Annotated in this window: 52 protein-coding genes and 3 tRNA genes (2 of these 55 cut by a window edge); 33 read left to right on the plus strand and 22 right to left on the minus strand. The window is 71.5% G+C overall.

Annotated features, from left to right (window positions below):
* The 8 genes in view from DEJ51_RS19380 to nuoN are tightly spaced (at most 11 nt apart) and all read left to right on the plus strand, a layout consistent with a single transcriptional unit that may run on beyond the window.
* Positions 1 to 642 carry the end of an NADH-quinone oxidoreductase subunit G gene (locus DEJ51_RS19380; RefSeq protein WP_150258723.1) on the plus strand. The gene continues 1863 nt to the left of window position 1, outside the view, so 642 of the gene's 2505 nt are visible here — the last part of the coding sequence; its start codon lies off the left edge, out of view; the stop codon is at positions 640 to 642.
* Entirely contained in the window at positions 639 to 1994 is a 1356-nt protein-coding gene (nuoH, locus tag DEJ51_RS19385) for an NADH-quinone oxidoreductase subunit NuoH (protein ID WP_150258724.1), read from the plus strand. Before DEJ51_RS19380 ends, nuoH begins: the two co-directional genes overlap by 4 nt.
* Before the next feature lie 3 nt (positions 1995 to 1997).
* The gene (nuoI, locus tag DEJ51_RS19390) at positions 1998 to 2594 is read left to right on the plus strand and encodes an NADH-quinone oxidoreductase subunit NuoI (RefSeq protein WP_150258725.1); all 597 of its coding nucleotides are present in this window, start codon (positions 1998 to 2000) and stop codon (positions 2592 to 2594) included.
* A gap of 11 nt (positions 2595 to 2605) precedes the next feature.
* Complete coding sequence (locus DEJ51_RS19395) at positions 2606 to 3421, plus strand: NADH-quinone oxidoreductase subunit J (protein WP_150262019.1); 816 nt, start codon at positions 2606 to 2608, stop codon at positions 3419 to 3421.
* A complete protein-coding gene (nuoK, locus tag DEJ51_RS19400) occupies positions 3418 to 3717 on the plus strand; it encodes an NADH-quinone oxidoreductase subunit NuoK (RefSeq protein ID WP_030653455.1) in 300 nt (99 codons plus the stop codon). The genes DEJ51_RS19395 and nuoK (DEJ51_RS19400) overlap by 4 nt, the downstream gene beginning before the upstream one ends.
* Before the next feature lie 9 nt (positions 3718 to 3726).
* A complete protein-coding gene (gene nuoL, locus DEJ51_RS19405; protein ID WP_150258726.1) occupies positions 3727 to 5622 on the plus strand; it encodes an NADH-quinone oxidoreductase subunit L in 1896 nt (631 codons plus the stop codon).
* 1 nt (position 5623) lies between these two features.
* On the plus strand, positions 5624 to 7216 hold the full coding sequence (locus DEJ51_RS19410; RefSeq protein WP_150258727.1) for an NADH-quinone oxidoreductase subunit M: 1593 nt from the start codon (positions 5624 to 5626) through the stop codon (positions 7214 to 7216).
* Positions 7213 to 8868: an NADH-quinone oxidoreductase subunit NuoN gene (gene nuoN / locus DEJ51_RS19415; RefSeq protein ID WP_150258728.1), complete on the plus strand. Its 1656-nt coding sequence runs from the start codon at positions 7213 to 7215 to the stop codon at positions 8866 to 8868. Before DEJ51_RS19410 ends, nuoN begins: the two co-directional genes overlap by 4 nt.
* 65 nt (positions 8869 to 8933) lie before the next feature.
* On the opposite strand, the gene DEJ51_RS19420 is transcribed toward nuoN, so the two are convergent.
* The 9 genes from DEJ51_RS19420 to fahA all read right to left on the minus strand — a co-directional run bounded on the left by DEJ51_RS19420 (position 8934) and on the right by fahA (position 18580).
* Positions 8934 to 9554: a Uma2 family endonuclease gene (locus DEJ51_RS19420; RefSeq protein ID WP_150262020.1), complete on the minus strand. Its 621-nt coding sequence runs from the start codon at positions 9552 to 9554 to the stop codon at positions 8934 to 8936.
* A 121-nt stretch (positions 9555 to 9675) separates the two neighbouring features.
* Positions 9676 to 10287 carry a hypothetical protein gene (locus DEJ51_RS19425; RefSeq protein ID WP_150258729.1) on the minus strand — a complete coding sequence of 204 codons (612 nt, stop codon included), beginning with the start codon at positions 10285 to 10287 and terminating at the stop codon, positions 9676 to 9678.
* A gap of 113 nt (positions 10288 to 10400) precedes the next feature.
* Entirely contained in the window at positions 10401 to 13118 is a 2718-nt protein-coding gene (locus tag DEJ51_RS19430; RefSeq protein WP_150262021.1) for a fumarate reductase/succinate dehydrogenase flavoprotein subunit, read from the minus strand.
* A 26-nt stretch (positions 13119 to 13144) separates the two neighbouring features.
* On the minus strand, positions 13145 to 13897 hold the full coding sequence (locus DEJ51_RS19435; protein ID WP_190620499.1) for an ABC transporter ATP-binding protein: 753 nt from the start codon (positions 13895 to 13897) through the stop codon (positions 13145 to 13147).
* Positions 13894 to 14820, minus strand: coding sequence for an ABC transporter permease (locus tag DEJ51_RS19440; RefSeq protein ID WP_150258730.1), 927 nt, complete (start codon positions 14818 to 14820; stop codon positions 13894 to 13896). The genes DEJ51_RS19435 and DEJ51_RS19440 overlap by 4 nt, the downstream gene beginning before the upstream one ends.
* On the minus strand, positions 14817 to 16163 hold the full coding sequence (locus tag DEJ51_RS19445; protein ID WP_150258731.1) for an ABC transporter substrate-binding protein: 1347 nt from the start codon (positions 16161 to 16163) through the stop codon (positions 14817 to 14819). The genes DEJ51_RS19440 and DEJ51_RS19445 overlap by 4 nt, the downstream gene beginning before the upstream one ends.
* Before the next feature lie 14 nt (positions 16164 to 16177).
* On the minus strand, positions 16178 to 16405 hold the full coding sequence (locus DEJ51_RS19450; RefSeq protein ID WP_109778462.1) for a ferredoxin family protein: 228 nt from the start codon (positions 16403 to 16405) through the stop codon (positions 16178 to 16180).
* Between the two features lie 41 nt (positions 16406 to 16446).
* Positions 16447 to 17217, minus strand: a complete 771-nt coding sequence (locus DEJ51_RS19455) for a GntR family transcriptional regulator (protein WP_150258732.1) — start codon at positions 17215 to 17217, stop codon at positions 16447 to 16449.
* A gap of 139 nt (positions 17218 to 17356) precedes the next feature.
* Positions 17357 to 18580: a fumarylacetoacetase gene (gene fahA, locus DEJ51_RS19460; RefSeq protein WP_150258733.1), complete on the minus strand. Its 1224-nt coding sequence runs from the start codon at positions 18578 to 18580 to the stop codon at positions 17357 to 17359.
* A 339-nt stretch (positions 18581 to 18919) separates the two neighbouring features.
* On the opposite strand from fahA, the gene DEJ51_RS19465 reads away from it, so the two are divergent.
* A complete protein-coding gene (locus DEJ51_RS19465) occupies positions 18920 to 19738 on the plus strand; it encodes an HAD family hydrolase (RefSeq protein ID WP_150258734.1) in 819 nt (272 codons plus the stop codon).
* A gap of 97 nt (positions 19739 to 19835) precedes the next feature.
* Here the strand turns inward: DEJ51_RS19465 and DEJ51_RS19470 are convergent, their stop codons facing one another.
* Positions 19836 to 21839: a CocE/NonD family hydrolase gene (locus DEJ51_RS19470; RefSeq protein WP_150258735.1), complete on the minus strand. Its 2004-nt coding sequence runs from the start codon at positions 21837 to 21839 to the stop codon at positions 19836 to 19838.
* A gap of 372 nt (positions 21840 to 22211) precedes the next feature.
* Between DEJ51_RS19470 and DEJ51_RS19475 the strand changes: the two genes are divergently transcribed.
* From DEJ51_RS19475 to DEJ51_RS19490, 4 genes are all read left to right on the plus strand, one after another.
* Complete coding sequence (locus DEJ51_RS19475) at positions 22212 to 23222, plus strand: polyprenyl synthetase family protein (protein WP_150258736.1); 1011 nt, start codon at positions 22212 to 22214, stop codon at positions 23220 to 23222.
* 222 nt (positions 23223 to 23444) lie between these two features.
* On the plus strand, positions 23445 to 24653 hold the full coding sequence (locus tag DEJ51_RS19480; RefSeq protein ID WP_150258737.1) for a LolA family protein: 1209 nt from the start codon (positions 23445 to 23447) through the stop codon (positions 24651 to 24653).
* A 128-nt stretch (positions 24654 to 24781) separates the two neighbouring features.
* On the plus strand, positions 24782 to 24985 hold the full coding sequence (locus tag DEJ51_RS19485; protein ID WP_223835884.1) for a ribbon-helix-helix domain-containing protein: 204 nt from the start codon (positions 24782 to 24784) through the stop codon (positions 24983 to 24985).
* A complete protein-coding gene (locus DEJ51_RS19490; protein ID WP_223835885.1) occupies positions 24982 to 25398 on the plus strand; it encodes a hypothetical protein in 417 nt (138 codons plus the stop codon). Before DEJ51_RS19485 ends, DEJ51_RS19490 begins: the two co-directional genes overlap by 4 nt.
* Positions 25399 to 25431: 33 nt before the next feature.
* Here DEJ51_RS19490 and DEJ51_RS19495 read toward each other — a convergent pair whose 3' ends face one another.
* The 7 genes from DEJ51_RS19495 to DEJ51_RS19525 all read right to left on the minus strand — a co-directional run bounded on the left by DEJ51_RS19495 (position 25432) and on the right by DEJ51_RS19525 (position 35396).
* Entirely contained in the window at positions 25432 to 26748 is a 1317-nt protein-coding gene (locus DEJ51_RS19495; RefSeq protein ID WP_150258739.1) for a M28 family metallopeptidase, read from the minus strand.
* A gap of 210 nt (positions 26749 to 26958) precedes the next feature.
* Positions 26959 to 27906, minus strand: a complete 948-nt coding sequence (rarD, locus tag DEJ51_RS19500) for an EamA family transporter RarD (protein WP_150258740.1) — start codon at positions 27904 to 27906, stop codon at positions 26959 to 26961.
* A gap of 185 nt (positions 27907 to 28091) precedes the next feature.
* Complete coding sequence (locus tag DEJ51_RS19505; protein ID WP_190620501.1) at positions 28092 to 29174, minus strand: 2-oxoacid:ferredoxin oxidoreductase subunit beta; 1083 nt, start codon at positions 29172 to 29174, stop codon at positions 28092 to 28094.
* Complete coding sequence (locus DEJ51_RS19510; RefSeq protein ID WP_150258741.1) at positions 29167 to 31110, minus strand: 2-oxoacid:acceptor oxidoreductase subunit alpha; 1944 nt, start codon at positions 31108 to 31110, stop codon at positions 29167 to 29169. Before DEJ51_RS19510 ends, DEJ51_RS19505 begins: the two co-directional genes overlap by 8 nt.
* A 150-nt stretch (positions 31111 to 31260) precedes the next feature.
* Positions 31261 to 31920 carry a response regulator transcription factor gene (locus tag DEJ51_RS19515; protein ID WP_150262025.1) on the minus strand — a complete coding sequence of 220 codons (660 nt, stop codon included), beginning with the start codon at positions 31918 to 31920 and terminating at the stop codon, positions 31261 to 31263.
* A gap of 395 nt (positions 31921 to 32315) precedes the next feature.
* Positions 32316 to 33611, minus strand: a complete 1296-nt coding sequence (locus DEJ51_RS19520; protein WP_150258742.1) for a sensor histidine kinase — start codon at positions 33609 to 33611, stop codon at positions 32316 to 32318.
* Between the two features lie 576 nt (positions 33612 to 34187).
* The gene (locus tag DEJ51_RS19525; protein ID WP_190620503.1) at positions 34188 to 35396 is read right to left on the minus strand and encodes a sensor histidine kinase; all 1209 of its coding nucleotides are present in this window, start codon (positions 35394 to 35396) and stop codon (positions 34188 to 34190) included.
* A gap of 147 nt (positions 35397 to 35543) precedes the next feature.
* On the opposite strand from DEJ51_RS19525, the gene DEJ51_RS19530 reads away from it, so the two are divergent.
* The 13 genes from DEJ51_RS19530 to DEJ51_RS19590 all read left to right on the plus strand — a co-directional run bounded on the left by DEJ51_RS19530 (position 35544) and on the right by DEJ51_RS19590 (position 47553).
* Positions 35544 to 35951, plus strand: a complete 408-nt coding sequence (locus tag DEJ51_RS19530) for an NADH-quinone oxidoreductase subunit A (RefSeq protein WP_030388327.1) — start codon at positions 35544 to 35546, stop codon at positions 35949 to 35951.
* Complete coding sequence (locus DEJ51_RS19535) at positions 35942 to 36535, plus strand: NADH-quinone oxidoreductase subunit B (RefSeq protein WP_150258743.1); 594 nt, start codon at positions 35942 to 35944, stop codon at positions 36533 to 36535. Before DEJ51_RS19530 ends, DEJ51_RS19535 begins: the two co-directional genes overlap by 10 nt.
* Positions 36532 to 37752, plus strand: a complete 1221-nt coding sequence (locus DEJ51_RS19540) for an NADH-quinone oxidoreductase subunit C (RefSeq protein ID WP_150258744.1) — start codon at positions 36532 to 36534, stop codon at positions 37750 to 37752. The genes DEJ51_RS19535 and DEJ51_RS19540 overlap by 4 nt, the downstream gene beginning before the upstream one ends.
* Complete coding sequence (locus DEJ51_RS19545; protein ID WP_150258745.1) at positions 37749 to 38714, plus strand: complex I subunit 1/NuoH family protein; 966 nt, start codon at positions 37749 to 37751, stop codon at positions 38712 to 38714. Before DEJ51_RS19540 ends, DEJ51_RS19545 begins: the two co-directional genes overlap by 4 nt.
* On the plus strand, positions 38714 to 39334 hold the full coding sequence (locus DEJ51_RS19550) for a NuoI/complex I 23 kDa subunit family protein (RefSeq protein ID WP_150258746.1): 621 nt from the start codon (positions 38714 to 38716) through the stop codon (positions 39332 to 39334). The genes DEJ51_RS19545 and DEJ51_RS19550 overlap by 1 nt, the downstream gene beginning before the upstream one ends.
* Positions 39331 to 39960, plus strand: coding sequence for an NADH-quinone oxidoreductase subunit J (locus tag DEJ51_RS19555; protein WP_223835886.1), 630 nt, complete (start codon positions 39331 to 39333; stop codon positions 39958 to 39960). Before DEJ51_RS19550 ends, DEJ51_RS19555 begins: the two co-directional genes overlap by 4 nt.
* On the plus strand, positions 39960 to 40307 hold the full coding sequence (gene nuoK / locus DEJ51_RS19560) for an NADH-quinone oxidoreductase subunit NuoK (protein ID WP_150258747.1): 348 nt from the start codon (positions 39960 to 39962) through the stop codon (positions 40305 to 40307). The genes DEJ51_RS19555 and nuoK (DEJ51_RS19560) overlap by 1 nt, the downstream gene beginning before the upstream one ends.
* Positions 40304 to 42325: an NADH-quinone oxidoreductase subunit L gene (locus tag DEJ51_RS19565; RefSeq protein ID WP_150258748.1), complete on the plus strand. Its 2022-nt coding sequence runs from the start codon at positions 40304 to 40306 to the stop codon at positions 42323 to 42325. The genes nuoK (DEJ51_RS19560) and DEJ51_RS19565 overlap by 4 nt, the downstream gene beginning before the upstream one ends.
* 38 nt (positions 42326 to 42363) lie before the next feature.
* Entirely contained in the window at positions 42364 to 43917 is a 1554-nt protein-coding gene (locus DEJ51_RS19570) for a NuoM family protein (protein ID WP_150262028.1), read from the plus strand.
* A gap of 5 nt (positions 43918 to 43922) precedes the next feature.
* Positions 43923 to 45446 carry an NADH-quinone oxidoreductase subunit N gene (locus DEJ51_RS19575; RefSeq protein WP_150262029.1) on the plus strand — a complete coding sequence of 508 codons (1524 nt, stop codon included), beginning with the start codon at positions 43923 to 43925 and terminating at the stop codon, positions 45444 to 45446.
* Between the two features lie 199 nt (positions 45447 to 45645).
* The gene (htpX, locus tag DEJ51_RS19580; protein WP_150262030.1) at positions 45646 to 46509 is read left to right on the plus strand and encodes a zinc metalloprotease HtpX; all 864 of its coding nucleotides are present in this window, start codon (positions 45646 to 45648) and stop codon (positions 46507 to 46509) included.
* Positions 46506 to 46898, plus strand: a complete 393-nt coding sequence (locus tag DEJ51_RS19585; protein ID WP_030842592.1) for a YccF domain-containing protein — start codon at positions 46506 to 46508, stop codon at positions 46896 to 46898. Before htpX ends, DEJ51_RS19585 begins: the two co-directional genes overlap by 4 nt.
* Before the next feature lie 121 nt (positions 46899 to 47019).
* Positions 47020 to 47553, plus strand: coding sequence for an SMI1/KNR4 family protein (locus DEJ51_RS19590; protein ID WP_150258749.1), 534 nt, complete (start codon positions 47020 to 47022; stop codon positions 47551 to 47553).
* On the opposite strand, the gene DEJ51_RS19595 is transcribed toward DEJ51_RS19590, so the two are convergent.
* The 3 genes from DEJ51_RS19595 to DEJ51_RS19605 all read right to left on the minus strand — a co-directional run bounded on the left by DEJ51_RS19595 (position 47537) and on the right by DEJ51_RS19605 (position 50901).
* Positions 47537 to 48772 carry an APC family permease gene (locus DEJ51_RS19595; protein ID WP_150258750.1) on the minus strand — a complete coding sequence of 412 codons (1236 nt, stop codon included), beginning with the start codon at positions 48770 to 48772 and terminating at the stop codon, positions 47537 to 47539. The two genes, DEJ51_RS19590 and DEJ51_RS19595, sit on opposite strands and share 17 nt — an antisense overlap.
* A gap of 18 nt (positions 48773 to 48790) precedes the next feature.
* Positions 48791 to 50218: a SulP family inorganic anion transporter gene (locus DEJ51_RS19600; protein WP_150258751.1), complete on the minus strand. Its 1428-nt coding sequence runs from the start codon at positions 50216 to 50218 to the stop codon at positions 48791 to 48793.
* A 194-nt stretch (positions 50219 to 50412) separates the two neighbouring features.
* Positions 50413 to 50901, minus strand: coding sequence for a YajQ family cyclic di-GMP-binding protein (locus tag DEJ51_RS19605; RefSeq protein WP_150258752.1), 489 nt, complete (start codon positions 50899 to 50901; stop codon positions 50413 to 50415).
* 200 nt (positions 50902 to 51101) lie between these two features.
* On the opposite strand from DEJ51_RS19605, the gene DEJ51_RS19610 reads away from it, so the two are divergent.
* The 3 genes from DEJ51_RS19610 (at position 51102) to DEJ51_RS19620 (ending at position 52981) form a co-directional block, all read left to right on the plus strand.
* Positions 51102 to 51183 (plus strand) — tRNA-Tyr (locus DEJ51_RS19610).
* Between the two features lie 272 nt (positions 51184 to 51455).
* Positions 51456 to 52397: a hypothetical protein gene (locus DEJ51_RS19615; protein WP_223835887.1), complete on the plus strand. Its 942-nt coding sequence runs from the start codon at positions 51456 to 51458 to the stop codon at positions 52395 to 52397.
* A 191-nt stretch (positions 52398 to 52588) separates the two neighbouring features.
* Entirely contained in the window at positions 52589 to 52981 is a 393-nt protein-coding gene (locus tag DEJ51_RS19620; protein ID WP_150262032.1) for a DUF3574 domain-containing protein, read from the plus strand.
* 74 nt (positions 52982 to 53055) lie between these two features.
* Here the strand turns inward: DEJ51_RS19620 and DEJ51_RS19625 are convergent, their stop codons facing one another.
* Together DEJ51_RS19625 and DEJ51_RS19630 are read right to left on the minus strand one after the other, a co-directional pair.
* Entirely contained in the window at positions 53056 to 53712 is a 657-nt protein-coding gene (locus tag DEJ51_RS19625) for an SDR family oxidoreductase (protein ID WP_150258753.1), read from the minus strand.
* Between the two features lie 53 nt (positions 53713 to 53765).
* Positions 53766 to 55034 carry an amidohydrolase family protein gene (locus DEJ51_RS19630; protein WP_150258754.1) on the minus strand — a complete coding sequence of 423 codons (1269 nt, stop codon included), beginning with the start codon at positions 55032 to 55034 and terminating at the stop codon, positions 53766 to 53768.
* Between the two features lie 343 nt (positions 55035 to 55377).
* On the opposite strand from DEJ51_RS19630, the gene DEJ51_RS19635 reads away from it, so the two are divergent.
* The 4 genes from DEJ51_RS19635 to DEJ51_RS19650 all read left to right on the plus strand — a co-directional run.
* A tRNA-Thr gene (locus tag DEJ51_RS19635) sits at positions 55378 to 55450 on the plus strand.
* Between the two features lie 48 nt (positions 55451 to 55498).
* A tRNA-Met gene (locus tag DEJ51_RS19640) sits at positions 55499 to 55571 on the plus strand.
* 88 nt (positions 55572 to 55659) lie between these two features.
* Positions 55660 to 55824 carry a 50S ribosomal protein L33 gene (gene rpmG, locus DEJ51_RS19645; protein ID WP_003956487.1) on the plus strand — a complete coding sequence of 55 codons (165 nt, stop codon included), beginning with the start codon at positions 55660 to 55662 and terminating at the stop codon, positions 55822 to 55824.
* 137 nt (positions 55825 to 55961) lie between these two features.
* Positions 55962 to 56083, plus strand: the start of a protein-coding gene (locus tag DEJ51_RS19650) for a MaoC family dehydratase N-terminal domain-containing protein (RefSeq protein ID WP_150258755.1). 331 nt of this gene lie beyond the right edge of the window; the window shows 122 of its 453 coding nt (coding positions 1-122); it begins with the start codon at positions 55962 to 55964; the stop codon falls past the right edge of the window.

A 56083-nucleotide genomic window follows, 5' to 3' on the forward strand; every position in this document is an offset into this window, starting at 1 on the left:
GCGGACGTGGTCCTCCCGGTCGCCGCGGTGGCCGAGAAGGCGGGCGCGTTCATCAACTGGGAGGGCCGCGTCAGGCCGTTCGAGGCCGCGCTCAAGCCCGACCAGATGACCCGCCGGCTCGCCCCGGCCGACGCCCGCGTGCTGCACATGCTGGCCGACGCGGCCGACCGGCCGATCGCGCTGCCCGACGTGCACGCCGTACGCCGGGAGATCGACGTACTCGGCCCCTGGGCCGGGGAGCGGGCCTCCGAGCAGAGCACGGACACCGTGCCGCTGCCCCGCCCGGGCGCCGGCGAGGCGGTCCTCGCGGGCCACCGGCTGCTCCTGGACCTCGGCCGGCTGCAGGAGGGCGACGACGCCCTCGCCGGAACCCGGCACGAGGCGAGTGCCCGGCTGTCGGCCGCCACGGCCGCCGAGACCGGCGTCAAGGACGGCGACGTCCTCGCGGTCACCGGCCCGGCCGGTTCGGTGGAACTCCCGCTCCGGATCACCGAGATGCCCGACCGCGTGGTCTGGCTCCCGCTGAACTCCACCGGCTCCGGCGTCCTCGCCGACGCCGGCGCCCGCCCGGGCACCCTCGTACGCATCGGCCCGGCGACCCCGGCCGGCGCAGGCGACACCACTGCGGAGGTGGGCGCGTGAACACCGTTCAACTCGCTGCCGAGGACCTGTCCCTCTTCGGACGGGACGTCTGGTGGCTCGTCGTCATCAAGGCGGTGTTCTGCTTCGCCTTCCTGATGGTGACGGTGCTCTTCTCCATCGTGTGGGAGCGCAAGGTCGTCGCCTGGATGCAGCTGCGCATCGGCCCGAACCGGCACGGCCCCTGGGGCATGCTCCAGTCGCTCGCCGACGGCGTGAAGCTGATGCTCAAGGAAGACCTGATCGTCAAGCGGGCCGACAAGGTCGTCTACGTCCTGGCCCCGATCATCGCGGCGATCCCGGCCTTCATGGCCATCGCGGTGATCCCCTTCGGGCCCGCCGACGACCAGGTCTCCATCTTCGGCCAGCGCACCTCGATGCAGCTGACCGACCTGCCCATCGCGATGCTCTACATCCTCGCGGTGGCCTCGGTCGGCATCTACGGCATCGTGCTGGCCGGCTGGTCCTCCGGCTCGACCTACCCGCTCCTCGGCGGCCTGCGGTCCTGCGCGCAGATGATCTCCTACGAGATCGCGATGGGCGCGGCCTTCGCCTCGGTCTTCCTCTACTCCGGGTCGATGTCGACCTCGGCGATCGTCGAGGCCCAGGCGGACCGCTGGTTCATCGTCCTGCTGCCGGTGTCCTTCATCATCTACGTCGTCACGATGGTCGGCGAGACGAACCGCGCCCCCTTCGACATGCCGGAGTCCGAGGGCGACCTGGTCGGCGGCTTCAACACCGAGTACTCGTCCATCAAGTTCGCGCTGTTCATGCTGGCCGAGTACGTCAACATGGTCACCGTCTCGGCGGTCTCGGTCACCCTCTTCCTGGGCGGCTGGCGGGCCCCGTACCCGATCAGCCACTTCTGGGAGGGCGCGAACCACGGCTGGTGGCCGATGCTCTGGTTCGTCCTCAAGGTGCAGCTGCTGCTGTTCTTCTTCATCTGGCTGCGCGGCACGCTGCCCCGCGTGCGCTACGACCAGCTGATGAAGCTCGGCTGGAAGGTGCTGATCCCGGTCTCGGTGGTCTGGCTGATGCTGGTGGCCACCGTCCGGGCGCTGCGCAACGAGGCGTACGACTTCAGCGAGATCGTCCTCTACGTCGGCGGTGCCGTCGTGGCGATCCTGCTCCTCTCCTTCGTCGCGGACCTCTTCCGCGACAAGCGGGACAAGCGGACGGCGGCCGCCGGAGCGGCGCACGACGCCGAGCCCTTCGACCCGCTGGCGGGCGGATTCCCCGTACCGCCCAAGCCCGGCCAGCACCTGGCACCCGTACCACGCAGGCGGTCCCGCACCGAGCGGGAGCTGATTGTCAGTGGTGGGGCGAATACTGACAGTGACCGAGAGGAGGCTTGAGAGATGTCCGACGAGAAGTGGCAGAACCCGGTGGCGGGCTTCGGCGTGACCTTCAAGGCCATGTTCAAGAAGCGCCTCACCGAGCAGTACCCGGAGCAGCAGAAGACGACCGCGCCGCGCTTCCACGGACGGCATCAGCTCAACCGGCACCCCGACGGTCTGGAGAAGTGCATCGGGTGCGAGCTGTGTGCCTGGGCCTGTCCCGCCGACGCGATCTACGTGGAGGGCGCGGACAACACCGAGGAGGAGCGCTACTCCCCGGGTGAGCGGTACGGCCGCGTCTACCAGATCAACTACGCCCGCTGCATCCTGTGCGGGCTGTGCGTGGAGGCGTGCCCGACCAGGGCGCTCACCATGACGAACGAGTTCGAACTGGCCGACTCCAGCCGCGAATCGCTCATCTACACCAAGGAGCAGCTGCTGGCCGGCCTGACCGAGGGCATGGTCGAGGCACCGCACTCGATCTTCCCCGGCACGGACGACACGGACTATTACCGAGGTCTGGTGACCGGGGCCGCCCCGGGCACCGTCCGGCAGGTCGCCGTCTCCAAGGGCGAAACCGCCCCGGAGAACGGGCAGTCCGAGGAGGTGGACGCGTGAGCGCCGCCGGCATGAGCGCCGTCGCCGCCTCCGCGACGTCCCTGACCTCCACGGGCGAGGCGATCCAGTTCTGGATCCTCGGCACGGTCGCCGTCGTCGGCGCCCTGGCCACGATCCTGATGAAGAAGGCCGTGCACAGCGCCCTCAGCCTGGCCGGGACGATGATCATCCTGGCCGTCTTCTACCTCGCCAACGGGGCGTACTTCCTGGGCGTCGTCCAGGTCATCGTCTACACCGGCGCGATCATGATGCTCTTCCTCTTCGTGGTCATGCTCGTCGGCGTCACCGCCGCCGACTCACTGAAGGAGACCATCAAGGGGCAGCGCTGGATGGCCGCCCTGTGCGCGCTCGGCTTCGGCATCCTGCTGATCGCCGGCATCGCCAATGCGGGGCTCACCCACTTCAACGGGCTCGGCCGGGTCAACTCCGGCGGGCACATCGAGGGCCTGGCCCAGCTGATCTTCACCAAGTACGTCTTCGCCTTCGAGATCACCGGCGCGCTGCTGATCACCGCGGCCGTCGGCGCGATGGTGCTCACCCACCGGGAGCGCACCGAACGGGCCGCCACCCAGCGCGAGCTCGCCGAGAAGCGGGTCCGCGAGGGCGTCCAGCTCCCGCCGCTGCCCGCGCCCGGCGTCTACGCCCGGCACAACGCGGTGGACGTCGCCGGTCTGCTGCCCGACGGCACCCCGTCCGAGCTGACCGTCAGCCGGACGCTGCGCGCCCGCGGTCAGATCCGGGACGTCTCCAGCCAGGCCATCGACGACCTCAAGGCACTGGAGCAGGCCTCCTCGGAGCGCCTCGGCCGTGAGGAGGCCTCGAAGTGAATCCCGTCAACTACCTGTACCTGGCGGCCCTGCTGTTCACGATCGGTGCCACCGGGGTCCTGATCCGCAAGAACGCGATCGTGCTGTTCATGTGCGTCGAGCTGATGCTCAACGCCTGCAACCTCGCCTTCGTCGCGTTCTCCCGGATGCACGGCAACCTCGACGGCCAGATCATCGCGTTCTTCACGATGGTCGTCGCCGCCGCGGAGGTCGTGGTCGGCCTGGCGATCATCGTGTCGCTGTTCCGTACCCGCCACTCGGCCTCGGTCGACGACGCCAGCCTGATGAAGCTGTAAGGGGTCGCTGTGGAGAACCTGATTGCGCTGCTGATCGCGGCGCCCCTGCTCGGAGCGGTGGTGCTGCTGTGCGGCGGCCGGCGCCTCGACAAGGTCGGTCACTGGATCGGCACCCTGCTCGCTGCCGTCTCCTTCGGGATCGGCGTCGTCCTGTTCGCCGACATGCTGGGACGCACGGCCGAGGACCGGACCCTGACCCAGAACCTGTACACCTGGATCCCCGTCGAGGGCTTCCAGGCGGACATGGCCTTCCAGCTGGACCAGCTGTCGATGACCTTCGTCCTGCTGATCTCGGGGGTGGGCACGCTCATCCACGTGTACTCGATCGGGTACATGGAGCACGACGAGCGCCGCCGCCGCTTCTTCGGCTACCTGAACCTGTTCGTCGCGGCGATGCTGCTCCTGGTCCTCGCCGACAACTACCTGCTGCTGTACTTCGGCTGGGAGGGCGTGGGCCTCGCCTCGTACCTCCTCATCGGCTTCTGGCAGCACAAGCCCAGCGCGGCCACCGCCGCGAAGAAGGCCTTCCTGGTCAACCGCGTCGGCGACATCGGTCTGTCGATCGCGATCATGCTGATGTTCACCACCTTCGGGACCTTCGCCTTCACCCCCCTGTTCGGCGCGGTGGGCGAGACGTCCGAGGGCACTCTGACGGCGATCGGCCTGATGCTGCTCCTGGCCGCCTGCGGCAAGTCGGCACAGGTCCCGCTGCAGTCCTGGCTCGGGGACGCGATGGAGGGCCCGACCCCGGTCTCGGCCCTGATCCACGCGGCCACCATGGTGACGGCGGGCGTGTACCTGATCGTCCGCTCCGCCGCGATCTTCAACGGGGCTCCCGACGCGCAGCTGGTGGTCACCGTCGTGGGCGCGGTCACGCTGCTCTTCGGTGCGATCGTCGGTTGCGCGAAGGACGACATCAAGAAGGCCCTGGCGGGCTCGACGATGTCGCAGATCGGCTACATGATCCTCGCCGCGGGCCTCGGCCCGATCGGCTACGTCTTCGCGATCATGCACCTGGTGACGCACGGCTTCTTCAAGGCGGGTCTCTTCCTCGGTGCGGGTTCCGTGATGCACGGGATGAACGACGAGGTCGACATGCGCAAGTACGGGGGCCTGCGGAAGTACATGCCGGTCACCTTCGTGACCTTCGGACTCGGGTACCTGGCCATCATCGGCTTCCCGGGCCTGTCGGGCTTCTTCTCCAAGGACATGATCATCGAGGCGGCCTTCGCGAAGGGCGGCACCGAGGGCTGGATCCTCGGCGGCGTGACCCTGCTGGGCGCCGGCATCACCGCCTTCTACATGACCCGCGTCATGCTCCTCACCTTCTTCGGCGAGAAGCGCTGGCAGCCGGATGCGGAAGGCCACCCGCCGCACCCGCACGAGTCCCCGAAGTCCATGACCGTCCCGATGGTCATCCTGGCGTTCGGGTCGGTCTTCGCCGGAGCCTTCTTCGAGATCGGCGAGCGCTTCCTGAAGTGGCTGGAGCCCGTCACCGGTTACTCCCACGGCAACCCGCCGGTCAGCGCCATGACCGTGACCGCCGCCACCATGGTGATGCTCCTCGTCGGAGTCGGCATCGCCTGGGGGATGTACGGCAAGAGGCCCGTCCCGGTCGTCGCCCCGCGCGGCTCGTTCCTCACCCGGGCGGCCCGCAAGGACCTCTACCAGGACGACTTCAACCACGTCGTGCTGGTGCGCGGCGGGGAGCACCTGACCCGCTCGCTCGTGTACCTCGACCACAGCGTGGTCGACGGGGTGGTCAACGGGACGGCCGCCTCGGTCGGCGGGCTCTCGGGCCGCCTGCGCAAGCTGCAGAACGGCTACGCCCGCAGCTACGCGGTCTCGATGTTCGGGGGCACGGTGGTCCTGATCGCCGCGACCCTGCTGATGAGGGCGGTGTGAAATGAGTTTCCCGCTTCTGACGGTGACGGCCGCGGTCCCCGCGGCCGGCGCGATCCTGACGGCGGCCGTCCCGGCCGCCCGCAGGACCGCCGCCAAGTGGCTCGCGCTGCTCTTCTCGCTGGCGACCCTGGCCCTGGCCGTGCTCGTCGCGGTCCGCTTCGACCCCGGTGGCGAGCGCTACCAGCTCACCGAATCCCGGCCCTGGATCGCCGACTTCGGCGTCCGCTACGAGCTGGGCGTGGACGGGATCGGGGTGGTGCTCATCGCGCTCACCGCGCTGCTGATCCCCTTCGTGATCGCGGCCGGCTGGCACGACGCCGACCCCCTGGAGACCAAGAGCTCCCGGTGGCGGCCGACCCAGGGCTTCTTCGCCCTGATCCTGCTGGTCGAGGCGATGGTGATCATCTCCTTCGAGGCCACCGACGTCTTCCTCTTCTACATCTTCTTCGAAGCCATGCTCATCCCGATGTACTTCCTCATCGGCGGCTTCGGGGACCGGGCCCACGGCGGATCCGACGAGAACGCGGCCGCCCAGCGCTCGTACGCGGCGGTCAAGTTCCTCCTCTACAACCTGGTCGGCGGCCTGATCATGCTGGCGGCCGTCATCGGCCTCTACGTGGTCGCCGGGAACTTCTCCCTCCAGGAGATCACCGCCGCCCGCGCCGCGGGCACGCTCGACATGTCCACCAACACCGAGCGGCTGCTGTTCCTCGGCTTCTTCTTCGCCTTCGCGGTGAAGGCCCCGCTGTGGCCGCTGCACACCTGGCTGCCGAACGCGATGGGCGAGTCCACCGCTCCGGTCGCCGTACTGATCACCGCGGTCGTCGACAAGGTCGGCACCTTCGCGATGCTCCGCTTCTGCCTCGGGCTCTTCCCCGACGCCAGCAAGTGGGCCACGCCGGTGATCCTCGTGCTGGCCCTGATCAGCATCGTCTACGGCGCACTGGTCGCGGTCGGCCAGCGGGACATCAAGCGTCTGGTCGCCTACGCGTCGATCTCGCACTTCGGCTTCATCATCCTGGGCATCTTCGCGATGACCTCCCAGGGCCAGTCCGGCGCCACCCTCTACATGGTCAACCACGGCCTGTCGACGGCTGCGCTGATGCTGGTGGCCGGCTTCCTGATCTCGCGGCGCGGCTCGCGGCTCATCGCCGACTACGGCGGCGTCCAGAAGGTGGCCCCGGTCCTCGCCGGCACCTTCCTGATCGGCGGCCTCGCCACCCTCTCGCTGCCGGGCCTCGCGCCCTTCGTCAGTGAATTCCTGGTCCTGGTCGGCACCTTCGCCCGGTACCCGGTCGTCGGCATCATCGCCACCACCGGCATCGTGCTCGCCGCCCTCTACACGCTGGTCCTCTACCAGCGCACGATGACCGGCCCCGTGAAGGAGGAGGTCCGCACCATGCCGGACCTGCGCCTGCGGGAGGTGCTGGTGGTCGCCCCGCTGATCGCCCTGCTGATCGGACTGGGCGTCTACCCGAAGGTGCTCACCGACATCGTCAACCCGGCGGTGGAGCACACCATGTCGGACGTCAAGCAGACGGACCCGCGGCCCGAGGTCGACGTCGAAGCGAAGAACGGGGAGGTGGCGAAGTGAGCGCACCGACTTCCGCCCACAGCCTGTGGACACTGGCGGCCGAGGTACCGGCCGACCGGATCCCGGCACCGACCATCGAGTACGCGCAGCTCGCGCCCACGCTGATCGTGGTGGGCGCGGCGGTGCTCGGGATCCTGGTCGAGGCCTTCGTGCCCCGCAAGTCCCGCTACCCCGTCCAGGTGTTCCTCGCCTTCGCGGCGCTGGCCTCGGCCTTCGCCGCGGTCGTCGGCCTCGCGGCCGGCGGGTACGCGTCCGGCAAGGCCCACATCGCCGCGATGGGCGCCATCGCCGTGGACGGCCCGGCGCTCTTCCTGCAGGGCACCATCCTGCTGGCCTCGGTCGTGGCGGTCTTCACCTTCGCGGAACGGCGCCTCGACCCCGCGGCGCACGGCAACCGGGTGGACTCCTTCGCCGCCCAGGCGGCGTCCGTACCGGGCAGCGACAGCGAGAAGGCCGCCGTCAAGGCGGGCTTCACCACCACCGAGGTCTTCCCGCTGGCCCTGTTCGCGATCGCCGGCATGCTGATCTTCCCGGCGGCCAACGACCTGCTGACGCTGTTCATCGCCCTTGAGGTGTTCTCCCTCCCGCTGTACCTCCTCTGCGCCGTCGCCCGCCGCCAGCGGCTGATGTCGCAGGAGGCCGCGGTGAAGTACTTCCTCCTGGGTGCCTTCTCCTCCGCCTTCCTCCTCTTCGGCATCGCGCTGCTCTACGGGTACGCGGGCTCGGTCTCGTACGCGGCGATCGCGGACGTGGTCGACGGCACGGTCGCGAAGATCGACCCGGCGCTGGCCTCCACCATGGGCAACGACGCGCTGCTGCTGATCGGCGGCGCGCTGATCATGATGGGCCTGCTCTTCAAGGTCGGCGCGGTCCCCTTCCACATGTGGACCCCGGACGTCTACCAGGGCGCCCCGACCCCGGTCACCGGTTTCATGGCGGCGGCGACCAAGGTGGCCGCCTTCGGTGCCCTCCTGCGCCTCCTCTACGTGGTCCTGCCGGGGCTGCGCTGGGACTGGCGTCCGGTGATGTGGGCGGTCGCCATCGTCACCATGCTGGCGGGCGCGGTGATCGCCGTGACCCAGACGGACGTCAAGCGGCTGCTCGCCTACTCCTCGATCGCGCACGCGGGCTTCATCCTGGCCGGTGTGATCGCGACCTCGGCGCAGGGCGTCCAGTCCGTCCTGTTCTACCTGGGCGCCTACTCCTTCGTGACCATCGGCGCCTTCGCGGTGGTCACGCTGGTGCGCGACGCGGGCGGCGAGGCCACGCACCTGTCCAAGTGGGCAGGGCTGGGGCGGCGTTCGCCGCTGACGGCGGCCGTGTTCGCGGTGTTCCTCCTCGCCTTCGCGGGCATCCCGCTCACCTCCGGTTTCACCGGCAAGTTCGCCGTGTTCAAGGCGGCGGCGGAGAGCGGCGCGGGGGTGCTGGTCGTGATCGGTGTGATCTCGTCCGCGATCGCCGCGTTCTTCTACATCCGGGTGATCGTCCTGATGTTCTTCAGCGAGCCGAAGGCCGACGGCCCGACGGTGGCGGTGCCCTCGCCGCTGACGATGACCACCATCGCGGTGGGCGTCGCGGTCACCCTGGTCCTGGGTCTCGCCCCGCAGTACTTCCTGGACCTGGCGGGTCAGGCGAGCACCTTCGTCCGCTGACCGGTTCGCGCAACGGCCAAGGGCCCGGCCCCCTGCAGGGGGCCGGGCCCTTGGCCGTGTGCGGGTTACTTCGCCGGACGGTGCCGGGGTGTGATCGCCGTGAGGTCGATATCGATGGTGAAAGGCACAGAGACCTTCAGCCGGTCGTGGAAGATCCCCGTCGCGACGTAGGCGCCTGTGGCGGGATCCAACTCGTAGACGTAGACCACAGCGTGGCCGTCCTTGTTCTCGACCCGCCAGAAGTGGACGATCCCGGCCCTGGCGTACTTCAACGGCTTGGTCTCGCGGTCACGTCCGACAGAGTCGGGGGAGACCACCTCGATGGCCAGCACCACTGCCTCGGCAGGGAAACGGGTCTGTTCCAGATCGTCTACGACGTCGGTGCGTACGACCACCACGTCCGGCTCGGGCCGATTCCGTTTGTCGATGTCGATCGTGAACTCGCGAAAGATCTCGAAGTCGGCGGGGGCCGCCGACCGCAACTGCCACTTGAACAAGTCGATCGCTCGCTCGTGGAAGATGCTCTGCGGACTCACGAAGATCAGGCTCCCGTCGATCAGCTCCGTGTGCGGAGGCAGATTCGGAAGCGTGTCCAGGTCGTCCGCCGTCCAGCCGCCCGCGGGCGGGATGGGCCAGCGGGGTCCCGGCTCCGGCGCAGGCGGCGGTGCTGCGGGTTCGACGCTCATCAGTGCTCCCATGGGGCGGAGTCTCGCGAGTCCGACCAGCGTATCGCCCGGGGTTCCCGTAGAAGCCGTCCTTTTGGCTGAGTCATATGCTCGGGTCACTTGACCACACGGGCCGCGCGGACTAGTGGCCGTGCCCGTGGGCCGTGGCCGGCTTGCCCGGGGCGGGTGCCTTCTTCGGGCAGGTCAGGGCCGGGTTCCAGTTGTGGAAGCGGCCCGCCGGGTTCTCCTTGTACGCCCACATGTGCAGGTCGTAGTGCTTGGGCATGCCCGCCCAGTGGCCGGGCATCGGCCCGTCGAAGGGGAGGCCGAACATGCTCGGCCGGTCGTCGCTGGTCTTCAGGTCCTGGTCCCGGTCGGTGGACATCCACTCCACCGTCTCCAGCTTGCGGCGGCCGTTGCGGTCCTTCTCCTTGCTGTAGAGGAGCGCGGTCGGCCGGGCCGGGTCCTTGGAACCCCAGTTGGCCTGCTTGACGTAGTGGTAGTTCATCGCGCCCACCCCGAACGGGTTGCTCATGCACTCCTCGCCGTGCGGGACGTACCCGTCCTTGAGGGCCTGCCGCTCGTCCGCGTACTTCGCCGTCACCGAGATCGCCGTCGCCATGTCCCGCATGGCCTTCGCGTCATGCGGGTCGGGCGCGGGACCCTCCACCCCGTGCGCCGGGACCACGGTGGTCAGGCCCAGCGACACGGCGGCGGTGATCACGAGGGCGGCCTTGCGGACATGGGGGGACATGGGGACTCCTGCCGTCGACGGGCTTTCGTCCACCATCCCCGCGCCCCGCGGGCCCTGCACGCCGCGGACCCCCGAACGGGGGGCCCGCACCGCCGCCTGACGCCGTGTGAGGGTCAGGCCGCACGCCCGGCGTACGCGCGGACGTCCGCGTCCGGGTCCGAGACCGCCGTGGCGAGCGCTGCCCGGGCCTCCGCGCTGTTCCGGTGGGCCAGCAGGGCGAGGACCGCGGCCTTGCGGACGTCGGCGTTGGCATCGGCCAGGGTCCTGGCCAGGGCCGGTACGGCCACCTCCGCGGCGGCCGCCGACAGCCCGGCCGCCGCGCCCGCCCGGACCTGCCAGGCGGCGTCGGCCAGAGCCGCCACGGCGGTACGGGCGTACCCGTCCGGGCAGCCGGCCCGGGCCAGGCCCGCCAGCGCGGCGCCCCGCACCAGCGGGTCCGGGTCGGCCAGCAGCGGGTCCAGCGGGGCCGGGGCCGGGGCGTGCACCGAGGCCAGGCCCTTGGCCACCGCCACCCGGACCTCGCGGGCCGGGTCCGCGGCGGCCGCGGCCAGCGCCGCAACGGCGTCCACCGAGACCAGCGCACGGACCGCGTGGATACGGACCTCCGGGTCGGCGTCGGCCAGCGCGGCGGCGTACAGCTCCGCGTCGCCGAGCCGCAGCGCCCGCAGGACTTCCAGCACGGCGCAGCGCACCCCGGGGTCGGGCACGGCGAGGGCGGCGCGCAGGCCCGCCCCCAGCTCCGGCCCGCCCGGCAGGACCTCCACCAGCTCCCGCAGCGCGGCCGCCGCGGCCGCCCGTACGACGGGAGCGGCGTCGGCCAGGCGGGCGGTCAGCGCGGGCCCGGCGCCGGCCGGTACGGTCTCGCCGAGCGCGGCCACGGCGGCGGCCCGTACGGCCGGATCCGGGTCGTCCAGATAGGGCGTGAGCGCGGCCAGGCCGGGGGACTCCTCGGCCAGGGCGAGCAGTTCCAGGATCCGGGGCGAGGCGCCCGGGGCGCTGCCGGCGCCCGGTGCCGCGACGGGTACGGGCGTGACCTGCGGCCGTCCCGCCGGGGCCGCCTCGCGGGGTCCGGCCGTGGCCACCGGGACCAGATCGACCGCGCCCAGGTGCCGCTCGGGGCCGCCCGCCGGGGCGAACCCGTCGACCGGCACCAGGTACGGTTCCACCGGCCGGGCCGTGAACTCCATGGCCCCCGAGGCCGACTTGCGCAGGTCCAGGTGGTGCAGCCAGCCCGTGTCGTCGCGCTCCGGGTGGTCCAGACGCTCGTGGTAGAGACCCCAGCGGGACTCGGTACGCGCCAGCGAGGAGCGGGCCGCCATCTCCGCGCAGTCCCGGATGAAGGACACCTCCGCGCACCGCATCAGCTCGTGCGCGGTCCTCGCACCCATCTCCGCGATCTCACCGGTCATCCGGTCGAAGGCGGCCACCGCGAGCGAGAGCTTCGCGCCCGTCTTCGGCGGAGCCACGTAGTCGTTGACGAACCTCCGCAGCTTGTACTCCACCTGCGGCTGCGGCGGCCCGTCCGGGTTGCGCAGCGGGCGGTAGATCAGCTCGTGGGCCGCCGCCAGCTGGCCGGCCGGCAGGGTGCCCTCGTACGCCGTGTACCGGGACGCGTCCGCACCCGCCAGATCACCGAAGACGAAGGCACCGATCATGTAGTTGTGCGGTACGGACGCCAGGTCCCCGGCCGCGTACAGCCGCGGCACCGTGGTGCGGGCGTGGTCGTCCACCCGGACCCCGGACGCCGAGTGGCCGCCGCACAGCCCGATCTCCGAGATGTGCATCTCGATGTCGTGGGTGCGGTAGTCGTGGCCGCGGCCCGCGTGGAAGGTGCCGCGCGTCGGCCGCTCGGTGGTGTGGAGGATGGACTCCAAGGAGGCGACCGACTCCTCCGGCAGATGGCTGAGCTTGAGGTACACCGGTCCCCGGTCCGAGGCGAGTTCGGCGGCGAACTCGGCCATCATCTGGCCCGACCAGTAGTCGGAGTCGACGAAGCGCTCGCCGTGCCGGTTGACCTGGTAGCCGCCGAAGGGGTTCGCGACGTACGCGCACGCCGGACCGTTGTAGTCCTTGATCAGCGGGTTGATCTGGAAGCACTCGATCCCGGTGAGCGCGGCGCCCGCGTGGTAGGCCATGGCGTAGCCGTCACCCGCGTTGGTCGGGTTCTCGTACGTGCCGTACAGGTAACCGGAGGCTGGTAGTCCGAGCCGTCCGCACGGACCGGTCGCCAGGATCACCGCCCCGGCGCGCACGGTCACGAAGGCGCCGGTGCGGGTGTTGAAGGCGGCCGCCCCGATCGCCCGGCCGTCCTCGGGCGAGGTCAGGACCCGTACCGGCATCACCCGGTTCTCGATGCGGATCCGCTCGCGCATCTCGCGGCGCCGCAGCTGCCGGTAGAGGACCTTCTTCACGTCCTTTCCCTCGGGCATGGGCAGCACGTACGAACCCGAGCGGTGGACCTGGCGCACCGCGTACTCGCCGTGCTCGTCCTTCTCGAACTTCACCCCGTACGACTCCAGGCGCTGCACCATCGCGAACCCGCGGGTGGCGGTCTGGCGGACCGTGGACTGGTCGACGACGCCGTCGTTGGCGCGGGTGATCTCGGCGACGTAGTCGTCGGGCTCGGCCCGGCCGGGGACGACGGCGTTGTTGACCCCGTCCATGCCCATGGCGAGCGCCCCGGAATGGCGGACGTGCGCCTTCTCCAGGAGCAGGACCCGTGCGCCCCGCTCGGCGGCGGTCAGTGCCGCCATCGTGCCGGCGGTGCCGCCGCCGATGACGAGGACGTCGCAGGAGAGTTCCTCGGCGTCGCCGATGGCGGGGATGTCCATCGCCGGGATGTCCATGGTGCGGCCCTTCAGAGTGAGTTGATGATCTGCTGCCGGAGCCCGGCGTACGAGGCCCCGCGGTCGCGCGGCCGCGGTACGGGGACCACGCGCGCGGCGCCGAGCAGGGCGACGCGGTCGCCGAGGAACAGCGCCTCGTCCACGTCATGGGTGACGAAGACGACGGTCGCGCCGGTGCCCGCCAGGACGTCCACGAGGAGGTCCTGCATCTCGGCGCGGGTCTGGGCGTCGAGCGCCCCGAACGGTTCGTCCATGAGGACGGCGCGCGGGCGCGCGGCCAGGGCGCGGGCCAGCTGCACGCGCTGGCGCTGCCCGCCCGAGAGCTGGTGCGGGAACTTGCGGGCGTGCCCGTCCAGGCCGACCCGCTCCAGCCACTGCCCTGCGGTCCGCCGCCGCTCGGCCCGGGCGTGCCCGCGGATGGCGAGGGGCAGTTCGACGTTGGCCCGCACGGTGCGCCAGGGGAGCAGGGCGTCGTCCTGGAAGACCAGTGCCCGGTCGGCGTCCGGCCCGGTGACGGGGCTGCCGTCCTGCTCCACGGCGCCGGCGAGCGGCGGCAGCAGCCCGGCCAGGGTGCGCAGCAGCGTGGACTTCCCGCAGCCGGACGGGCCGACGACGGTCAGGACCTCGCCCTCCTCGACGGCCAGGTCGATCTCGTCGAGCACCACGTTCCCGCGGTGCCCCAGCCGCACCGCGCGCAGCACGAGCCGGGCCCCACGGGGCGCGGCGGCGCCCTTCCGGGCGGTCAGGGTGGTCGGTGCGGTCACTTCTGCGTCCCTCCGGTGGTCGTGCCCAGCAGGGCTGCTGCCCTGCCCGCCCTGCCCCCGCCGCCCGCGCTGCCCGGCTTCCCGCCGTCGCCGGCTCCCCACAGCGGCACCCGGGCCCGGCGCGGGGCCCGGGGCGCGGCGGCGGGGGACGCGGCCACGGTGGTGCGGGGGAGCCAGGACGTGAGGCGGCGGCCCAGCAGCTCGACGCCCGTCGTCGTCAGCCAGCCCAGCGCGCCGATGGTGACCATGCCGACGAAGACGCCGGGGTAGTCGATCACCGTGTAGTCCTGCCAGGTCCGGTACCCGACCCCGTACTCGCCGGAGATCATCTCGGCCGAGATCACACAGATCCAGGCCACCCCGATACCGACCGACAGGCCCCCGAAGATGCCCGGCAGGGCCCCCGGCAGCACCACGGAGAAGAGGATCCGCGCCCGCCCGCCCCCCATGGTCAGGACCGCCTCCTCCCACACCGGGCTCAGTGCCCCCACCGCGTGCCGCGTGGAGACCAGCACCGGGAAGAACGCGGCCGTGCAGGTGATGAACACGATCCCCTGCTCGTTGGAGGGGAACAGCAGGATCGCCACCGGTACCAGCGCGATCGCCGGTACCGGACGCAGCACCTCCAGCAGCGGGCCCAGCACGTCGGCGGCGATCCGCGAGCGGGCGATCGCCGTGCCCACCGCCACGCCCAGGACCGCGGCGAGCGCGAACCCCGTCACGATCCTGCGCAGGCTGGAGGCCAGGTCCTGCCAGAAGGGCCCGGTCCCGGCCCGCTCGGCGAACGCCCCGGCGACCTCGCCCACCGTCGGGAACTGCTCGAAGCGCAGCCACAGGTTCACGTCCAGCGAGGTCAGCCCCTGCCACACGAGCAGGGCCGCGCCGAGCGAAGCCGCCCGCAGCAGCCAGCGGCCGCCCGTCATGACGCCAGTGCCCCGGCCTCGGCGAAGCTCACGACGCGCGCCCCGGATCCCTGGTGCGCCGCCGCGTACGCCTTCGCGCCCGCCGCCGTGACGAAGGCGCGCAGCTCCGGCCCCTCGGCGACCCACACCGCCCTGTCCGCGAACCAGAGGGTGCCCGTCACCGCGTCCGGCACGTAGGCCGCCCGGACGTCGGCGCCGCGCGCCGCCTTCAGCAGCTCGCGCGGGGAGTCGAAGGACCGGGTGCGGGCCTCGCCCCTGAGCCACAGCTCGGGGCGGGCGGGCACCGCCTTGGGGTACTCCGCCGTTCCGGCCGCCACCCGGGCCAGGGGCTCCGGGTCCACGAAGGCGTCCACGTCCACGTCGCCGACCAGCTTGGCGTCCTTCAGCACCGGCACGTCCTGCTTCAGTGCCTCGATCAGCTCCGGGCGCAGGGCCGGGTCGAAGGTCGCGATGCCGTTCGCCCCGTTGTAGAGGTACACCACCTCCGCCGGCAGCCCGGTCTCCTTCGCTACCGACTCGGCGGCCGCGACCGGCTCGGCGCGCAGGTGGTCGGTGGCCCGGCGCTGGGCCCGCAGGAAGTCGTCGAGCACGCCGGCCCGCTCCTTCGCGAACTTCTCCCGCACGGTGACCCCGTGGAAGGTCGGCAGGTTCAGCTCGGCGCCGTCGTACAGGGCCTTGGCCCGGCCCTCGTAGGCCAGCTGCCCCGGCCACGCGACGAACTGCGAGAGGGCGTCGACACTGCCCGCCTGGAGTGCCGAAGCACCCACGCTGGGCTGCTGGTTGAGCTTCTCGATGCCGGCCGACGGGTCGATCCCGGCCCGCTGCAGTGCTCGTACCAGCGTGCCGTCGGCCGCCGAGCCGACGCTCGTCGACACCTTCCTGCCGCGCAGGTCGGCCAGTGACTCCAGCTTCGACTCCGGCGCGGTGACCACGGTGTTGAGGCCGCCGCGCAGGTTGTAGCCGGTCACGGAGACGAGGCGGGTGGGCTGCTTGAGCTCCTTGCCGCGGACCGCGTTGATGAGGAGCGGGAAGTCGCCCATCGAGCCGATGTCGATCTTCCCGGCGGCCATCTGGGCGGTGATGGGGGCGCCGGTGGCGTAGTCCTGCCATGCCACCTCGTAGGTGACGCCGTCCTTCTTGCCGCGTGCGGCGAGCTCCTCCTCGAAGTAGCCGAGGGAGCGCAGCAGGGTGCCGGCGGTGACGGTGTTGATGGTCTTGGACTGGTAGCCGACGGTCACGGTGACCGTACGGGAGCCCGCCGCGCCGGCGGAGCCCGAGCAGGCCGTGGCCGTCGTGGCGAGGAGCAGGGCCAGCGCGACCGGCGCGAGTGCCTTCGTACGCATGGGGAGGGGACCTTTCACCGGAGCAGGTAGGGCATGTTGACGGTGACCGCGCCGGTGGGACAGCGGGCGGCGCACGGGCCGCAGTACCAGCACTCGTCGACGTGCATGTAGGCCTTGCCGTCGTCCTCGCGGATCGCGAGCGAGTCGAGCGGACACATGTCGACGCAGAGCGTGCAGCCGTCGATGCACAGGGACTCGTCGATGGTCACGGGCACGTCGCCGCGCTGGGGGACCACAGGCATGGCTGTCTCCAGGAAGGTGGGTACGTTCGGTGTCGGGGAGCTCAGAGGGAGCGGCGCAGCAGGCCGCTCATGGTGATCCGGTCGCCCCGGAAGCGGATGAACTCCAGGTCGACGGGCCGGCCGTCGCCCAGGTGGGTGAGCCGCTCCAGCATCAGGACGGCGGCCCCGCGCGGGGCCTGGAGGACGGCGGCGGAGTGCGCGTCGGCGTTGACGGCCTCAAGGGTGATCTCGGCGTGACCGAGGGGCTGCCCGGTCAGCTGCTCCAGGAGCCGGAAGACGTCGGTGTTCTCCAGGTCGCAGCCCAGCAGTCCGGTGCCGATGTCCATCGGGACGTAGGTGAGGTCGAGGGAGAGCGGCAGCCCGTTCAGGCGCCGCAGCCGTTCGATGTAGAGCACGTCGGCGTGCTCGGGCAGGCCGAGCCGCCCGGCGACGGGGGCGGGGGCGCGGACGGGGCCGACGGTGCGGACCTCGTTGGTCACCCGGCCGTGCTCGAGCAGGGTCTCGGCCAGGCCTTGCAGGCGGTCCAGGCCGTGGGGGTACTTCTCGCAGACCACGACGGTGCCCACGCCCGGTCGGCGCTCGACGAGCCGCTCGCCGCGCAGCAGGTCCAGGGCCTGGCGGACGGTGTTGCGGCCGGCGCCGTAGGAGTCGGCGAGTTCGCCCTCCAGGGGGAGGACCCCGCCGGGGTAGCCGCCGGCCAGGATCTGGTGGCGCAGCAGGTCGGCGAGCTGCCGTGCCTGGTCCGCGCGCAGTCGCCGCCGGCGCGCGGCGGCGACCGGGACGGTGTGCGTGGCGGTTCGTTCGGCTGGCATGGCAGGGAACGTACCGGCGGCCCGGCGCCGGTGGTGTTGCCGCAGTGTTGCGCCACCTGACGGCGCTTGCGCAAGGCTCTGAGCTGCGGTTTCGGCGGGGTGGCAGAAAGATCCGCCACCCCGCCGACCAAGGCGTGGACTAGCGCGATCCCACGATGCGGCCGGTGACCTCGCCGAGGCCGACGCGCGTGCCGTCCGGGCCGGGGGCCCAGGCGGTGAGGGTGACGGTGTCCCCGTCCTCCAGGAAGGTGCGCTTGCCGTCGGCGAGCTCGATGGCGTCGCGGCCGTTCCAGGTGAGCTCCAGCAGCGAGCCGCGCTGGCCGACCTCGGGACCGCTGACGGTGCCGGAGCCGAAGACGTCGCCGGTGCGCAGGGAGGCGCCGTTGACGGTCATGTGGGCGAGCTGCTGGGCGGCCGTCCAGTACATGGTGGCGAAGGGCGGCTGCGCCACCTCCTGGCCGTTGATGGAGACGGCGATGTGCAGGTCGAAGCCGCCGGGCCGGTCGAGGCCGGAGTCGTCCAGGTAGGGCTGGAGCGGGAAGTCCCGGGCGGGAGGGGCGACGCGGGCCGCGTCGAGGGCCTCCAGCGGGGTCACCCATGCGGAGACGGAGGTGGCGAAGGACTTGCCCAGGAAGGGGCCGAGCGGCACGTACTCCCAGGCCTGGATGTCGCGCGCCGACCAGTCGTTGAGCAGGAACAGCCCGAAGACGTGCTCCTCGAAGTCGCCCAGTGCCACCGGGCGGCCCAGCTCGGAGGGGGTGCCGACGACGAAGCCGACCTCGGCCTCGATGTCGAGCTTGACGGAGGGCCCGAAGACGGGCGCCGGGTCGGAGGGCGCCTTGCGCTGGCCGCTGGGGCGTACGACGTCGGTGCCCGAGACCACGATCGTGCCGGAGCGGCCGTGGTAACCGATCGGCAGGTGCTTCCAGTTGGGGGTCAGCGCGTCGCCGTCCGGGCGGAACATCCTGCCGACGTTGGTGGCGTGGTGCTCGCTCGCGTAGAAGTCGACGTAGTCGGCGACCTCGTACGGCAGGTGCAGGGTGACCTCGTCGAGCGGCACCAGGTGCGGCTCGACGGTGGGGCGGTGGCCGGGGTCGGTGACCCAGGCGGTCAGCGCGCGGCGCACGTCGCGCCAGGCGGTGTGGCCGGCGCCCAGCAGCGGGTTGAGGGAGGACCGCCCGAGCAGGTCCGCGAAGGGGGAGCCGAGCGCGGCCGCGGCCGCCCCCGCGTCGAGGACGTGTCCGCCGATGCGTACGCCGACCCGCCGCCGGTCGTCCTCGGCGGTCGAGAAGACGCCGTAGGGGAGGTTGTGCGGCCCGAACGGGTCGCCCTCGGGGACATCGAGGGGGCTCTGCTGGGGCATGGGGTACTGCCTCGCTTTCGACGCGGTCCGGGGGTGTCCCGGTAGACACGGTGCGGCACACGCTACTCAGGATCCCGCGGGAACGCGCGGGTACCCGGTCGGAGATGAAACACACCTCGGGACGACGCCTGTGGTCAGGTATCCACAGTTCCGGTCATATCTGATCTTTTCGTGCGTGCCGCTGATCGGGGGCTCTACGGTCGGAGTTGTGTACTTCCCTGCCCTGCCCCGGCCCCGCCCGACGCGGGAGCGCGTCAAAGTGACGGATGGGGCGTGGGGGAGGCCGGATTCGCGCTCTATTTGTAGGACTTGTCCAAAGGGGTCCGTATCCTAGGCGCCGTGACTTCCGCCCCGCCTCCCGCCCTTCCCTACGCCTTGATCGCCACAGACCTGGACGGGACTCTGCTGAAAGCCGGGGACACCGTCTCCGCCCGCTCGTACGAGGCGCTCGCGAGGGCGCGCGCGGCCGGCGCCCAGCACATCATCGTCACCGGGCGCCCCGTCCCCCAGGTCCGGCACGTCCTGGACCGCCTCGGCTACACGGGGCTCGCGGTGTGCGGGCAGGGCGCGCAGGTGTATGACGCGGCGCGCGGGCGCCTGCTGCACTCCGTGTCCATGGACCGCGAGCTCGCCGACGTGGCCCTCGGCAAGATCGAGGCGGAGATCGGCGAGGTCTACGCGGCCGTCAACCAGGAGGGCCTGGACGCGGAGATGCTGATAGGGCCGGGCTACCGGATGTGGCACCCCCACCTTCCGACGGTCCGCGTCCCGCGGCGCTGCGACCTGTGGTCGGCGCCGATCAACAAGGTGCTGCTCCAGCACCCGGAGCTGGACGACGACGAGCTGACCCGGGTGGCGCGCTCGGTGGTCGGCCACCTGGTGAACGTCACGATGGCGGGCGAGCACACGGTGGAGCTCCAGCCGCCGGGCATCGACAAGGCCAGCGGGCTCGCCCGGGCCGCGGCCGTCCTCGGCGTCGGCCCGTCGGGGACGATCGCCTTCGGGGACATGCCGAACGACATCCCGATGTTCGCGTGGGCGGCGCACGGGGTGGCGATGGCCAACTCCCACCACGAGCTGGTGGCGGTGGCCGACGAGATCACCCTCTCGAACGAGGACGACGGCATCGCGGTGGTCCTGGAGCGGTTGTTCGGCTGACCGCCGGTCGCGGGGTCCGGGGCGGCGTCCCGGAGCCGCCCGCCAGGGCGGTTCGACCCGCTCAGCCCGCCGCGCGCGGCAGCCTGGTTCGACCGGCTCAGCCCGCCGCGCGCGGCAGCCGGCGTTCCCACGTCCGGTGGAAGACCACCTCGTCCCCCTCCTTGCACACCACCTCGTTCGACGTCAGGAAGCCGCCCTCGTCGCAACGGATCTCCGAGCGCGTCTCCACCCGCGCGTCCCAGCCCAGTTCCGGCCGGTGGAGCCGGATCCGCCACCGCGACCGGGCCCGCGCGGACAGCGCGTCCGCGTCCTGGATCTCGTACACCTCCTGCGCGTCCTCGTCGTACTCCAGCCCGTCCGGGTACACCCGGGTGCCCCCGTACCGCGGGTCCACCTCCAGCCGCCACCGCCCGCGCGCGACGTCCCGTACGACCAGCCGTTCCGGACGCGGTTCGTCCAGCGTCGCCGGGAAGACCACACCCAGCGGCTGCGCCTGCTCCGGGGCCTCGAAGACCACCCCGCCGTCCGCCGCGGAGCCCGCCCGCACCGGCAGGGTCAGCGCGCTGCCCGCGGGATCCAGGGTCCAGCCGGCCTCGGACCCGGCCCGCGGCCAGATCCACGGCCAGTAGGCGGAGGACACGGCGAGCCGGATCCGGTGGCCCGGCGCGAAGGCGTGGCCGATGCCGTTCAGCTCGAAGGCGACGTCCTCGTACGAGCCCACCGGCCAGGGCAGCGCCCGGTCGCGGCCGCGGCGCGCGGACAGGTTCAGCGCGCCCCGCGTGACCAGCGTCGAGGAGCCGTCCGGGGCCACGTCGCACAGCCGGGCGACCACCTGCCCGTACGGCACGTCGAGCCGCAGCCGCAGGGTCACCGACGGCCGGCCCAGGATCTCCACCGGCTCCTCGTGCCCCACCGGGAACTCGAAGCAGGCCGACTTCGCGTCCTCCTCCCGCTGGTCCGGCGGCAGGTCGGCGTCGTTGCCGAAGGGGAAGAAGCGTCCCGCGTCCAGCCCGGTGTGCTGCGGGGAGGCCACCGCCACCGGCGCGCCCTGGAACACGTAAGGGACGGGGATGACGGACGCCGACGGCCAGGACTTCTCGCCGACCCAGCGGCCGGGTAGCTCCTCGTACACCGTCGCGGGCGGGTGCGAGTCGCTGATCCAGGCGCGCAGCAGCGGCTCCTCCATCACCCCGTTGGCCGCGCCCTTCAGCCAGTGGTCCCACCAGCGCAGGGTCTCCTGCAGGAAGCCGATGGCCGGTCCCGGCGGCAGGCCGCGGTCCGGGTACTGGTGCGACCAGGGGCCGATCAGGCCCCGTACGCGGGCGGACGGCAGGTGTTCGGTCAGCCGCAGCACGGTGTCCCGGTACGGGTCGTGCCAGCCGCCGACCGCGAGCACGGCGGCGCGGACGGCCGTGTAGTCCTCGCAGACGCTGCCGTGGCGCCAGTAGGCGTCGCGCGTCTGGTGGGAGAGCCAGGTGTGGACGAGGGGTTCCACCGCCTCCAGCCGGTCCAGCCACTGCCGGCGCCAGTCGTCGCCGGCGAACCGCGGGTCCGGCGGGCGGGAGGCGAAGGCCAGCATGGTCGCCGCCCATGCGTGCATGTCCACGGCGAGCACCGAGCCGCCCATGTAGTGCACGTCGTTGTCGTACCGGTCGTCCGTCGAGCAGACGGTCACGATCGCCTTGAGCGGTTCGGGGGCCAGCGCCGCGATCTGGAGGGCGTTGGACCCGCCCCATGAGATCCCGAACATCCCCACCGACCCCGTGCACCACTCCTGCGCCGCCAGCCACTCCACCACCGCGACCCCGTCGGCCAGCTCGCGGGCGTCGTACTCGTCGCCCGGTCGGCCCCCGCTGCAGCCGTGGCCGCGCACGTCCACCCGTACGGAGGCGTAGCCGTGCCCCGCGTACCAGGGGTGACGCTGCTGGTCGCGCGGCGCGGTCCAGTCGGTGAGCCGGTACGGGAGGTACTCCAGCAGGGCCGGCACCGGCTCGTCCGTCACCGGGCGCCAGATCCGGGCGTACAGTTCGACGCCGTCGGGCAGCGGGATCCGGACATCCTCGTGGGTGGTGCCGTACGGGAAGTCGGTACGGATGATCATCTGGGCTGGGCCGCCAATCGCCTCGGACGTTCGCCTCCGGTCCGCAGAGCGTGGCGACGCCCCGGGGGCGGCCCGGGGAGGGCATGGTCGTCCCGGGACGGCGGATGACCGGCGTCCCGGGACGGCGGATGACCGGCGTCCGGATCCACGGACTCGTCCATATCGGTCGCAGTTCTGGGCAAAACGGATTCTCCGTTTGTTTCGACTCCTTCAGAACATACCGGGGCTCACCGGACAGCGCGCGGGTGGTGGCCGGGAAGGCGCTCTCGGTGATCGAAAACAGACCCGATACGCTGGCTTGAGTGATGGCAGCGACACATCGACAATCCATGTGATCGTCAGCGTGATCGTCAGCAGACAGGAGTACCCCTCGTGACCGTCGTCGGGCCGTTCGGACTGAGCGTGCGGGACCAGGCTCTTGAGACCGATGTCCAGGCCGGACTGGCCGCCGTCGAGGCGGGTCTGCTGGAAGCCACCAAGAGCGAAGTCCCCTTCATCACCGAGGCCGCACAGCACCTGGTCCGGGCCGGAGGCAAGCGGTTCCGGCCGCTGCTGGTGATGCTCGCGTCCCGTTTCGGTGATCCCTACGCGCCCGGCATCGTGCCGTCCGCCGTCGTGGTCGAGCTCACGCACCTCGCCACGCTCTACCACGACGACGTCATGGACGAGGCGGACGTCCGCCGCGGGGTGGAGAGCGCCAACGCCCGCTGGGGCAACTCGGTGGCCGTCCTCACGGGTGACTTCCTGTTCGCCCGCGCCTCGCACATCCTGGCCGACCTCGGGCCCGAGGCCGTACGCATCCAGGCCGAGGCCTTCGAGCGGCTCGTGACGGGCCAGATCCTGGAGACGGCCGGCCCGCGCGACGGCCGCGACCCCGTCGCCCACTACCTCGACGTCATCGCCGGCAAGACCGGCTCGCTGATCGCGGTCTCCGGCCGCTTCGGCGCGCTCATGTCCGGCGCCGACGAGTCGGTCGTCGACATCCTGACCCAGTACGGCGAGCGCCTCGGCACCGCCTTCCAGCTCGCCGACGACGTTCTCGACATCGCCTCCGACGCGCACGAGTCCGGCAAGACCCCGGGCACCGACCTGCGCGAGGGCATCCCGACGCTGCCCGTGCTGCGGCTGCGCGAGATGGCGGCCCAGGGCGGCGACCCGGCGGACCTGGAGCTCGTACGGCTCCTGGACGGCGACCTCACGGACGACGCCCGCCACGCCGAGGTCCTCACCCGGCTGCGCGCGCACCCCGCCCTGGAGCGGGCCCGCCGCGACACCATCCAGTACGCCGAGGACGCGCGGGCCATGCTGGCCCCGCTGCCGGAGTGCTTCGCCAAGTCGGCGCTCGAAGAGCTCTGCGACGCGGTGGTGCACCGCGCCGGGTAGCGGCCACACCTGCGGAACGGGCCCTTCCGTCCCGGCGACCCCTACGGGTCGGGGGAGGAGGGCCCTTTTCATGTCATCCCACGGGCGTACGCCGAGTTGCGTCCGGGGACTGACGCCCCAGGGCCGCCGATTTGGTCAGATGGAGTCATCAAACCCCACCAGATCGGGTGAGCGCGGCGACACGGTGGTCACCGCAGTCGACACAGAGGGCAGGGCACTGACATGGCACCGAACACCAAGACTTCCCGCAAGGCCGCCCGGTACGCCGTACCGGTAGCGGTGGCGGGCGTGGCCGCGGCGACCGTTGCGATGGTCCCGGCCTTCGCCAACGCCGGCGGGCCCGACCTGCCGAAGGTGACGGCGCAGCAGCTCATCGAGAAGGTCGCGGCCTCGGACGTGCAGCAGCTGTCCGGCACCGCGCGGATCACCACCGACCTCGGCCTGCCGAAGATCGCGAGCGGGCTGCTCGGCGGCGGTGGTGTCGCGGGCGGCTCGGCCAACCCGGAGGACAAGGTCGCCCAGCTGGCGAACGGCAGCCACACCCTGCGTGTCGCCGCCGACGGCCCGGACCGCCAGCGGCTGACCTTCCTCGACGGCAAGGACGAGTACAGCCTCATCCACAACGGCGACGACGTGTGGGGCTACGACTCCAAGTCGAACGAGGTCTTCCACGAGAAGAACGCCGAGGCCGGCCAGCGCAAGGACGGCGGCAAGGAGCACAAGACCGGCGACCGCCTCGCCGCCTCCCCGCAGAAGCTGGCCGAGGAGATCCTGAAGGAGGCCGGCCCCACCACGGACGTCAGCGTGGGCGACACCGCGCAGGTGGCCGGGCGGGACGCCTACCAGCTGGTGCTGAAGCCCAAGCAGGCCGGCTCCACGGTCGGCTCGGTCCAGATCGCGGTGGACGCCAAGAACGGCGTGCCGCTGCGCGTGCAGCTGCTGTCCGCCCAGGGCGGCAAGCCGATCGTGGACGCCGGCTTCACCAAGGTCGACTTCGCCAAGCCGGCCGCCGACACCTTCTCCTTCACCGCGCCCAAGGGCGCCAAGGTGACCGAGGGCGCGGACGGCCCGGGCAAGGGCGGCGCGGACGAGCACTGGAAGGCGCTGGACTCCATCCCGGGCCTCGGCGGCCTGACCGGCGGCCCGGGCGGCCAGGGCGACATGAAGGTGCTCGGCGAGGGCTGGGCGACCATCGCCCGGATCGACTCGGGCTCCGGGCGGAGCCTGAAGGACCTGGAGAACGACAAGAACGCCCCGAAGGAGGCCAAGCAGTTCCTCGACTCCCTCGGGGACAAGGTCACCGGGAAGTTCGGCGAGGGCCGCGTCCTGTCGACCCGCCTGGTCAACGCCCTGATCACGGACGACGGCAAGGTCTACGTCGGCGCGGTCACCAAGGACGCGCTGGTCAAGGCGGCCGACGCGAACAAGTAGCCGGCCGCCGGACGGCCGCCGGACGACCGCCGGAGCGGTAGCGGCGAGGGTGGGCAGGGACTGTGTCCCTGCCCACCCTTGTGCCGTTCCCGCTCCGCGTACAGCACACCCGCTGTACGGTGTTGGACATGTCGAGACACGTCACCATCCGCCTGGACGAGGAGTTCCACGAGCGCCTGAAGGCACGTGCGGCGGCTCTGGGGACGACGGTCACCGCGCTGATCACCGAAGTCACGGAACGCGAACTCGACGAGGACCGGAAGAACTTCCTCTCCGGCATAGAGGAGTTCGCCGACCACTGGGGCTACTTCCAGCAGCGGTTCGGCAATTGAAGATCACCATGGAGTGGGCCTGGACGGCTCTGGCCCACCATCTCCCGTCCGATCCCGCCGTGTGGGATCCCTCCGGGGTGGCCGCCGCGGTCGCCCGGCACCAGAACGACCTCGTCCTCGTGCCCGAACAGCCCGCCCCGGACACCGCGTGGCGGGCCGCCGCGTTTTTGCACACCCTCGCGGTGTGCCCCGCCCTCGAATCCCCGATGAACGAGTTCTACGCGGCCGCGGCCACCCGCTCGTACCTGCGGGTGGCCGGAGCCGAGCAGCTGCCCTCGCCGGAGGAACTCGGCGATCTGGTGGAGGCCGCGAAGCTGGGCCGCGCGGACATCGCGGCCGTGGCCGAGGAGCTGCGCGCCCGTATCCAGGGCCCGCTCCAGCCGTCCTCGCAGGCCCGTGCCGAGGACGCCTGAGCCCGGAAACCGGACCAGGCGTCCCCGGAAGGGCTAGAAGGTGATCTTCCAGCTGTTGATGTAGCCGACGTCCTGCGCCGCCGAGTCCTTGACCCGGAGCTTCCAGACCCCGTTGGCGACCTCGCTGGAGGCGTTGACGGTGTACGTCTGGACGAGGTTGTCGGCGCTGCCGCCACTGCGGTTGTGCAGGTTGTAGACGGTGCCGTCGGGGGCGAGCAGGTCGACCACCAGGTCACCGCGGTAGGTGTGGACGATGTTCACGTCGACCTTGGTGGTCGCAGGCGCGTTGCCCGTCACACCGGAGACCGTGATCGGCGAGGACACCGCCGCCGCGGGGGAGTCCGGGATGTTCACGTCCGTCGTGTTCTCGAAGGACTGGCCCGGCGGGACCGGAGTGGCCGCCCCGAGCGTCCAGATCGCGTAGGCGACGGCGTCGGAGTTGCGGTCCAGGGCGGTGTCGTTGATGTTCGTCAGGCTGTCGCAGGAGGAGTGGTAGCAGCGGTCGAAGGCCTGACCGGAGGTGCCGCCCCACTTCTGCGCCTGCGCCGCCGTCTTGGTGTAGTCGGCCCCGGAGAACAGCCCGCCGACGGGGATGCCCGCGCTCTTGAAGGGGGCGTGGTCGGAGCGGCCGTCGCCCTCGGTCTCGATCTCGGTCGGGATGCCGAGGCCGGCGTAGTAGTTCTTGAAGGTCTGCTCGATCGTGGGGTCGTCGTCGTAGACGAAGTAGCCCGGGTTCGGCGAGCCGATCATGTCGAAGTTCAGGTAGCCGGAGATCTTCGCCTTCTCGGCCGCCGGCAGGTTGTTGACGTAGTACTTCGAGCCGATCAGGCCCAGCTCCTCCGCGCCCCACCAGCCGAAGCGCAGGTGCTTGGTGGGCTGCAGACCGGCCCTGGAGACGGCGAGGGCCGTCTCCAGGACGGCCGCGCTGCCGGAGCCGTTGTCGTTCATGCCCGCGCCCGAGGTCACCGAGTCCAGGTGCGAACCGGCCATGAGGACCGAGTTCGGGTCGCCGCCCGGCCAGTCGGCGATCAGGTTGTAGCCGGTGGCTCCGCTGGAGGTGAAGGTCTGCAGGGTGGTCGTGAAGCCGGCCGCGTCGAGCTTGCCCTTCACGTAGTCGATCGAGGCCTTGTAGCCGGCCCTGCCGTGGGCGCGGTTGCCGCCGTTGTTGGCGGCGATGGTCGAAAGCTGCGACAGGTGGGCCTTGACGTTGGCCAGCGGTATGTCGGGCGGTGTCGGCGCCGCGGCGACCGCGGTGGGGGCGGCGAGTGCGGCGGGGGCGGTGGAGGCGAACAGGCCGGCGACCGCGAACGCGGTCACGGCGGCGAGGCGCCGGGAGACGGACAGGCTCATGTGGGGGCTCCGGGATTCCGCGGGATATGACGGAACGAGTGGGGATAGAGCAGGTGAGCGTTAGTGCGTCAGTGCGAGCCTGATGTTCAGCGAGAGTATGACTGTCCGTCAAGACCACAATCCGGTCAGGGTGGTTCGGAAAACGGACGATCCCCGGTACGGGTGGTCCGTACCGGGGATCGTCGGCCCTGCGCGGGGCTGCGGGTGGCGTTACGCGGGCTCGCGGGCCGGCGTCGCCAGGGCGGCCGGCGCGGCCGCCGCCAGCGCGGCCCGGGACCGCCGCGCCGTACGCAGCGCGTCCCAGGTGAGGAGCACGAGCGCGGCCCACACCAGGGAGAAGCCCGCCCAGCGCTCCGGCGGCATGGCCTCGTGGAAGTACAGGACGCCGAGCCCGAACTGGAAGACCGGGGCCATGTACTGGAGCAGCCCGAGGGTGGACAGCGGGACCCGGATGGCCGCCGCCCCGAAGAGCACCAGCGGGATCGCGGTGACGAGGCCTGTCGCGGCCAGCAGCAGCGCGTGCCCGACGCCCTGCGAGGTGAAGGTGGACTGGCCCTGCGCGCCCAGCCACAGCAGGTAGCCGAGGGCCGGGAGGAACAGCATGGCCGTCTCGGCGGCCAGCGACTCCAGCCCGCCCATGTTGAGCTTCTTCTTGATCAGCCCGTACGTCGCGAAGGAGCAGGCGAGGACCAGCGAGATCCACGGGGGCCGGCCGTAGCCGACGGCCAGCACGAGGACGGCGACGAAACTGAGGCCGACGGCCACCCACTGCGCGCGGCGCAGCCGCTCGCCCAGCACCAGCACGCCCATGGCGATGCTGACCAGCGGGTTGATGAAGTAGCCGAGGCTCGACTCGACGACGTGGCCGTTGTTGACCGACCAGATGTAGAGGCCCCAGTTCACGCTGATCACCGATGCGGCCAGGGCGGTCAGGCCGAGCTTGCGCGGCTGGCGGAGCAGCTCGCGTATCCAGCCCCAGCGGCGCACCACGAGCAGCGCCAGACCGACCACGGCCAGGGACCACGTCATGCGGTGGGCGAGGATCTCGACGGCGCCGGCGGGCATCAGGAGCGGCCAGAAGAGGGGCACCAGCCCCCACATCCCGTAAGCGCCGAATCCGTAGAGCAAACCCGCGCGCTGCTCGTTCTCTGCCTTCACGGGGCCTCCTGTACGCATTCCAGCCAACTTCACGACGGTAACGCCGTACGGCCCGGATGTCATGCCCGTAATCAGGAGATACTCATGACATCTTGCCGGGCCCGCGAGGCCCGGTCGCGACGGAGCCCGGATCCTGGCGCGGGATCCGGGCTCCGTTCGCGTGCGTTCGCTGCGCGCGCCACCGCCTACCCGACGACGGTCCAGGTGTCGTTGCCGGTCAGCAGCGCCCCGAGGTCTCCCTTGCCGCTGCGGTCGACGGCCGCGTCGAGCTGGTCGGCCATGAGGGTGTCGTAGACCGGGCGCTCCACGTTGCGGAACACCCCGATCGGCGTGTGGTGCAGTGTGTCGGGGTCCGCGAGACGCGAGAGCGCGAACGCCGTGGTGGCGCTGGCGTTCCGCGCGTCGTGCACCAGGACCCGCGCCTCGTCGGCCGCGGTGACCTCGACGACCTCCAGGTCTCCGGTGGCCGGATTGCGTACGACACCTTTCGCGTCGTCCGCGCCGAACCGGATCGGCTGCCCGTCCTCCAGCCGGATCACGGCTTCCAGGGCCTGGTCCTTGTCCTTGAGGACCTCGAAGGCGCCGTCGTTGAAGATGTTGCAGTTCTGGTAGATCTCCACCAGTGCCGTGCCCTGGTGGTCGGCCGCCTGGCGCAGCACCTCGGTGAGGTGCTTGCGGTCGGAGTCGACGGTCCGGGCGACGAAGGAGGCCTCGGCCCCGATCGCCAGCGACACCGGGTTGAAGGGCGCGTCCAGCGAACCCATCGGCGTCGACTTGGTGATCTTGCCGACCTCGGAGGTGGGGGAGTACTGGCCCTTGGTCAGCCCGTAGATCCGGTTGTTGAAGAGCAGGATCTTCAGGTTGACGTTGCGGCGCAGGGCGTGGATGAGGTGGTTCCCGCCGATGGACAGCGCGTCGCCGTCACCCGTGACCACCCAGACGGACAGGTCGCGGCGGGAGGTGGCGAGTCCGGTGGCGATGGCCGGGGCGCGGCCGTGGATCGAGTGCATCCCGTACGTGTTCATGTAGTACGGGAAGCGGGAGGAACAGCCGATGCCCGAGACGAAGACGATGTTCTCCTTCGCGAGGCCCAGCTCGGGCATGAAGCCCTGGACCGCGGCCAGCACGGCGTAGTCACCGCAACCGGGGCACCAGCGGACCTCCTGGTCCGACTTGAAGTCCTTCATCGACTGCTTGCTCTCGGCCTTGGGTACCAGCGAGAGCAGGGTCCGCGCCCCGTCTGCCGCAGCCTCCGTCACCTCAGTCATCGATGGCCTCCTTGAGAACCGTGGCGAGCTGCTCCGCCTTGAACGGCATTCCGTTGACCTGGTTGTACGACTGGGCGTCGACCAGGTATTTCGCCCGGATCAGGGTGGCGAGCTGCCCGAGGTTCATCTCCGGCACCACTACCTTCTCGTAACGCTCCAGGACCTCGCCGAGATTCCTTGGGAAGGGGTTGACGTGGCGCAGATGGGCCTGGGCGATGGGGAGTCCGGTGTTCCGCAGCCGGCGGACGGCCGCCGTGATGGGGCCGTAGGTGGAACCCCAGCCCAGGACCAGGGTGGTGGCGCCGTCCGGGTCGTCGACGTCGAGGTCGGGCACCCGGATGCCGTCGATCTTGGCCTGACGGGTGCGGACCATGAGGTCGTGGTTGGCCGGGTCGTAGGAGATGTTGCCGGTGCCGTCCTGCTTCTCGATGCCGCCGATGCGGTGTTCGAGGCCGGGGGTGCCGGGGATGGCCCAGGGCCGCGCGAGGGTCTCCGGGTCCCGCTTGAACGGCCAGAAGACCTCGGTGCCGTCGGACAGGGTGTGGTTCGCACCGGTGGCGAACTTGACCTTCAGGTCGGGCAGGTCGGCGACCTCCGGGATCCGCCAGGGCTCGGATCCGTTGGCGAGGTAGCCGTCGGAGAGCAGGAACACCGGCGTCCGGTAGGTGAGTGCGATCCGGGCCGCGTCGAGCGCGGCGTCGAAGCAGTCCGCGGGCGTCCGCGGCGCCACGATCGGAACGGGCGCCTCGCCGTTGCGGCCGTACATCGCCTGGAGGAGGTCCGCCTGCTCGGTCTTCGTCGGCAGACCGGTGGAGGGGCCGCCGCGCTGGATGTCCACGATCAGCAGCGGAAGCTCCAGCGACACCGCGAGGCCGATCGCCTCCGACTTGAGCGCGACACCCGGACCGGAGGTGGTGGTCACCCCGAGGGCGCCGCCGAAGGCCGCGCCGAGGGCCGCGCCGATGCCGGCGATCTCGTCCTCGGCCTGGAAGGTCCGCACGCCGAAGTTCTTGTGCTTCGACAGCTCGTGCAGGATGTCCGAGGCCGGGGTGATCGGGTAGGAGCCCAGGTAGAGGGGCAGATCGGCCTGCTGGCTCGCGGCGACCAGACCGTAGGAGAGCGCCAGGTTCCCCGAGATGTTGCGGTAGGTGCCGGTGGGGAAGGCGCGGGTGGCGGGGGCGACCTCGTAGGAGACCGCGAAGTCCTCGGTCGTCTCCCCGAAGTTCCAGCCGGCCCGGAAGGCGACGACGTTCGCCTCGGCGATCTCGGGCTTCTTCGCGAACTTCTGCCGCAGGAAGTTCTCGGTGCCCTCGGTGGGCCGGTGGTACATCCACGACAGCAGGCCCAGCGCGAACATGTTCTTGCTGCGCTCGGCCTCCTTGCGGGAGAGGCCGAAGTCCTTCAGCGCCTCGACCGTCAGGGTGGTCAGCGGCACCGGGTGCAGGCTGTAGGCGTCGAGGGAGCCGTCCTCCAGCGGCGAGGTGGCGTAGCCGACCTTGGCCATGGGGCGCTTGGTGAACTCATCCGTGTTGATGATGATCTCCGCGCCGCGCGGCAGGTCCGCGATGTTCGCCTTCAGGGCCGCCGGGTTCATCGCCACCAGCACGTTCGGGGCGTCGCCCGGGGTGAGGATGTCGTGGTCGGCGAAGTGCAGCTGGAAGGAGGAGACGCCCGGAAGGGTTCCGGCGGGGGCACGGATCTCGGCGGGGAAGTTCGGCAGCGTCGACAGGTCGTTTCCGAAGGACGCCGTTTCCGAGGTGAAGCGGTCACCGGTGAGCTGCATACCGTCACCGGAGTCACCCGCGAATCGGATGATCACACGATCGAGGCGGCGCACTTCCTTGCCGCCCGGACTCTCCGGGGTGCGCTGTCCACCGACGACCGCACCCCCGGCCCCGTCGGCCTGCTCGGCTGGGCTGCTGACCTGGCTGGTCACTGAACTGGACCTCCTTCGAGGCGTGACCCCCCGGGACCCACCCTACGACGGTAGGGATCAAGGCCCCCAGGAGCGGTCACATTCTGGACCGTAGGGCCGCCCCTTGAGACGGCCCTGCCGGTATGCCATATCTGACAGAGTGTCAGTCGATCAAGATTTCAGATAGGTGAGAACGGCCAGAACCCGCCGGTGATCCCCGTCACTCGGCGAAAGGCCCAGCTTCATGAAGATGTTGCTGACGTGCTTCTCCACCGCCCCGTCGCTCACCACCAGCTGCTTCGCGACGGCGGAATTCGTCCGGCCCTCGGCCATCAGCCCGAGCACCTCGCGCTCGCGCGGTGTCAGGCCCGCCAGCACGTCCTGCTTCCGGCTGCGGCCGAGCAGCTGGGCGACGACCTCGGGGTCCAGGGCCGTACCGCCCCGGGCCACCCGCACCACCGCGTCCAGGAACTCCCGCACCTCGGCCACCCGGTCCTTGAGGAGGTACCCCACCCCGGTACTGGAACCGGCCAGCAGTTCGGTGGCGTACTGCTCCTCCACGTACTGGGACAGCACGAGGACACCTATCCCGGGGTGGTCGCGACGCAGCCGTACGGCCGCCCGTACGCCCTCGTCCGTATGGGTCGGCGGCATCCGCACGTCCGCCACCACCACGTCCGGCAGCGCCCCCTCGGCCGCCAGGTCCGCCACCGTCTTGATCAGGGCCTCTGCGTCCCCGACGCCCGCCACGACGTCATGCCCCCGGTCGGTCAGCAACCGGGTCAGGCCCTCACGCAGCAGCACTGAATCCTCGGCGATGACCACCCGCACCCTGTCTTCCACGACTCAGCAGCTCCCGCGTCCACTCGTTCATGCAGTACCCGACTCAGCCAAGCATCCCAGCCTGAGGTCGCCGGGAAGGCAGAGCCGGGACAACACGTCGCCGTACGGGGGGAGTTTTCGAGTACCGGAAGGGCGCCTACCGCAAACGGGCCCGACGCGAGCCGGGAGTTACGGGGGACCGGGTCGGGGCGGGCGGCAGGCCGCGAAGGGGCTGGATAGTGGCGGGACGGGAGCCGCGAAGGGGCGAAAGGGCCGGGCCGTCGGGCCCGACCCGGCCCTCGTTTCGGCGACTCGGCGACTCGGCGAAATGGGAAGTCCGGGGACTCGGGAACTCCGGGGACTCCGCGGTCTACTAGGGGAACTCCGACGGCTCCGGCGGCCTGCTACGGGCGCCAGGGCAGCTCGGCGGTGACCGTCGTCCCGCCACCGGCGGGGGAGTCGACGACCAGCACCCCGTCCACGGCGTCCAGCCGCTCGGTCAGCCCCGCCAGCCCCGTCCCTTCCCGCGGCCCGGCCCCGCCCCGGCCGTCGTCGGCGACCTGGATCAGCAGCCGCTCCCCGGACTTCCACACGTCCACCGACGCCGACCGGGCCAGCGCGTGCTTGCTGACGTTCTGCAGCAGCTCGGAGACCGTGAAGTACGCGATCCCCTCGATCGCCGCCGCGGGCCGGGCCGGCAGATCCACCGCCACCCGTACCGGCACCGCGCACCGCGAGGCCACCGAGGACAGCGCCGCGTCCAGCCCCCGGTCGGTCAGCACGGCCGGGTGGATCCCCCGGGCCAGATCGCGCAGCTCCTGGAGGGCGATCTTCACCTCACCGTGCGCCTCGTCCACCATCCGGGCGGCGGCCTGCGGATCCTCGGTCAGCTTCTCCTTCGCCAGCCCCAGATCCATCGCCAGCGCCACGAGCCGGGCCTGAGCCCCGTCGTGCAGGTCCCGCTCGATGCGCCGCAGGTCGGCGGCGGCGGTGTCCACGACCACCCCGCGGTCGGACTCCAGCTCGCTGACGCGGGTGGCCAGGCTGGACGCCCCGAGCAGCCCGCCGACCATGACCCGGTCGACGGTGGTCAGAGCGCGGATCACCCAGGGAGTGGCGAGGGTGAGGGCCAGCCCCACCAGGCTGGTCAGGGCGATCATGACGGGCGAGTCGAGGTAGAAGGTGTAGCCGTCGTTCTCGAAGAGCTGCAGGCCGGGCTGGTTCGTGTAGGCCGGGAAGACCCAGAACCAGAGCGGGTACAGCAGGTACGCCCACCCGCACGCCCAGAGCGTCACGGACAGGCAGAAGGAGAACACCGCCCACGGGAAGTGGAGGACCGAGTACAGCGCGTGTCGCCAGGCGCTCCCGCTCTTGAGCAGCGCACCCATGGCGGCGAGCGGCCCGGCCTTCTTCGCCCGGATCGGTGCGGGGGCGGCGATGTCCGTCCCGAGCATCGCGCGCACCCGGGCCCGCTCCAGCTGCCCGAAGCCACGGCACATGGCGAGCATGCCGGCGAGGACCGGAACGCCGAGGAAGGTGACGAGCAGCCCGGCGCCGAGGCTCACGCCGGTGATGGTGAGCGAGAAGTACAGCGTGCTCAGCGGCAGCCCGATCAGCAGATACCCGAACTCCCGCCAGGTCCGCCCCTCGACCGGCGCCCGCAGCACCGCGCCCATCCCGCCACCCGTGCCCTTGCCCATGATCCCGACCCGCCCTTCCGGTCCTCCGCTACACCCCCACCCTCCCGCCCCCCGACCCCCACAACCATGCGGCGAGTCGGCCTCTCCACCGGGGGGTTAACCCCACCCCCGGGAACAGGGGCCGTCGGCATTCCCGGCCCCCGGCGTTTGAGGCGCGGGGTCCGGGGCGGAGCCCTGGGAAACGGCGCCGCGCCGGACCTACGAGCGACCCCCGCCCACCACCCGGGGGCAGGGGCCCGCATTCCCAGCCCCCCGGCGTTTGAGGGGCGGAGCCACCCACTGGGGGCAGGGGCCGCATTCCCAGCCTCGCCGGCGTTTGAGGCGCGGGGTCCGGGGCGGAGCCCTGGGAAGCGGCGCCGCGCCGGACACACGAACGGCCCCCGCCCACCACCCGGGGGCAGGGGCCCGCATTCCCAGCCGGCCGGCGTTTGAGGCGCGGGGTCCGGGGCGGAGCCCTGGGAAACGGCGCCGCGCCGGACACACGAACGGGACCCCCGCCCACCCCGGACGGGAGTCCCGCTCACCAGTGACACCAGTGACACCAGTGACACCGGCGGCAACAGGGGCCCCGGGGCCCTACCCCCGGTCCCGCCACGGCAGCTCGGCCGTGACCACGGTCCCCGCCCCCTCGGGCGAGTCCACCACCAGCACCCCGTCCACCGCGCCCAACCGCTCCGCCAGCCCCGCCAGCCCGCTCCCCCCGGAGGGACTCGCCCCGCCCCGCCCGTCGTCCGACACACGGATCATCAGCCGCGCCCCCGCCCGCCACACCTCGGCCGTCGCGCCCCGCGCCCCCGGCCCCGCGTGCTTGCTCACGTTCTGCAGCAGCTCGGACACCACGAAGTACGCGATCCCCTCGATCGCCTCCGCCGGCCGCGCCCCCGACCCCGCCCCCGACCCCGCCGGGTCCCCCTGCAGGTCCACCGCCACCTTCACCGGCACCACGCACCGCGCCGCCACCGACGACAGCGCCGCGTCCAGCCCCCGGTCCGTCAGCACCGCCGGGTGGATCCCCCGGGCCAGGTCCCGCAGCTCCTGCAGCGCCAGCTTCACCTCGCCGTGCGCCTCGTCGACCATCGCCGCCGCGCCCTCCGGGTCCTCCAGCAGCTTCTCCTTCGCCAGACCCAGCCCCATCGCCAGCGCCACGAGCCGGGCCTGCGCCCCGTCGTGCAGGTCCCGCTCGATGCGCCGCAGGTCGGCCGCCGCCGTGTCGACCACGACCCCCCGGTCGGACTCCAGCTCCGCGATCCGCCGCTCCAGGTCGTCGGAAGGCGACAGCAGCCCCCGTACCATCGCCCGGTCCGCGTTCGCCAGCAGCCGCACCAGGTACGGCAGCACCGGCCACAGCACGAACAGGCCGGTCAGAGCTACCGTGAAGGTGAGTACTCCCCATGGCAGCCGGATCAGCTGGTAGAGCACCGTCCTCCAGCCGACCGGGTCCTTGATGCTCGTCCACAGCCAGGGGAAGAATCCGCCGGACCGCTTCGGCCCGGGGATCGGGGTCGGCTCGTCCACCCGTACGCCCAGCAGCCCGCGGGCGCGTGCCCGGTCCAGCCGTCCCAATTGCCGAGACAGATACAGACCGCATGCGAGCAGGGGAATTCCGACCGCGGTCACGGCAAGACCGCCGGCCGTGGAGACCATGACAACCGCGTAAACAAAACCGACGATCGCCACCGGCAGGTTGCTCACCAGATAGGCGATCTCCTTCCACGTCACGGCGCTGAAGACGGCACGTACGGGGGGAGGCCGATCGTTGTCGGGCACGGCATGGTTCAGGGTCATGGGGCACACCCTGTCAAGTACGCCCCGCCGATGCCATGGGGTGTCCGGGGTGCTGTGAACGGGGGATAACCCCACCCTGTGTGAGGCAGGCCCTAGACTCCCGTCCGTACCAGATCGTCGACAGTGACCGAGGAGCGAGGAACGGACGTGCCTGAACCGACGGTATCGACCGTAACCGTGCTCGCGGCGGACTACTTCCGGAGTTATTCGGTCGTCGGTCTGCTGGCCGTCCTCGGTGTGCTCTTCGTGGCCGTCGCCTTCGGCGCGGGCCGGCTGCTGCGGCCCGTGGTCCCGACCCCCGAGAAGCTGCTGACGTACGAATGCGGTGTGGACCCCGTCGGCGAGGGCTGGGCGCACACCCAGGTCCGCTACTACGTCTACGCGTTCCTCTACGTCATCTTCGCCGTCGACTCGATCTTCCTGTTCCCGTGGGCGACGGTGTTCGCCGCCGCCGGTTACGGCGCCACGACCCTCGTGGAGATGTTCATCTTCCTGGGCTTCCTGGCCGTCGGCCTGCTCTATGCGTACAAGAAGGGCGTCCTCGAATGGACGTGACACCTCAGCCGGAGCTGCTCCCGGAGCCCAAGCGCCTCGGAGTCCTCTCCCGCCTGGCCCCGGAACCGATGAAGGTGGTCCTGAACTGGGGCCGCCGGTACAGCCTGTGGGTCTTCAACTTCGGCCTCGCCTGCTGCGCGATCGAGTTCATCGCCGCGTCCATGGCCCGGCACGACTTCATCCGGCTCGGCGTGATCCCCTTCGCGCCCGGCCCCCGCCAGGCCGACCTCATGATCGTCTCGGGCACCGTCACGGACAAGATGGCCCCGGCGGTGAAGCGGCTCTACGAGCAGATGCCGGAGCCGAAGTACGTCATCTCCTTCGGCGCCTGCTCCAACTGCGGCGGCCCCTACTGGGACTCGTACTCGGTGACCAAGGGCGTCGACCAGATCATCCCGGTCGACGTCTACGTGCCGGGCTGCCCGCCGCGCCCCGAAGCCCTCCTCCAGGGCATCCTCAAGCTCCAGGAGAAGATCGCCCGCGAGTCGCTGGCCGAGCGCTACGCGGCCGGGCCGTCCGTGTCCCAGCTGACGAGCGGCCTGGTCACGCCCCCGCCCGCACCGGCGCAGGGGGCCGGCGCGTGAACCTCTACGACTCCCTTCCCGACGCGGCGCCGACGGTCTTCGGCGCCGAGGCCGTCGCCGAGCTCTCGTACGACGTCCTCACGGTCGACGTGCCCGTCGGCAGCTGGATCTCCGCCCTCGAAATCGCCCGCGACAAGCTGGGCTGCACCTACTTCGACTGGCTGAGCGCGGTCGACGAGCCCGGCACCGGCTTCCGGATCTGCGCACACGTCGCGTCGCTGGAGAACCACCGGGTGCGGCGGCTGCTGCTGCGCACGACCGTCCCGCACAGCGCCGCCTCCCTGCCGTCCGCGGTCGCCGTCTACGCGGGGGCGGAATGGCACGAGCGCGAGACGTTCGAGATGTTCGGAGTGACCTTCACCGACCACCCGCACCTCGTCCCGCTCCTCCTTCCGGAGAACTTCGAGGGCCACCCGCTGCGCAAGGACTTCGTCCTGGCCGCGCGCGTCGCCAAGGCCTGGCCCGGCGCCAAGGAGCCCGGCGAGACGCACGACCCGGACGCGCCCAAGCGCCGTCAGATGCTCCCGCCCGGCGTACCGGACCCCAACGACTGGGGCCCGATGAAGGGCCAGCTGCCGCCGGCCCCGTCCCGTCCCGCCCGCACCCCGCGTGCGGCCGGCGCGGCGGGCGCCGCCGCGCGCACGCCGCGCGAGGGCGCCCCGGTCCGTCGCACCCGCTCGGTCACGGAGGGCTCGGCCACCCAGCCTCCGTCCGACGCGGCAGGAGCAGCGAGCCCGGGCGCGGAAGCCCCGGCCCGCCCGCCCCGCCGCACCCGTTCGGTGGCGGACGGCTCGGCGAGCCAGGCCGCCGGAACGCCCGCGCCGGACGCCGCAGCCCCGGCTCCGGCCACGGAAGCCCCGGCCCGCCCGCCCCGCCGTAACCGCTCGGTGGCGGACGGCTCGGCCAGTCAGGTCCCGGCGTCGGACGGCGGCTCCGCCGGCCGTGCCGACGACGCCGACGCCGGCACGGGTGAGGCGGCGCGCCCGCCGCACCGCACCGCCCCCCGCAGCTCCGACGCCCCCTGGCACGACCCGAAGCCCGCCTTCGACGAACGCGCTCCCCGACCGACTCCGGAGACCGAACCCGAAGCCGGGCCCGAGCCGACTCCCGAGGCCGGGACCGTGCCGGAACCCGAGGCCGGGCCCACCCCCGAGCCACGCCCGGCCGAGCCGGAGACCGACACCGACCCCACCACCGACACCGGAGGCACCGCGTGAACGACGTCCTCGACGTCGCCCTGCGGCTGATCGTCGTCTTCGCCGTCTTCCTCGTGCTCCCGCTCGTCGTCGGGCAGACCGAGCACAAGGTGATGGCCCACATGCAGGGCCGCCTCGGCCCCATGTACGCCGGCGGCTTCCACGGCTGGGCCCAGCTCGTCGCCGACGGCGTGAAGTTCGCGCAGAAGGAAGACATCGTCCCGGCGGGCGCAGACCGCCGGATCTTCCAGCTCGCCCCCGCCGTCGCCCTGCTGCCGTACCTCCTCGTACTCCTTGCCATCCCCATCGGACCGGGCGAGGGCGCGGTCGGCCAGGTCATCGACGCCGGCCTGTTCTTCGCGCTCGCCGTCATGGGCGTCGGAGTCCTCGGCTCCCTGATGGCAGGCTGGGCCTCCGCGAACAAGTTCTCCCTGCTCGGCGGCCTGCGTACCGCCGCCCAGCTGCTCGCCTACGAGCTGCCGATGCTGCTCGCCGCCGCCTCCGTGGCCATGGCGGCCGGTACGGTCTCCCTCCCCGGGATCGTCGAGGCCTTCGAGTGGTGGTGGCTGCCCTGGCAGATCGTCGGGGCGCTCGTCTTCTTCGTCGCCGGCCTCGCCGAACTGCAACGGCCCCCCTTCGACATGCCCGTCGCCGACTCCGAGATCATCTTCGGCGCGTACACCGAGTACACGGGCCTGCGCTTCGCGCTCTTCCTCCTCGCCGAGTACGCCGGAATCGTCGTCCTCTGCGCCCTCACCACCGTCCTCTTCCTCGGCGGCTGGCACGGTCCCTTCGGTGACGACCTCGGCTGGGTCTGGACCCTGCTCAAGATCGCCGTTCTCGCCTTCGTCGTGATCTGGCTCCGCGTGAGCTACCCGCGCCTGCGCGAGGACCAGCTCCAGAAGCTCGCCTGGACCACACTCATCCCGCTCGCGCTCGCCCAGATCGCGCTCACCGGCATCGTGAAGGTGGCGATCCAGTAATGCCCATCCCCGGATCCGGTCTGGCCAAGGGGCTGGCCGTCACGCTGCGCACGATGACGAAGCGCTCGCACACGGCCCAGTACCCCGACGTCCAGCCCGAACTGCCGCCCCGATCCCGCGGGGTCATCGGCCTGTTCGAGGAGAACTGCACCGTCTGCATGCTGTGCGCCCGTGAGTGCCCCGACTGGTGCATCTACATCGACTCCCACAAGGAGACGGTCCCGGCGTCCACCCCCGGGGGCCGCGAGCGCAGCCGCAACGTCCTCGACCGCTTCGCCATCGACTTCTCCCTCTGCATGTACTGCGGGATCTGCATCGAGGTGTGCCCCTTCGACGCCCTCTTCTGGTCGCCGGAGTTCGAGTACGCGGAGACGGACATCCACGAGCTGACCCACGAGCGCGACAAGCTGCGCGAGTGGATGTGGACCGTCCCGGCGCCGCCCGCGCTGGACCCGGCCGCCGAGGAGCCCAAGGAGATCGCCGCTGCCCGCAAGGCGGTGGAGAAGGCCGAGGCCGCAGCCGCGGCGGCAGCCGCCGCCGAAGCCGCAGCCGCCGAAGCCGCCGCCCAAGCGGCCGAGACCGAACCGCCGACCGACCCGACCCCGGAGGGAGACGCGTGAGCCCCGCCGCCACCCTGGCCGCAGCCGCCACCACCACCGGGCCCGGCTTCCTCTCCCCGACCGGCGTCGAGATCGCCTTCGTCCTCGTCGGACTCGCCACCCTCGGCGCGGCCCTCGTCACGGTCACCACCAAGCAGCTGGTGCACGCCGCCCTGTGGCTGGTCGTCGCGCTCGGCGGCATCGCCGTCGAGTACCTGCTGCTGACCGCAGAGTTCATCGCCTGGGTCCAGGTCCTCATCTACCTCGGTTCCGTGGTCGTCCTCCTCCTCTTCGGGCTGATGCTCACCAAGGCCCCCATCGGCCGCTCCCCGGACGCGGACTCCGGCAACCGCTGGACCGCGCTCGGCGTCGCCGTCGTCGCGGCCGTGTCGCTGGTCTGGGTGGTCGTCGACGCCTTCCGCACCACCTGGATCGACCTCGACGGACCGGTCCAGGGCTCCACCAAGGTCTCCGGCGAGATCCTCTTCCAGCACTGGGTGCTGCCGTTCGAGGCGCTCTCCGTCCTCCTCCTCGCAGCCCTGATCGGGGCCATCGTGCTGTCCCGCAGGAACGACCCCGCCGACCCCGCCGACTCCGCCGAGGCCGCCACCCCGGCCGGCCCCGGCGAGAAGAAGGGCCGGCGCTGATGCACCTCGCCTACCCCGCCGTACTCGCGGCCCTCCTCTTCTGCACGGGTCTGTACGGCGTACTCGCCCGCCGCAACGCCATCCTGGTCCTGATGTCCGTCGAGCTGATGCTGAACGCCGTCAACCTCAACCTGGTGGCCTTCGACGTCTGGCTGCGCGACACCCTGCACGCCGGCCAGGCCCTCACCCTCTTCACCATCGCCATCGCCGCCGCCGAGATCGGCATCGGCCTCGCGATCGTGCTGATGGTGTACCGCAACCGCGGTACCTCCGACGTCGACCGGCTGCGCGACACCGCCGAGGGCCACGAGCCCGCCGCGAACAACCAGAGCGAGGTCACCGCGTGAGCACCACGACCCTCGCGGTCCTCGTCCCGCTGCTCCCCTTCCTGGGCGCGGTGGCGGGACTGCTGCTCGGCCGCAGCGCCCCCGGGTTCGTCCGGCCGCTCGCGATCCTGCCGACGCTCGCCGCCGCCGTACTGGCCGTGCTCGTCGCCGTCCGTCAGGGCGGCGGCGAGACGATCAGCGCCGCGACCGAGCTGACGCCGACCGGCTCGGTGCCGCTCGAGCTCTCGCTCTACATCGACGGCTTCGCCGCACTGGTCGCCGTCCTGGTCGGCGTGGTCGCCACCTGCGTACAGGTCTACTCGACGGCGTACCTCCGTGAGGACCCGCGCTACCCCTCGTATGCCGCTCTCGTCTCACTGTTCACCTCCGCCATGCTGCTCGTCGTCTACTCCGGCGACCTGATGGTGCTGCTGGTCGGCTGGGAAGTCATGGGCATCTGCTCGTACTTCCTGGTCGGCCACTACTGGGAGACCGAAGCGGCCCGCTCCGCTTCCCTGAAGGCCTTCCTCGTCACCAAGCTCGGCGACGTCCCCTTCCTGATCGGTCTGTTCGCGCTCGCCGCAGACGCCGGTTCGTTCGAGATCCCGACGATCCTTCGCACCGTCGCCGCAGGCGGAATCGACCACCCGACACTGATCGCGCTGCTCCTGCTCGCCGGTGTCGCGGGCAAGTCCGCGCAGTTCCCCCTGCACACCTGGCTCCCCGACGCCATGGCGGGCCCCACCCCGGTCTCGGCCCTGATCCACGCCGCGACCATGGTCGCCGCCGGTGTCTACTTCATCGCCCGCCTCCTGCCCGTCTTCGCGACCTCCGGGGCCGCGCTGGTGGTCATGGCCGCGATGGCGGCCGTCACGATGGTCGGCTCGGGCCTCGCCGCCATCGCCCAGGACGACATCAAGCGGGTCCTCGCCTACTCCACGATCGGTCAGCTCGGCTACATGGTCGGCGCCCTGGCCGTCGGTGACCGCGGCGCCGCCGTCTTCCACCTCCTGTCCCACGGCGCCTTCAAGGCGCTCCTCTTCCTCGGGGCCGGCGTGATCATCCACGCCGCCGGCACGAACTCCCTGGGCGTCATGTCCCGGATGGACGGCCTGGCCAAGCGCATCCCCGACGCCTTCTGGACGATGACGATCGCGCTGCTCGCGCTCGCCGCCGTCCCGCCCTTCGCCGGCTTCTTCTCCAAGGAAGCCGTCCTCGTCGCCGCCGAGCACACCGCGACCGGGCACTCGGAGTTCGTGCCCAGCGCCGCCGGCTGGCTGGTGCTCGTCGCCGGCCTGCTGACCGCCCTGCTCACCGCCGCCTACGCCACCCGGCTGTGGCTGATGGCCTTCCGCGGCCGGGGCGCCGCCGCCCCCGACCATGGCAAGGAGCCCCTCGCCATGACCGGCGTGCTGTGGCTGCTGGCGATCCCCTCGATCGGCTTCGGCCTCGTGGCGGGACCCATCTCCAACTGGTTCGACGGCGGGGACCTCACCCCGACCGTCGTCACCTCGGTCCTCGGTACGGGCGCGGCGGCCATCGGCGCGATGCTCACCTACGCCCTCTGGCAGCGCGCCTCGGCGAAGGCCGCCCTCGCGGCCGCCGCCGGCACCCGAGCCGCCGCCACCACCGGGACGCCCGCCTCCGTCGCCGCCGCCGAATCCGCCGCGGAAGCCCCCGAGGTGGCCGAGGTGACCCACGATCACCCCGCCGTCCCGGCCGGCCCCGCCGCCGACCCCGGCAAGGCGTTCCTCGGCCCGCTGCACCGCCACGCGGCCGCCGGCTTCCACCTCGACGCCGTCTACGACCGGCTGTTCGTCCGGCCCGTCCAGGCTGCCGCGAGCCTCGTCCGCTTCCTCGACCGCGAGGTCGTGGACACGTACGTCCGCGGCGCGGGCACCGGCACCCAGCTGCTCGGCAGCCTCGTGCGCCGTGCCCAGACCGGCAACGTGCAGAGCTACCTGAGCGCCCTGCTCGCCGGCGCCGTGGTCCTGGCGATCGCCACCGCCGTCCTCGCCAACGTCAACGCCGGATCGTGAGCCGTGAGTCAGCCGTGATTGATATCAGCCCGTCCGTGATGCAGTTCCTTCTGGCGTTCATCGTGGCCGCACCGCTCCTCGGCTCCGCCGCGGCGCTCCTGCCGGCCCCGCCCGGCCTCAAGGGCAAGAGCCCCGAACAGGCCGTGCTCCGCCACGGCGTGACCGTGACCGGCGTGATCCTCGCCGCGGCCGTCGCCCTCACCCTGGGCTTCGACCACGACGCCCCGTCCCGCATCCAGGCGACGACGGACATCAGCTGGATCCAGGCGCTGAACGTCCGGATCCACCTCGGCGTCGACGGCATCTCGCTCCCCCTCCTCCTGATGACCGCGCTGCTGTTCTTCCTCTGCGCGCTCTACAGCTACTTCAAGCTCCCCGCAGGGCCCTCCCCGAAGGCCTTCGTCGCACTGCTCCTCGTTCTGGAGTCCGGCACCCTCGCGACCTTCGCCGTCCTCGACCTGCTGCTCTTCTTCCTCGCCTTCGAGATGGTCCTCATCCCGATGTACTTCCTGATCGCCCGCTGGGGCGGTGCTCAGCGGCAGGCCGCCGCCTGGAAGTTCATCCTCTACACCCTGCTCGGCTCCGTCGTCATGCTGCTCGGCCTCCTCCTCATCGGTGTGACGGCGGGCACATTCGACATGGTGGCACTCGCCTCTGACAACGGCCGCGAACTGTCCCACAGCACCCAGCTCCTGGCCGTTCTCGCCATCGGCATCGGCCTCGCCGTGAAGACCCCGATGTGGCCCCTGCACAGCTGGCTGCCGGACGCCCACACCGCCGCGCCCACCGTCGGATCCGTCCTGCTGGCCGGCGTCCTGCTCAAGATGGGCACGTACGGGTTCGTCCGCATCCTGCTGCCCGTCACCCCCGACGGCATGGCCACCTTCGCCCCCTACCTGGGAGCCTTCGCGGCCGTCGGCATCGTCTACGGATCGCTCGCCTGCCTCGCCCTGGCCCGCAAGGGGAACAAGGGCGACCTCAAGCGCCTCATCGCCTACTCCTCCGTCGGCCACATGGGCTTCGTCCTCCTCGGCATCGCGAGCATGACCCCCACCGGCGTCAACGGCGCGCTCTTCGCCAACATCGCCCACGGCCTGATCACCGGCCTCCTCTTCTTCCTGGTCGGCGCCCTCAAGGACCGCTACGGCACCGCCGACCTCGACACCCTCGCCGGCGCCACCGGCGCAGCCCTCTACGGCCGCGCCCCCCGCATGGGCGCCTTCCTCGCCTTCGCCGCCGTCGCCTCCCTGGGCCTGCCGGGCCTGGCCGGATTCTGGGGCGAGATGCTGGCCCTCTTCGGCGCCTTCGATCCCGCCGAAGGCCTCTCCCGCCCCGCGTTCCTCACGTACGTGGCCGTCGGCGCGTTCGGCACCCTGCTCACCGCCGCGTACCTCCTGATCGTCGTACGGCGCGTCTGCATGGGAGACCCGAAAGCCGGTCCCGAGCTCGCCGTCGCGGACATCCAGCGCTACGAGTTCGCCGCCTGGACCCCGCTCGTCGCCCTCACCGTCCTCGCCGGCCTGTGGCCCGCGGTCCTCCTCGGCCTCACCGACCCGGCCGTCCAGAAGCTCCTCGCAGGAGGCAATTCATGACGGCCATGACGGCCCTGACGGCCCTCTCCGCCGAGGCCCCGACCCTGGTCCAGTCCGTCGACTGGCTCGCCATCGGACCCGTGGTGATCACCGCCGCCGTCGGCCTGGCCGTCGTCGTCGCCGACCTGTTCCTCGCCGAGCGCCACAAGCCGGTCCTCGGCTGGATCTCTGTCGCAGGCCTCGCCGCCGCGACCGCCACCCTGCTGCCCCTGCGCGCCGGCGACCGATCCACCTTCTGCCTCACCGGCGACCCGGCGGCCTGCAGCTACGTCGCCGACCACTTCACCCTCGTCATCCAGTTCCTGGTGCTGGCCGGCGCCCTGGTCACCGCCCTGCTGTCGGTCACCGCGGTCCGTGACACGCGCATGCCCGCCGGCGAGTACTGGTTCCTGCTGCTGTCCTCCGCCGCCGGCGCCGCCCTGCTGCCCGCCTCCCGCGACCTCGCCACCCTGATCGTCGCCCTCGAAGTCGCCTCGCTGCCCGCCTTCGCCCTCGTCGGCATGCGCCGCGGCGACCGGCTCTCCTCCGAGGCGGCCCTGAAGTTCTTCCTGTCCTCCGTCACCGCGACCGCCGTGTCGCTGATGGGCGTCAGCTTCGTCTACGCCGCCACCGGCTCCCTGCACCTGACCCAGGTCGCCGACCGTCTCGAAGACGTCCCCGGGCAGCTCGACACCCTCGCCATGGCCGGTGTCGCGCTCACCCTCGTCGGCTTCGCCTTCAAGACCGCCGCCGTCCCCTTCCACTTCTGGGTCCCCGACACCTACGTCGGCGCCCCCCTGCCCATCGCCGGCTACCTCTCGGTGATCGGCAAGGCCGTCGGTTTCACCGGCCTCATCCTCGTCACGGTGATCGCCTTCCCGGCGTACTCCGACATCTGGGGCCCGGCCCTGGCCGTCCTCGCCGCACTCACCATGACCCTGGGCAACGCCGCCGCCCTGCGGCAGTCCCCGGACCGCCCGAACAGTGCCGTACGGCTGCTCGCCTGGTCCTCGGTCGGCCAGGCCGGATACCTGCTGGTCCCGATCGCCGCGGCCGCGTACTCCGGGCGCGACCAGATCGGCTCCACCGTCGCCTACGCCCTCATGTACGCCGCCGTGAACCTCGGCGCCTTCGCCGTGGCCGCCCTGGTCGCCCGTACCAAGCCGCTCCACCGGATCAGCGACTACCGCGGGCTCTACGCCGAGCGCCCGCTGGCCGCCCTCTCCCTGGGCTTCTTCCTGCTCTGCCTGGCGGGCCTGCCGCCGGGCATCATCGGGCTCTTCGCCAAGGTCACCGTCTTCCGTTCCGCCGTCGACGCGGGCCTGGGCTGGCTGGCCGTGGTCATGGCGATCAACGTCGTCATCGCCCTGTACTACTACCTGCGCTGGACGGCCCTCCTGTTCCGCACCCCCGAGGGCGCGCACACCCGTACGCGCGCCCCCTGGCCAGTGGCGGCGGCCATCGTCGTCACCGCGATCACGGCGGTCGTCCTCTCGGGCGCCCCGGAGCTCATCCTGCGCGTCACCTCGGGCAGCCTCTTCGCGCAGTAGCCGGCACATGTAACCCGTACGGAGTAACGCCGCCGCGGCGCCACCGCCCCCCGGGAAGGGGCGGCGGCGGGCGCCCGCCCCGCCACGCCCTGGGAACCTGACGCCCTCACCTCGCGTTGACCAGGAAGGGAGGGTCCACTGGACCGTAGACCCTCAATCCATGACGGGCTCCCCTGCCGCACCACTTGGAGGGCGTACCGTGCACCGCCGGCACAACGGGCTGAAGACCGCCGTACTCCTCGGCGGACTGTCCGCACTCATCATCCTCATCGGAAGTTTCTTCGGACGGGGCGGCCTGATCATCGCCGTCCTCGTCGCCCTCGGGACGAACGCCTACGCGTACTGGAACAGCGACAAGCTGGCTCTACGCGCGATGCGCGCCCGCCCCGTGAGCGAGTTCGAGGCCCCCCAGCTGTACCGCATGGTGCGCGAGCTCTCCACGTCCGCGCGCCAGCCCATGCCACGCCTGTACATCTCGCCCACCGAGGCCCCGAACGCTTTCGCCACCGGCCGCAACCCGCGCAACGCGGCGGTCTGCTGCACCGAGGGCATCCTGCGCATCCTCGACGAGCGCGAGCTGCGCGGGGTCATCGGCCACGAGCTCAGCCACGTCTACAACCGCGACATCCTGATCTCCTCGGTCGCGGGTGCCCTCGCCTCGGTGATCATGTTCCTGGTGAACTTCGCCTGGCTGATCCCGATCGGCCGGTCGAACGACGACGAGGGCCCCGGGATCCTCGGCATGCTCCTGATCATGATCCTCGGCCCACTGGCCGCCTCCGTGATCCAGCTGGCCATCAGCCGCTCGCGCGAGTACGAGGCCGACGCCTCCGGCGCCCAGCTCACCGGGGACCCGCTCGCCCTGGCCAGCGCCCTGCGCAAGCTCGACGCGGGCACCAAGCAGCTCCCGCTGCCGCCGGAACCCCGTCTGGAAACAGCGAGTCATATGATGATCGCCAACCCGTTCCGGCCAGGCGCGGGCCTTTCCAAGATGTTCTCCACCCACCCTCCGATGGCCGAGCGCATCGCCCGGCTCGAACAGATGGCAGGCCGCCGCCAATGAAGACAATCCTGAACGTCATCTGGCTCATCCTCAGCGGCATCTGGCTGTTCCTGGGATACCTCCTCGCGGGTGTGCTCCTCTGCATCACCATCATCGGCATCCCGTTCGGCATCGCCGCCTTCCGCATCGCGGTCTACGCCCTCTGGCCCTTCGGCTACACCACCGTCGAGCGCCACGACGCCGGCGCCCCGTCCTGCATCGGCAACGTCCTGTGGCTCGTGCTGGCCGGCTGGTGGCTGGCCCTCGGCCACATCGTCACGGGCATCGCCCTCTGCGTCACGATCATCGGCATCCCGTTCGGCATCGCCAACTTCAAGATGGTCCCGCTCTCCCTGCTCCCGCTGGGCCGCGAGATCGTCCCGACGGACGCGCCGTTCGCCAGTCGCTGACGCCGGAACCGGCGTCGTGCACGCCGACGTACACCCCGCCCGCAGGCCTTCGGAACCGGCCTGCGGGCGGAGTTGTCCACAGGCCGGGCGGGTTGTCGGTGGTGTGCGTCACCATGAACGCATGAACGAGACCGAGCAGTTGCTGGAGCAAGTCACCACCCGCGTGCGCAACTCCCTCCGCAGGTACGAGCGGCACGGAAGGACCCTGCCGGAGCCGCTGGAGCCCGCGGAGATCACCCGCGCCGAGGCCATACTCGGCTTCGCGCTGCCGCCCCTGCTCGCCTCGCTCTACACCCGCATCGGCGACGGCGGATTCGGACCCGGCCAGGGGCTGCTGCCACTGCGCCAGGCCGTGCTCGCGTACGAGGAACGACGGTCCTGCGGGTGGCGCTGGCCCGAGGGCGTACTGCCGGTGGCCGACTTCGGCTGCGCCATGGACGCCTGCGTGGACTGCCGGTCCGATGCTGCCCAAGTCCTGCTGTTCGACCCGAATCCGGGGGAGCCGGAGCTCGCCTGGTCCATCGACACCCCGAGCCTGCACGGCTGGTTGCGCGGCTGGCTCGACGGCACCGCCTGGTTCTGCGAGGAATCCGGCCTGGGGGAGGAGTGCGACCTGGAACTCGCACCCTGGGACGACTTCAGATCCCGGATCTGAGCCGCCCCCGCACGGCATAGACCAGAACACCCACCGCCAGAACCGCCGTCCCCGTGACCGCCGACGCAAGGGGCAGCGCACATGCCAGCACCACACAGCCGGACAGCCCTGCCACTGCCACGGCCCGACCCTTGACAGCTGAATCGAGAGTCCACGCAGAAGCGTTCGCGATCGCGTAGTAGACGAGCACTCCGAAGGAGGAGAAACCGATCGCGCCCCGCAGATCGGCGGTGGCCGCCAGCACCGCCACGACCGCACCCACCGCCAGCTCCGCACGGTGCGGCACCTGATGCCGGGCATGTACGGCTGCCAGCCCGCGCGGCAGATGGCCGTCCCGGGCCATCGCCAGGACCGTCCGGGAAACCCCGAGCACGAGCGCCAGCAGCGAGCCCAGCGCGGCCAGGGCCGCGCCCACCCGGACCACCGGGGCCAGTCCGGGCCACCCGGCCGCACCCACCGCGTCGGCGAGCGGAGCGGTCGACCGCGCCAGCCCCTCCACGCCGAGCACGGACAGCGCCGCCACCGCGACGGCGGCGTACACCAGCAGCGCGATCCCCAATGCGATCGGCACCGCCCGCGGGATCGTCCGTTCCGGGTCGCGCACCTCCTCGCCCAGGGTGGTGATCCGGGCATAGCCCGCGAAGGCGAAGAACAGCAGACCCGCCCCCTGCAACAGCCCGAAGACGCCCCGGCCGGACCCGCTCACCGGCCCCGGGCCGGCCACCCCGGAGGACAGGCACACGACGACCACCCCGGCCAGCACCGACAGCACCGCCGCCACGATCAGCCGGGCGATCCGGGCGGACTTCTGCACGCCGCCGTAGCTCGCGGCGGTCAGCGCCACCACCGCCGCGACGGCCACGGCGTGCTGCCGTCCCGGCCACAGGTACGCCCCCACCGTGAGGGCCATGGCCGCGCAGGACGAGGTCTTGCCGACCACGAACGCCCAGCCGGCCAGATATCCCCAGAAGGGCCCGAGCCGCTCGCGCCCGTAGACGTACGTGCCGCCCGAAGCCGGGTACCGGGCGGCCAGCCGCGCCGAGGAGTGCGCGTTGCAGTAGGCCACGAGACCCGCCACGCCCAGAGCGGCGAGCAGGGCGCCTCCCGCCGCCCGTGCCGCGGGAGCCAGGGCGGCGAAGACACCGGCGCCCACCATCGCGCCGAGTCCGACGACGACGGCGTCGGACACGCCCAGGGTGCGCTTCAACTGATGTTCCACGGGCGGAGGGTAGCCCCGCTAGATGACGCCCTCACGGCCGGCCAGTGGCGTCCGTGTGCGCTCCCAGCCCTCCAGAGCGGTCAGACAGGCATGGTCCAGGTGGCGCAGCCCGCTCAGATCCAGCCGCACCGGCTGCCCGTGCGGCAGCGCGTCCAGGGCGTCGAGCAGCTTGGGAAGCCGCAGGAAACTGGCGTTCCCCAGGACCCGCACGCACAGCTCGTCGTCCTCCCACACCTCCTCGATGTGCACGTGGGAGGTCTCCCAGGCCGCCTTGGCGATGGCGAGCCCCAGCCCGATCAGCACCCCCTCGAAGAGATTGGTGACCACGATCGCCGAGGCCGTGACCACGAGCACCACCGCCTCGCCCCGGTGCGTCCGCCACAACGAGGCCACCGCCCTGGCCGGCAGGAGCTTCCAGCCCGCGTGCAGCAGCACACCGGCCAGCGCCGCCAGCGGCACACTCTCCAGAAGATGCGGAAACGCCACGGCGAAGATCAGCAGCCAGCCCCCGTGCATCACCCGGGCCGCGCGGGTCCGCGCCCCGGCCTCCACGTTGGCGGCACTGCGCACGATGACCGCCGTCATCGGAAGCGCGCCGAGCAGCCCGCACACGCTGTTGCCCACGCCCTGGGCGATGAGTTCCTTGTCGTACTCCGTCCTCGGCCCGTCGTGCATGCGGTCCACGGCCGCTGCGCTGAACAGCGTCTCCGCGGAGGCGATCAGTGCCAGCGCGACCACGGTCCCGGCCGCGCCGACCGAGACCAGCACCCCGAAGCCGCCCCAGCCGGGCGGAGACACGGATTCCAGGACGCCCGTCACCCGCACCTTCTCCACGGGCAGCCGCAGCAGGACGGCCGCGGCGGTGGCGGCGGCCACCCCGACGAGCGCCCCCGGCACGATCCGAAGCCGGTCGGGCACCCGGCGCCAGGCGGCCATGACGGCGATCGTCCCGGCACCGAGCAGCACGGCGGCCAAGTCGGCCTGGGCCCCGAGCTCGTGCACCCCGCTCAGCTTTGCCAGGGTCTGCCCCGGAGCCTCCACACCGCCCAGGGCGTACAACTGCCCGGAGATCAGCACCAGCCCGATCCCGGCCAGCATCCCCTGTACGACGGCGACGGAGATCGCCCGGAACCACCGCCCGAGCCGCAGCATCCCCATGCCCAGCTGCATCACCCCGGCGGCCAGCACCAGCACCCCGAGTGCGGGCAGACCGTAGGCCTGCACCGCCTCGTAGACGAGGACGGTGAGACCGGCCGCGGGGCCGCTCACCTGGAGCGAGCTCCCACGGAACCAGCCCGTGACCAGCCCGCCGACCACGCCGGTGACGATCCCCAGCTCGGCCGGCACTCCGGAGGCGACCGCCACTCCGACGCACAGGGGTAGAGCGACCAGCGCGACGACCACGGATGCCCCGAAGTCATCACGAAACGTGCCGGCCCCAGGCATGCGAGAACCCCCTGCCACGCGGTGATGTGATGCCACCCAGCGTGGTGGGCGCACTCGTCACGCCCCAAGTGCCCACAGGAGTCCGCGATGGCGCGTGCGCCGCACACGCCCCGCACACACCCCCTTCGCAACCGCCGCGGCCCGGCGGTCGGTGAAGACCGCCGGGCCGGCGTGGGGCAGATCGCGGAACAGGGTCAGCGGTAGTTCACGAACTGGATCGCGAAGTCCAGGTCCTTGCCCTTGAGCAGCGCCTGGACCTCCTGGAGGTCGTCACGGCTCTTGGAGCTGACGCGCAGTTCCTCGCCCTGGACCTGGGCCTTGACGCCCTTGGGACCCTCGTCCCGGATGATCTTCGCGACCTTCTTGGCGTTCTCCTGGGAGATGCCCTCCTCGATCGTGGCGAAGATCTTGTACTCCTTGCCGGACAGCTGCGGCTCCCCGGCGTCCAGCGCCTTCAGCGAGATCCCGCGCTTGACCAGCTTGGTCTCGAAGACGTCCAGGACGGCCTTCACGCGCTCCTCGGAGTTCGCCTCCATCAGGATCTTCTCGCCGGACCAGCCGATGGTGGCGCCGGTGCCCTTGAAGTCGTAACGCTGCGAGAGCTCCTTGGCGGCCTGGTTGAGGGCGTTGTCGACCTCCTGCCGCTCGACCTTCGAGACGATGTCGAAACTGGAGTCGGCCATGTGCTGTGGCTCCTTGAAGTCGGTTGTGATCACCCCGGAGGGCGCGGCCGGACGTGCCCGGCCCGCTCGGCAAAGCCTAGCCACCGCGCCCACCCGCAGCGCTGATCAATCCGGTGGTGAAGCACCCCCGGTCATCAGGTATCGTTTACGTCGTTGCCAGGGAGCGCCGCCGCGAGGCGGAAAAAATGGCAGCAACTCTTGGCGGTGTGCCCGAGTGGCCAAAGGGAGCAGACTGTAAATCTGCCGGCTCAGCCTACCCAGGTTCGAACCCTGGCGCCGCCACGCGAGTGGAACCCCCGTTCATCTGTGGAATCACGATGAGCGGGGGTTCTTTCGTTCCCCGGAGGCCAGCTCCACGACCGTGCACCGGACACCGGCGGGACGCTTCTCGAACATTGCTCCGGTCAGATGAAGTACTCACCTGACTGGGCCACAGCCCCGGCCCTGCCACCGCCACGGCGAGGTCCTGGCCAGGTCGGATGGGTGGCGCGTGACGCACGCACCCCTCCCATCGCATCCCGCGGCAGCCCTCGGCGCCGGCGGGTAAGGAAGCCATGAACCTGAACCATCAGACGGCGACGATTCAACGGCCCCGGGGGCGTTCCCGGGTTCTGCTCGCCTCCATCGCCGCCGCGGCGGCCCTCACCGGCCAGTTGATCGCACTGGCCCCGGCCGCATCCGCGGACGGGCCCAAGCCGGCGGGTCACCAGAACGCGAAGCCCGTCGACGGCAAGCACACGCTGTCGGAGCACGACAAGCACAAGAAGCACGCCCCCCTGGCCCTCCACGGCCTGCGGCAGTTCACCTCGGACAACACGTTCACCCCGCCGCCGGGCGTCACGTCGGTGTTCGTCCAGGCATGGGGTGCCGGCGGTGGCGGCGGCGGTGGCGGCGGGTCCGCGCGCAACAACAACAACGGCGGCGGCAACCCCAACAACCCGAACGCCGGGGCCGAGGGCAGCGCGGACGCGGACGGTGCCGCCGCGCGCACCAACACCGGTGGCCACGGCGGTGGCGGCGGTGGCGGCGGCTTCACCTGGTGCGTCATCCCGGTCACCCCCCTGACCGACTACGGAGTGGACGTCGGCACCGGAGGCGCCAACGGCCTCGGCGGCGCGCCGGGCGCCAACGGCACCGCCGGCACCGCGGGCACCACCACGTCGCTGACCGTGGCGTCGACCAACACCGTGCTCCTCACCGCCACCGGTGGCACCGGCGGCGGGGGCGGGGGCGCCGCGGACCGCGGTCCCGGCGAACCCGGCACGCCCGGCCTGGGCGGCAGCGGATCCTGCTCCTCGGGCGGCGTCAACCACGCCGGTGACCCGGGCAACGACGACGGCACCGGCGGCGGCACCGCCGACGGCATCGTCGAGCTCCCGGCGGGCGCGGCCTTCGGCGGCGACGGCGGCCGCGGCGGCGGCACCAACCGGGCCATCGGCAACTCCGGCTCCCGTGGCAAGGACGGCGGCGACGGCTACGTAGTCATCTACTGGTAGTCGCACCTCCTCCCGCACTGCCGCACCACAGCACGGACCGGAAGCCCGTCCGCCCGCGACCACGGACGGACGGGCTTCCCGCAGTCACCCGTCGACGCCCCGCCCCGGCCGCAACGTCGGCGGCTCACGTTCGTTCACCAGGGGTGAAATGGACATCTGACACGCGCGGGAAGGTCGGCGGCGGGGTTCTCATGGCCCTGCTCGGCGCAGGGATTCCGGCTCTGGTGGGAGCGGCCCTCCACACCGACGTGGGGGAGCCCTACCAGGAGACCCGGCTGTACTTCGGCACCCAGCGGGCCGACGGCCGCGACCCGGTCGAGGAACGCGAGTTCATGCGGTTCCTGGACCTGGAAATCACCCCCGCCTTCCCCGAAGGACTGACCCTCCACGACGGGTACGGCCAATGGCGCGGCCAGGACGGCAAGACCGTCCGCGAGACCTCGTACGAGGTGGTCCTGCTCTACCCGGAGAAGGAGGCCGAGGAGCGCAGCACCCGCATCGAGCGGATCCGGCAGGCATACGAGGACCGGTACCAGCAGGACTCCGTCGGCCGGTCCGACGACAAGGTCAGCGCCGGATTCTGACCAGCAGGGCCGCAGGGCCGCAGGGCCGCAGGGCCTCCGGGGCGCCCGACCGCCGGACCGGCCGGGCACCGGCCTCAGTTGCCGGCCACGTCCTTCACGGCCACCTGCACCGGCACCGAACCGGAGACCAGCTCCAGGGTCAGGCCCGCCGTCGCCGGAGTCTCGATCAGCTCGGCCAGCACCGCCGCCACATCGTCGCGCGGGACGGACCCGCGGCCCGTCCGCGCCTCCAGACGGACCGCGCCCGTCCCGGCGTCGTCGATCAGCGCACCGGGACGCAGGACGGTCCACTCCAGGCCCAGCCTGGTCCGTACGTGGTCATCGGCCTCACCTTTGGCCCGCAGGTAGGCGTCGAAGACCTCCTCACCCCCGTGGTGCGCGTTCGCGCCCATCGAAGAGACCATCAGGAAGCGCCGTACGCGCGCCCGTTCGGCGGCATCGGCGAACAGCACCGCCGCGCCCCGGTCCACGGTGTCCTTGCGCCCGATCCCGCTCCCCGGGCCCGCACCGGCCGCGAACACCGCCACGTCCGCGCCCTGCAGAATCCCCGCCACATGCTCCACCGAGGCCGATTCCAGATCGCACAGCACCGGCTCGGCACCCGCCTGCCTCAGGTCGTCGCCCTGGGCCGGGTCACGGACGATGCCCGCGACCTCGTACCCGCGCGCGGCGAGCAGGCGCTCCAGCCGCAGCGCGATCTGACCGTGTCCACCCGCGATGACGATGCGCATGACCCGACCGTACGACGAGCCGGGCTCCGACGCCCGCGAGCGGACCGCGGACTTCAGGGCCCCGCCTCCGTACGGCCCTGCCGGGGCAGGTCCAGAGCCACCGCGACGGCGGAGTCGCAGTACTCCCGTACGGCACTCGTACGGGCTACCACGCGCCCGCGGTGGATCACGATCCGGCTGTAGGCGAGGGACAGCACGCCCGCGATCCGGTCCCCGCGTACGGCGAGCAGCTCCGCCGGGAAACCGGCCTCCACCCGGACCTCCGGCAGCCCCATGGCCTCGCGGGCGCAGCCGCTGACGGATTCGTACGCCTCGGCAGCCCGGAGCCCTCCCTGGGAGGCCAGCAGGTACGCGGCCTCCAGCGGATCACCGCGGCCGACCGGGTTCCCGGCGTCCCGCAGCGCCCCGCTGCCGGCCGCGACGCGCACACCGGCGGTCCGCAGCAGCCGGACGGGGGCGGTGCGCAGGCCGCGGCGTTCCAGAGCCGCGCAGTCGCCCTGGGGCAGGCAGGTGACCCGTACGCCGGCCGCGGCCAGCTGGTCGGCGGCGCGGGCGGCCGCGTCCATCGGGAGCCGGGACAGCCCTCCGCAGGGGCCGATGGTCACGCCGGGGCGCAGCCCGCCGGCCATCGCCGCGAGCCGCGCCAGGCGGCCCGGGTCGTCACCGTCCGTGTGGAGATCCACGGGGCAGCCGTGCTCGGCGGCGAGTTCCAGTACGGCTTCGAGGAAGCCCGTCGGGTCCGGGTCCAGGTCCGGGCAGCCGCCGATCACGGAGGCGCCCATCTTGACCGCGTCCCGCATCATGGCGAGCCCGTCCGCGCCGGCCACCCCGGTCAGCAGCCGGGGTACGGCCACGGCCGTGAGATCGGCGAGCCCGCGCAGGGAGCGGCGGGCCTGGAGCACCGCCTCCATGGGGCCGAGGCCGTGCACGTCGCCGATGCGGACGTGGGAGCGGACCGCGGTGGCGCCGTGACCGAGCTGGAGCAGAGCGGATTCGGTGGCCCGGCGCTGGACCTCGTCGGGGGCGTAGGAGACGGGCCCGTCGGCGTCCGCGGTCAGCGCGGTGTCCCCGTGGGCGTGCGGCTCGGCGGGGGCGGGGAGCAGCAGGTAGCCGGTCAGGTCCACCCGGGCCTGCGCGGGGGAGGGGAGGGTACCCGCGGTGCCGACGGCCTGGATCCGGCCGCCACCGAGGCGGACGTCGACGGTACGGCCGTCGGTGAGGCGCGCCCCGGTGAGCAGCAGGGTGGTGGCCTCGGCTGCGGCCGCGTTGCCGTTTCCGCCGCGGGGCGGTTGGAACGGCTGCTGCGGCTGGCTGTCGGACATCGCGCTCCTGCGGTGGCTCGGGCGGGTCCTGGAGCCGTGGCCCGTGGCCCAAGATCACGCAGCGTGCTCAGAGCCTAGGGCGCAGCGCACGCCGCTTCGCGGAAGAGCGCAATAGTCGTACCGGTGTGGTGCCACGCGCCGGAGCGCCCGCGTGCGCGCCCCGACGGGCTTCAGTGCTCCGACCGGCGGTCGCACAGGTGTGAGCCCGCCCACAAACCACCCGAGAAGTGGGGCGGAAGTGATCGGCGGGTTGATCGAGAGCGGCGCGTGAACCCCGTCGGAGCCCAGCCCCCGCAAAGGATTTGGGCGATCGGCAGGCAACCGTGTAATGTCTTCCTCGCTCGCCCCAATAGCTCAGTCGGTAGAGCGTCTCCATGGTAAGGAGAAGGTCTGCGGTTCGATTCCGCATTGGGGCTCTGGTGAGAGAGGTTCCCCACCCTCGGGTGGGGAGCTGATCACATCAAAGCGGCGTAGCTCAGTCGGTAGAGCAAGCGGCTCATAATCGCTGTGTCACCGGTTCAAGTCCGGTCGCCGCTACACACAGTAGCCGATTGCGGGGTCGGTCTCCCGATCGGCTACTCTTTTATGCGTTCATCCGTCCCATAGTCCGTCAAGGAGCACTCACGTGGCTGCCACCGACGTCCGCCCGAAGATCACGCTGGCCTGCGTGGAGTGCAAGGAGCGGAACTACATCACCAAGAAGAACCGGCGTAACAACCCGGACCGTCTTGAGATGAAGAAGCACTGCCCGCGCTGCAACTCGCACACCGCGCACCGCGAGACCCGCTGACCCCAGCGAAGTCTCGAACAACAGGCACCGTCATGAGGTCGTCCCCTTCATTGGGGGCGGCCTTGTGTCGTTTCCGTGCCCGTTTCTGTCTTTGTCCTCGCGTCATTTCGTGTCCCTTCAACAGGAGGTAGTGAGTCATGGCTCTCGACCAGTCCTTCGTGGGGCGGAGCTACCCGCCCACCGATCCGTACGAGGTCGGCCGGGAGAAGATCCGCGAATTCGCGGCTGCGGTGGGTGACACCAATCCCGTTTACAGCGA

The organism is Streptomyces venezuelae (assembly GCF_008642275.1).
GTDB classification, from domain to species: Bacteria; Actinomycetota; Actinomycetes; order Streptomycetales; family Streptomycetaceae; genus Streptomyces; species Streptomyces venezuelae_E.

Excerpts from the sequence above, each read along its gene's own strand:
- DEJ51_RS19630 (WP_150258754.1), bottom strand. The coding sequence starts at position 55,034 with ATGTCCGACAGCCAGCCGCAGCAGCCGTTCCAACCGCCCCGCGGCGGA.
- DEJ51_RS19480 (WP_150258737.1), top strand. The coding sequence starts at position 23,445 with ATGGCACCGAACACCAAGACTTCCCGCAAGGCCGCCCGGTACGCCGTA.
- DEJ51_RS19620 (WP_150262032.1), top strand. The coding sequence starts at position 52,589 with ATGGCCCTGCTCGGCGCAGGGATTCCGGCTCTGGTGGGAGCGGCCCTC.
- DEJ51_RS19525 (WP_190620503.1), bottom strand. The coding sequence starts at position 35,396 with ATGACCCTGAACCATGCCGTGCCCGACAACGATCGGCCTCCCCCCGTA.
- nuoK (WP_150258747.1), top strand. The coding sequence starts at position 39,960 with ATGCACCTCGCCTACCCCGCCGTACTCGCGGCCCTCCTCTTCTGCACG.
- DEJ51_RS19440 (WP_150258730.1), bottom strand. The coding sequence starts at position 14,820 with ATGACGGGCGGCCGCTGGCTGCTGCGGGCGGCTTCGCTCGGCGCGGCC.
- DEJ51_RS19615 (WP_223835887.1), top strand. The coding sequence starts at position 51,456 with ATGAACCTGAACCATCAGACGGCGACGATTCAACGGCCCCGGGGGCGT.
- DEJ51_RS19425 (WP_150258729.1), bottom strand. The coding sequence starts at position 10,287 with ATGTCCCCCCATGTCCGCAAGGCCGCCCTCGTGATCACCGCCGCCGTG.
- DEJ51_RS19625 (WP_150258753.1), bottom strand. The coding sequence starts at position 53,712 with ATGCGCATCGTCATCGCGGGTGGACACGGTCAGATCGCGCTGCGGCTG.
- DEJ51_RS19420 (WP_150262020.1), bottom strand. The coding sequence starts at position 9,554 with ATGAGCGTCGAACCCGCAGCACCGCCGCCTGCGCCGGAGCCGGGACCC.
- DEJ51_RS19450 (WP_109778462.1), bottom strand. The coding sequence starts at position 16,405 with ATGCCTGTGGTCCCCCAGCGCGGCGACGTGCCCGTGACCATCGACGAG.
- DEJ51_RS19520 (WP_150258742.1), bottom strand. The coding sequence starts at position 33,611 with ATGGGCAAGGGCACGGGTGGCGGGATGGGCGCGGTGCTGCGGGCGCCG.
- DEJ51_RS19600 (WP_150258751.1), bottom strand. The coding sequence starts at position 50,218 with ATGCCTGGGGCCGGCACGTTTCGTGATGACTTCGGGGCATCCGTGGTC.
- DEJ51_RS19470 (WP_150258735.1), bottom strand. The coding sequence starts at position 21,839 with ATGATCATCCGTACCGACTTCCCGTACGGCACCACCCACGAGGATGTC.
- DEJ51_RS19495 (WP_150258739.1), bottom strand. The coding sequence starts at position 26,748 with ATGAGCCTGTCCGTCTCCCGGCGCCTCGCCGCCGTGACCGCGTTCGCG.
- DEJ51_RS19575 (WP_150262029.1), top strand. The coding sequence starts at position 43,923 with ATGACGGCCCTGACGGCCCTCTCCGCCGAGGCCCCGACCCTGGTCCAG.
- DEJ51_RS19445 (WP_150258731.1), bottom strand. The coding sequence starts at position 16,163 with ATGCGTACGAAGGCACTCGCGCCGGTCGCGCTGGCCCTGCTCCTCGCC.
- DEJ51_RS19535 (WP_150258743.1), top strand. The coding sequence starts at position 35,942 with ATGGACGTGACACCTCAGCCGGAGCTGCTCCCGGAGCCCAAGCGCCTC.
- fahA (WP_150258733.1), bottom strand. The coding sequence starts at position 18,580 with ATGCCCCAGCAGAGCCCCCTCGATGTCCCCGAGGGCGACCCGTTCGGG.
- DEJ51_RS19550 (WP_150258746.1), top strand. The coding sequence starts at position 38,714 with ATGCCCATCCCCGGATCCGGTCTGGCCAAGGGGCTGGCCGTCACGCTG.
- nuoI (WP_150258725.1), top strand. The coding sequence starts at position 1,998 with ATGTCCGACGAGAAGTGGCAGAACCCGGTGGCGGGCTTCGGCGTGACC.
- DEJ51_RS19455 (WP_150258732.1), bottom strand. The coding sequence starts at position 17,217 with ATGCCAGCCGAACGAACCGCCACGCACACCGTCCCGGTCGCCGCCGCG.
- DEJ51_RS19570 (WP_150262028.1), top strand. The coding sequence starts at position 42,364 with ATGCAGTTCCTTCTGGCGTTCATCGTGGCCGCACCGCTCCTCGGCTCC.
- DEJ51_RS19605 (WP_150258752.1), bottom strand. The coding sequence starts at position 50,901 with ATGGCCGACTCCAGTTTCGACATCGTCTCGAAGGTCGAGCGGCAGGAG.
- DEJ51_RS19485 (WP_223835884.1), top strand. The coding sequence starts at position 24,782 with ATGTCGAGACACGTCACCATCCGCCTGGACGAGGAGTTCCACGAGCGC.
- DEJ51_RS19505 (WP_190620501.1), bottom strand. The coding sequence starts at position 29,174 with ATGACTGAGGTGACGGAGGCTGCGGCAGACGGGGCGCGGACCCTGCTC.
- DEJ51_RS19590 (WP_150258749.1), top strand. The coding sequence starts at position 47,020 with ATGAACGAGACCGAGCAGTTGCTGGAGCAAGTCACCACCCGCGTGCGC.
- DEJ51_RS19410 (WP_150258727.1), top strand. The coding sequence starts at position 5,624 with ATGAGTTTCCCGCTTCTGACGGTGACGGCCGCGGTCCCCGCGGCCGGC.
- DEJ51_RS19430 (WP_150262021.1), bottom strand. The coding sequence starts at position 13,118 with ATGGACATCCCCGCCATCGGCGACGCCGAGGAACTCTCCTGCGACGTC.
- DEJ51_RS19585 (WP_030842592.1), top strand. The coding sequence starts at position 46,506 with ATGAAGACAATCCTGAACGTCATCTGGCTCATCCTCAGCGGCATCTGG.
- DEJ51_RS19395 (WP_150262019.1), top strand. The coding sequence starts at position 2,606 with ATGAGCGCCGTCGCCGCCTCCGCGACGTCCCTGACCTCCACGGGCGAG.